This is a genomic window from Coralloluteibacterium thermophilum, from assembly GCF_042654365.1.
GTDB lineage: Bacteria > Pseudomonadota > Gammaproteobacteria > Xanthomonadales > Xanthomonadaceae > Coralloluteibacterium > Coralloluteibacterium thermophilum.
In genome coordinates, this window is sequence record NZ_JBHSGG010000023.1 from 56,848 (window position 1) to 111,067 (window position 54,220).

Sequence of the window (54,220 nt, forward strand, 5' to 3'; positions counted from 1 at the left end):
GCCCATCGCGCGGATGCGGCGCGCCATCAGGTACATCGGCGTGGAGGCGCGGACGGTGGTCACGTCGTAGGTCTCGAGGTGGCGCACGACCTCGCTGAGGGCGTCGAGGCCCTCCTGCACGGTGAATTCGATGCTGTGGTGGACGGTCCCGATGTGGGCGGCGACCTCGCGGGCCGCGGCGAGGTCGGGCGAACCCGGCAGGCCGATGGCGAAACTGTGCAGCTGCGGCCACCAGGCCTCGACCTGGCTGTCCTCCTCGACCCGGCGCGCCGCGTACTTCTTGGCGATGGCCGCCACCAGGGAGGAGTCGAGCCCGCCGGAAAGCAGCACGCCGTAGGGCACGTCGCTCATGAGGTGGCTCTTGACCGCGGCTTCCAGCGCATGCCGGACCGCGCCACGGTCCGAGGGTGCGCCGGCCACGGCGGCGTAGTCGCGCCACGCCGGCGCGTAATAGCGCTGCGGTGCCGGGACGTCCGAAGTCCAGAAGTGCCCGGGCGGGAACGCCTCGGCGTGCGTGCAGATGCCGGCCAGGGCCTTCACCTCCGAGGCCACGCACAGGCGGCCTTCGGCGTCGCGACCCCAGTACAGCGGGACGATGCCGATCGGGTCGCGCGCGATCAGCCAGCGGCCGGTCTCGGCGTCCCACAGCACGAAGGCGAACATGCCTTCCAGGCGCTCCAGCCACCGCGCGATGGCCGCCGGTTCGCTGCCGCTCCGGTACAGCGGCAGGATTACCTCGCAGTCGGAGTGGGTCTGGAAGGCGTAGCCGTCGGCGAGTTCGGCGTGCAGTGCGCGGTGGTTGTAGATCTCGCCGTTGACCGCCAGTACCTGCGCGCCGTCGGGGCTGCGCAGCGGCTGCGCCCCGGAGTCCACGCCGACGATGGCCAGCCGTTCGTGCACCAGCAGGGCGCGGTCGTCGAGGTGGACGCCCGACCAGTCCGGCCCGCGGTGGCGCATGCTGCGCGAGGCTTCGAGCGCCAGCGGGCGCAGGGCCGCGGCATCGCCGCGGATGTCGAGGAAGGCGAAGATCGAGCACATCCGCCCACACTAACGGATGCATGCTGCGGTGCGCCATGCCGCCGGTCCGCGCGCCGGCCGGGGACCACCGTTCCGCGCCGCGAGGGTCAGCCCAGCAGGCGCTGGAGGAGCTGCACGACCTCGTTGGACAGGAGGACGCAGGCGGCGATCTCGATGGCGCCGAGCGCCCAGGCGATGCCGAGGAGCACGCCGTCGCGTTCGATCAGGGCGAAGCAGTAGACCAGCAGGATCAGCCCGAACGGATAGTTCGTGAGCGGGATCGGCAGGGCGAGGAGGATGCCCAGGGCGATCAGCAGCAGCCCGGTGAACGCCTCGGTGCCGCGGGTGAACATGCGGTCGGCCCGCGGACGCGTCACGCGTTCGATCCTTGCGAGCCACGGCGCCATGCGGTCGCGGAAGCGGCGGATGCTGCCCCGCCGGATCCCGCGGCGCGCGAGGAAGCGCGGGATCCAGGGCCGCGGCAGCATCATCAGCATCTGCACGCCCACCAGGCTCACCAGCGGCCCGGCGACGGCGCCCACGCCGATCGGCAGCGGAATGAAGCTGAGGAGGGTCGCGGCCAGCAGCAGCACCCCGAAGGCGCGCGTGCTGAACTCGTCGAGCAGCCAGCCCAGCGTGATCGGGTCGTCGGGGTCGCCGGCGGCGACCGCGTCCAGGAGGACGCGGGTACTGATCTCGGGGGGCATGCGCGGGGAGTCTCCGGTCCCTCGGCTCAAGGTCGCATGAACCGGCCATGCGCCGCGTCGCCCGGCAGGGCCGGGCGCCCGTCGCGCCGTCCGCGGTGCCGTCCCGGGCGCATCCGCGGTGGCCTAGTCGCCGGCCGCCTCGTCCGTCGGCACCTCGGACGGCAGCCGCTGGACCAGGAGCTTGTCGATGCGCGGGCCGTCGAGGTCGACCACCTCGAAGCGCCAGCCCTGCGCGTCGAAGTGCTCGCCCACCTGCGGGATGCGGCCCCAATGGGCGATCACCATGCCGGCCAGGGTGTGGAAGTCGTGCTCGTCGCGGCCGGGGAAGTCGCCGACCTCGAGCACGTCCCGCAGGTCGTCGATCGGCAGCCCGCCGTCGATGAGCAGGCTGCCGTCCTCCCGGCGCACCACCGGCGCCCCTGCGGCATTGCGCTCGGAGCTGCCGTGACGGCCGACGATGGCGCCCAGCACGTCGTTGATGCTGACCAGGCCCTGGATGTCGCCGTACTCGTCAACGACCAGGGCCACGGTCTGCTCCTCCTCGCGGAAGATCTCCAGCAGCTTGAGCGCCGGCGTGGAATCGGACACGAACAGGGTGTCGCGCACCGTCGCGAACAGGTCGCCGCCGTCGCCGTCCAGCCCGCCGATCAGCGACTTGACCTCGAGGATGCCGACGATGTCCTCCTCACCGCCACGCAGCACCGGATAGCGCGAGTAGGGCGTGGCCCGCATCCGCGCGATGTTCTCGGCGCGCGGCAGGGCCGCGTCGAGCCAGGTGATCCGCGTGCGCGGCGTCATCAGGCTGGCCGCGTCGCGGTCGCCCAGGCGCAGGACGCGGGTGGCCATGCTGCGCTCGTCGGGGTCGATCAGGCCCTGGTTCTGGCTTTCGAGCAGGAGCATGTGGATCTCGTCCTCGGAGATCGCCTCCTGCCCGCTGCGTCCCAGCCGGAACAGGCGCAGCAGGCCCTGCATGACCGCCGAGAGCAGCCAGACCGCCGGCAGGGCGATCCGCGACATCAGGTGCATGGGCGCCGCCACCGCGGTCGCGAAGCGCTCCGGGGCCAGCAGGGCCAGCCGTTTGGGCAGGAGTTCGCCGAAGATGATGGTGAAGAAGGTGATCAGCACCACGGCGATGCCGATGCCCACGCCCTCGATGGTCAGCGGCCCCGGCAGGACCACCGTCTCGACGGGCAGGGCGCGCTCGATGGCCCTCGCGATGCGCAGGCCCAGGGCCTCGCCGCCGAACACGCCGGTCAGGATGCCGATCAGGGTGATGCCGACCTGCACGGTCGACAGGAAGCGCTCGGGGTGTTCGGCCAGGTCCGCGGCCATGCGGGCCCGCTTGCTGGTGGCCGCGCGGCTGCGCAGGCGCGCCTTGCGGGAGGTGACGACGGACATCTCCGACAGCGCGAAGAAGCCGTTGAGCAGGATCAGGAGGGCGACGACGACGAGTTCGAGGGCCATGGGCCGCCGGCAGGAGCGCGGATGCGCAGCCGGCACGTTTCTCCGGTGGGAGGCGGGGGACCCGCCTGGGCGGCCGCACTATGCCACAGCCGGATGACGCGTCCCGTGCCGGGAGCGAGCTGCAGGTGCAGCAGCACGGTAACATTACCGTTTTCTTTCATCACGGAACCTCCACATGTTCTCCCTCCAGGCCATGTTCGGTAAGGGCGACCGTTTCTATGGCCTCCTGGAGTCGAGCGCGCAGGCGGCGCGCCAGAGCGCCCAGGCGCTGGGGGAACTGCTGGCCCAGCCGCCCGAGCTGCGCTCCCTGGAGCAGTTCAAGCTGGCCCGCCAGCGCGAGAAGAACCTGGCGGCGGAGATCGGCCTGGCCTTGGTAGACACCTTCGTGACGCCGCTGGAGCGCGAGGACATCGAGGCGCTGTCGGCCGCGCTCTACAAGATCCCGAAGATGGTCGAGAAGTTCGCCGAGCGCTGGACGCTGGCCGCCGAGCGCCTGGGCGACGTCGACTTCGCCGCCCGCGCCGCCATGCTGGAGCGCGCCTGCGCCGTGCTCGAGGAGATGGTCGCGCTGCTGCGCAAGGGCATGCACCTGGACCGTCAGAAGGCGCTCAACGACCGGTTGCAGGCCATCGAGAGCGAGGCCGACCGGCTCATCCTGGAGCTCTACCGCGAGGCCTACGCGAACGAGCACGACCCGATGCGCTACCTGATCCGGCGCGACCTGTTCGAACTGCTCGAGAAGGCCATCGACCGCTGCCGCGATGCCGGCAACGTCATCTACACCGTCGTCCTCAAGAACAGCTGACGGCGGCCTCCCCATGCTGAGCCTGCTCCTGCTGGTGATCCTGGCGGCCCTGGTGTTCGAGTACATCAACGGCTTCCACGACACCGCGAACTCGATCGCCACGGTGGTCGCCACCAAGGTGCTCTCGCCGATGCAGGCGGTGGCGCTGGCCGCGAGCATGAACCTCGTCGGCGCCCTGGCCGGCACCGCCGTGGCCAAGACCATCGCGTCCGGCCTGATCGACGCGGGGGTGGTCGAGGTCACCTCCCAGGTCATCCTCTGCGCGCTCACCGGCGGCATCGTCTGGAACCTGATCACCTGGTGGCTGGGCCTGCCCTCGTCCTCCAGCCACGCGCTGATCGGCGGGCTGTGCGGCGCTGCGGTGGCCGCGGCCGACAACGACTGGGCGGCCATCATCTGGTCGGTGCCGGTCGAGCCGCTGTACCGCAGCGAGGGCGTGCTCTGGAAGGTGATCGTGCCGATGGTGTCCTCGCCCGTCCTCGGCTTCGTGTCGGGCTTCCTGGTGATGGGCGTGCTGTTCGGACTGATCGCGCTCATGGCCCGCGGCGGCCGCGTGCTGGCGGCCCTGGTGCGTCCGCGCTGGGTCAACGGCTTCTTCGGAAAGGCGCAGATCGTCAGCGCCGGCTACATGGGCTTCGCCCACGGCATGAACGACGCGCAGAAGACCATGGGCATCATCGCGCTCGCGCTGATCAGCGCGCAGGCGGTGGGCACGCTCGACGCCCTGCCGTGGTTCCTGGACTTCCTGCACCCGTCCGAGGCGGCCATGGCCGAGGGCGACATCGACCTGTGGATCAAGATCACCTGCGCGCTGGTGATGGCGGCCGGCACCGCCGCGGGCGGCTGGCGCATCATCAAGACGCTGGGCCACAAGATGGTCAAGCTGCATCCGATCCACGGCTTCGCCGCGGAGACCAGCGCGGCGTCGGTGATCACCTTCGCCTCGTCGCTGGGCATCCCTGTCTCGACCACCCACAACATCTCGTCGGCCATCATGGGCGTGGGCGCCGCCAAGCGCTTCAGCGCGGTCAAGTGGGGCGTGGTCGAGCGCATGCTCTGGGCGTGGGTGCTGACCCTGCCGGCGGCCGGCGGCATGGCCTGGCTGCTGGTGCGCGGCCTGCGCGCGATGGGCGCGGCCTGAGCATGCGGCCGGCACCGCCCCGGGGTGCGCCGGCCTACGACGCGGCCGAGGCACGCCGCCGCATTCTCGATGCGATCCGCGCGGTGCCGCGCGGGCAGGTGGCCGCCTACGGCGAGATCGCGGCGCGTGCCGGCCTGCCCGGGCGCGCGCGCCTGGTCGCGCGCATCCTCGCCCAGGGCGATGCGGCGGACCTCCCGTGGCACCGCATCCTGCGCGCCGACGGGCGCGTGGCCTTCCCCGCCGGGAGCGCCCACTACCGCATGCAGTGCGAGCGCCTGCGCGCGGAGGGCGTCCAGGTGGAGGAGGGCCGCGTGCGCCGTCCACGCGCATCGGCCGCCGAACGCCTCGACGCGGCGCTGTGGGCACCGCCGCCCGGTCGCGGCGGGCGGCGTCCGTCGTGACGGCGGTTTCCACGCCGGCACGGCTATGATGCGCGGGTCTTCGTCTTCAGGTCAGCGGCGCGCTGCATGCTAAAGAACATTCCCCCGGTCACGCAGGCGCTCCTCGCCGCCAACATCGCCGTCTTCCTGCTGCAGCTCGTCGCCGGCCCGTCGCTCAATCCGTTCATGCTGTGGCCGCTCGTTGCGGAATACGGCTACGGCTCGCAGTTCCTGCCGTGGCAGGTGGTGACCTACGGCTTCATGCACGGCGACTTCGGGCACCTGTTCTTCAACATGCTGGCGCTCTTCATGTTCGGCGCGCCGCTGGAGTACACCTGGGGCACGCGGCGGTTCGCCACGTTCTACTTCACCTGCGTGGTCGGCGCGGCCATCACGCATCTCGTCCTGACCTCGTTCTTCGGCCTGCCGCCGCTGCCGACGGTGGGCGCCTCGGGCGGCGTCTACGGTCTGCTGCTGGCCTACGGCATGCTGTTCCCGACCCAGCGCGTGATGCTCCTGTTCCCGCCGATCCCGATGCAGGCGCGCACCCTGGTGATCGTGTTCGGCGCGCTCGCCTTGCTGATGGGCGTCACCGGCACCGGCGGCAACATCGCCCACTTCGCCCACCTGGGCGGCATGCTGTTCGGCTGGCTGCTGATCCGCTACTGGCGCGGCCAGCCGCCGTTCAAGCCGCGCCGGCCGCGCGGGTTCGGATAACATCGGCGGATTCGCACTCCGGGGGGAGCAGGGATGCAGGTCGTGAAGGGGATGTTCGGCGCCTGTCTGATGGCGCTGCTGCTGGCGGGCGCAGCCTTCGCCAGCGTGGAGGAATTCGACGACGACGACGGTGGCTTCCGGCTGTTCGTCCTGTTCGACCCCGGTGCCGACCCTGCGGCGCGGCAACGCGAGCTTGCGCGGGCCGAGGAGGCCGCCGTGTCCGGCAATGCCCGGGCACAGTACGCCCTCGGAACGCTCTACCGCCTGGGCATGCGCCATCCGGCGCGGCTCGTCGAGCGCGATGACGAGCAGGCCGAGCGCTACCTGAGCAACGCCGCGGTACGCGGCCACACCGGCGCGATGGCGGGCATGGCGGAGCTCAAGCTGCGCAGGCGCGAGTACCTCGACGCCATGGTCTGGGCCCAGGCCTACGTCCGCTACGAGGCATACGAGAGCGAACTGCGGGGGCAGGAGCGGGGAACACAGGCGGCGGCTGCCAGCATGATCCAGCGCGCCCAGGCGGGCGCGGGGCGCGACAAGGACGAGGTTCTGGCGTACGTCCTGGCCTTCCTGCAGAACCACGATGGACGCATCCGCGCGGCCATCGATGCGGAGCATGCGCGGGTGTCCGACCTGCAGTACACCTCCTCGCGGACACGCCCGTTGTTCCTGACGAATACGCCGTTGCGCGCTTCCCACCGTCGCATGAGCCAGCCGGGAATGGCCTACTACCTGGTCGAGGTCGGCCGCGACGGGCACATCGCGCGGCTCCTGGTCGTCGACAGCCTGCCGGACGAGCGCTACGCGCGGCAGCTCGAGGCCGTGGCCCGCGGCATGCGCTTCAACGCCGACCCGGACGCCGGCGAGGTACGGCGAGCGATCATGCCGCTGTCCTTCGACGACGGCAGCGTCTCCATCTCACGGGGACGTTAGGAGGCCGGGGAGGCGTCCTGCGCGCGGGCGCTCAGCGCCCGCGCAGGGCGGTCAGGAAGTCGGTGCTGACCACTGAGTGCGGGCGGCGGCCACGGTGGACGATCCGCAACATGTCTGTTCGAGCGCATGAGATGCCCGGCAGATCCATTCAGAACAGACGCGGGATGGCATCCCGCACATCGTCGATAGGGAGTTGTGAAATGAGTCCATCCGGATGGGTGTTCGCGGCGTGCATCGCCATGTTGTCCATCGCGTTGCCTGCGGGCGCCCTGGAGTCTGAGGTCGAAGACGATGCGCCGCAGCTCTGGGTGCTGCTGGACCCGTCGCTGGACGGCCCGACCCGGACGGCGGAGCTGGCACGTTTCATGGAAAAGGCTGTCGAGGGCGTGACGCACGCGCAGTACGTGGTGGGGACCCTCTACCGCCTGGGCATGCGGCATCCGGCGCGGCTCGTCGAGCGCGACGATGCGGAAGCTGCCCGCTACCTGAGCAATGCCGCCGTGGCAGGACACCTCGGGGCGATGGCAGGAATGGCGGAGCTCAAACTGCGTTCCCGAGAGTATCTGGAAGCACTGCTCTGGGCGCATGCCTACGCCCACTACGAGACGCTGCGCGCCGAACTGCGCGGCGAGGATCCGGGCAGCCAGGCCATGGCCGCGAGCATGATCCAGCGCGCCCAGAGCGGCGTCGACGCGGACGAGTTCGAGCGCTACTTCCATGTCTTCCTCTCGACGCACGACGGGCGCATCCGCCAGGCTCTGGAGAGGGAGAGCGACGAGGAGGAGCCCGACGGAGGCCTCGAATACGTCTCCGCCCGCTCCCGGAGTGTGTTCGTCAACGAGTTGGTTCCGCCCCGGCAGCAGATGTACCTGCCGGGGGCGGCCCTGTTCCTGCTGGAAGTGGGGCCCGATGGGCGGGTTACCCGGCACCTGGCGGTGGACAGCCTTCCTGATGAGAACTATGCGGCACGGCTGGCGCAGCTCGTGCGGTCGACGCGCTTCAATCCGGATCCCGGTACCGAGCGGCGCACTGCGCTCATGCCGTTCTCCTACGACGACCGCACGATCCGGATAAGACGCGACTGACGAAGGCGCACCATCAGCCTTCTCCCGTCGATTCCGTTCGCAGCGCGCGGGCGTTCAGCGCCCGCGCAGGGCGGTCAGGAAGTCGGTGCTCACCACCAGGCGGAGCGCGTCCAGGCGCGGGCGGGCGGTGGGCAGGGCGGCCAGGAGGTCGTCGCGCTCCCGTTCCAGCGCCTGCACTTCCTCGGGCCGGACCGCGGGATTGACGCGGGCCAGCGCCTGCAGGCGCTCGATCTCCGCGTCGAGACGCGCGCCGGCGTCGGCGGCGGCGGTCTCGATGCGCCGGCTCGCCTGTGCCTGGACCGCCTGCGCGACCACCTCGAGCATCTTCGGGACGAGCGTGCCGAGCGCCTTGCGGTAGGGCGCGAGATCCACCTCGCGGTCGGCGGCGCGCAGGCGCGCGGCGTCGGAGGGAGCGAAGTCGGGGCGCGCCTGCAGGCGGGTATCCACCGCGGCCCGCAGCGGCACCGGCGGCAGGAAACGCTCGACCGCCAGCGCGCGCGGCGCCACGCATTCGAGCACGTAGACGGCGTCCAGCACCGCGGTGCGCGGCGGCAGTGCGGCATCGACGAGGAAGGCGGCGTTGCCGAGGTCGCCGGAGAGCAGGAGGTCCTGGGCGGCCGCCACCAGCGGATGGTCGGCGCGCAGGAACAGTGCGTCGTCCCGGGCCAGCGCGGTCGCGCGCTCGAAGGTGGCCGTGCGCTTGCCGGCGGCGAGGTCGGGCAGGCCGTCGACCGTCACGTACTCCGGGTCGAGCAGCCAGAGGCCACCGCCCAGCGGCTCGTGCTGGACGCCGAACTGTTCGAGCAGGCGCAGCGGATAGTCGTCGTCGCGCGCGTCGGCGTCGTCGTGGGCCAGCGCGGCGAGCAGGTCGCCGGCGGCGGCCCCGCGCTGGCTGGCCAGTTCGAGCAGGCGGTCGCGCCCGCGCGCGATCGCCTCGGCCAGTTCCGCATGTGCGGCGCGCGTCTCCGCGATCAGGGCGTCGGCACCGGCGTCCGCGGTCTCGGAGAGGGCCAGTTCGACCAGGCGGTCGCCGAAGCGCTGGGCGAGAGCGCGGCCGTCGGCGAGCGGCGCGGCGAAGGCATCCAGCGCCTCGTCGTACCAGCGCTGCAGCAGGGCCTGCGGACTTCCCGCACAGGCGGCCGCGTGCAGGTGCACGTCGCCGCGCTGGCCGATGCGGTCGAGGCGTCCGATGCGCTGTTCGAGCATGTCGGGGTCCAGCGGCAGGTCCCAGAACAGCAGGTGCTGCGCGAACTGGAAGTTGCGGCCCTCCGCGCCGACTTCGGACGCGACGAGGATCCGTGCGCCTTCCGGGTCGGCGAACCAGGCTGCGTTGCGGTCGCGCTGCAGGAGCGTCATGTCCTCGTGGAAGCGGGTCACCGCGAGGTCGGCGCGGCCGCGCAGGGCGTCCTCGATGGCCTGTACCTTGGCGCGCGAGCGGCAGACCACCAGCACCTTGGCCGGCGCCAGGGCGTCCAGGGTGGCCAGCAGCCAGTCCATGCGCGGGTCGCGGGCGTAGTCGTACCCGGGCTCCGGTGCGCGGCCGGCGTCGTGCTCGAACTCCGCGCGCAGGGCGGCGGCGCGTGCCGGCTCCGCGGGCGGAAGGCGTTCGAGGGCGGCGACCCGGCGGGGGAAGCCGCCGACGCTGGCCCGGCGGTTGCGGACCATCACCCGTCCGGTGCCGTGGCGGTCGATGAGCGCGTCGACCAGGGCGGCGCGCGCGTCGGCGTCGGTGCGTGCCGCGGCGAGGCGTGCATCGACGTCCTCGTCGGGCAGCAGCCCGGCGAGCAGCGCGCGCTGCCCGGGATCGGGCGTGCCGCCGTCCTGCAGGCGCTCCACCAGGCCGGACAGCGCGGTCCACTGCGCCTGCTCGGCGACGAAGGCGTCGAGGTCGGCGTAGCGCGCCGGATCCAGCAGGCGCAGGCGCGCGAAGTGGCCCGCCTGGCCGAGCTGTTCCGGTGTCGCGGTGAGCAGCAGCAGGCCCGGAGTCGCGGCGGCGAGCCGCTCGACCAGCGCGTAGCCGGGGCTGGCGCCTTCGGGGGACCATTCCAGGTGGTGCGCCTCGTCGACCAGGAGCAGGTCCCAGCCTGCCGCGACGGCGGCTTCGGCTCGGCGGGCGTCCTGCGCCAGCCAGTCCACGCTGGCGATGACGCACTGCGCGTCCTCGAAGGGATTGGCGGTGGGGTCGCCTTCCTCGATGGAGGCGCAGCGTTCGGCGTCGAACACCGACGCGGCGATGTTGAAGCGTCGCACCAGTTCGACGAACCACTGGTTCACGAGGCTCTCGGGCACCAGCACGAGGACGCGGCGGGCGCGCCCGCTGGCGAGCTGCTGGGCGACCACGAGGCTGGCCTCGATGGTCTTGCCCAGGCCGACCTCGTCGGCGAGCAGCAGGCGCGCGGGCCGGCGGGTCGCGGCGATCTCCGCGATGCGCAGCTGGTGCGGGATCAGGTCCACGCGCGCGCCGAGCACGCCGTGGCCCGGGTGCGACTGGGTGCGCGCGCGACGCTCCAGGCTCTCCACGCGGAATTCGAAGCGGTCGTTGCGATCGACGTTGCCGGCGAGCATGCGGCGGTCGGCACGCGCGAGCGGCTGGTCGGCGTCGAGCGCGCCCTCGGGGACGTCGCGGCCGTCGATGCGGTAGACGATCAGCCCGTCGGTCAGGGTGCTGGCCTGCACGGTCCGCTCGACCCCGTCGATGCGGACGTGCTCGCCCGGGCGGAACTCGGCGCGCATCAGCGGCGCCCCGGCGAGGGCGTACTGTCGGATCTCGCCCGAGCCGGTGAAGACGATCTGTACGCTGCGGCCAGCGAGGCGCAGCACGGTGCCCAGCCCGAGCTCGGGCTCGGCCGCGCTGGACCAGCGCTGGCCGGGTACGAATGAAGTCATCGCGCCATTGTAGTGGGCGCCGCGGGCCGCGGCACGCCCGGCGCACGAGATAAAGAGCGGCGCCGGAACGTCGTCGGCGTCGCAGGCGCGGTGCCGTGGCCGTCGATGGCCTCACGCTCCGGAGAGCGGGCGGCCCGATGCCCTCCGGGACCGGAGTGCAGGTCGGGCCGCTTCGCGTCGGCGTCGAAGCGCCCCCGGACGCCCGGAGGGCGACCGGGGATGCCGCCGTCCCGCTAGCGCCAGACCTGCGCCGGATCGGCCACCACCATCGGCTGCCCGGCCTGGCACCCGAAGCTCTCGGCGAAGGCGGGCAGGTTGGCGAGCGGGCCGTTGACCCGGTACTGCGCCGGCGCCTGCACGCCGGTCGCCACGCGCAGGCGCAGCTCCTGCTCGCTGTAGTGCTGCGCCCAGACCTTGGCCCACGCCTCGAAGAAGCGCTGGGTGGCCTCGCGGCCGGCGTCCGGCACGGTGGTCTTCCAGGCGTCCAGCGCCAGTTCGAGACCGGCGAGGTCGGCCGCGTTCTCGAAGCGGGTCTGCGCGCCCCTGACGCGGATGCCGGGCGCGGGGCTGAACTGGTCGTACTGGTCGACCAGGGGCTTGATGCGCTGCTCGTAGGCGGTGCCGTCGGCCTCCGACCACCAGGTGCGCAGCGTGCCCGAGGCGTCCACGTGGCTGCCCGCGTTGTCGAAGGCGTGGCTCATCTGGTTGGCCATGAGCGCGCCGAGGGCGCCGTAGTTCGCGGCCGGGTCCGCGGCGAGGTCGAACACCGGCGGCTGCAGCATCGCCGCGGTCACGACGAGCTTGTTCTCGTCGAGGATGTAGGACACGTCGGGCACCTGCGGCAGGGTCGGCCAGCGGCGTTCGACCTCGCCCTGGCGGCCGATCAGGGCCATCTCCTGGCGATGGCGCTCCGCCGCGACCTTCAGCACGTTGCCGGCGAAGTCCGCGCGGTCGAGCTGCAGCGCCGCGAGGTCGTTGCGGCGTTCCGGCCGGGCGACCTCGATCTCCAGCTTCTCGAGCTTGGCCGCGGCCTCGGCCTTGGCTTCCTCGCCGAGCCACAGGCTGCCCTCGATGGCGCGCCCCATCGCCGCGCGCAACTGCTCGCCCATCGCCACGACCGCCTGCTCCGTCTCGGCCGAGACGTGGCGGGCGGCGTACTCCTGGCCGAGCAGTTCGCCGACGGTCGGGTTGATCACGAAGTCCATCAGCAGGACCTCGCGCGGCGGGGCCTGCCTGATGCCGCGCAGCACGGTGCCGTAGAGCTCGAAGTAGGGGCCCAGCCAGGCCTGGCCCAGGTAGGGCGCGAAGGCGCTCAGCACCTGGAAGCGCAGGTAGGCCTGCCACTGCTCCAGCGGCAGCGCCTGCAACAGGCGGTCGGCCTGGGCGAAGAACTCCGGCTGCATCACCACGATGCTGTCGGCCGACACGTTCTGGGTGCGCAGGAAGCCGCGCAGGTCGAGGCGCGGATAGGTGCGCGCGAGGTCCCTGACCGCGACCGGGTTGTAGGCGCTGCGCGGATCGCGCAGCGCTTCGAGCCGGGCGGAGCCGCGCGCCAGCTGGATCTCGACCTCGAGGATGCGGGCGGACTGCTCCGACAGCTCGGCCTCCGGCGTGCCGGAGGCGCGGAGGATCTGCTCGACGTAGCTGCGGTAGCGCCCGAGCAGCGCCTGCGCGTCGGCGTCGGTGCGGGTGTAGTAGTCGGGGTCCGGCAGGCCGAGGCCGCCCTGGCTGGCGTAGCCGATGGTGCGGGAGAAGTCCTGCAGGTCGATGTCGGCCGAGAAGTTGAACAGCACCGGCACGCCCTGTGCGTGCAGGTCGGCGATCGCGGCACCCAGCTGGCCCGGCCTGCGCACGGCGGCGATGCGGTCGAGCAGGGGCTGGATCGCGGTCAGTCCGGCTGCCTCGATGGCGGCGGTGTCCAGGCCGCTCGCCCAGAAGTCGCCGAGGACGCGCTGCGCCGGCGTCTGCGGCGAGGTCGCCGCGGCCTGCAGCAGCTCGCGCTGCTGTTCGAGCGCCAGCGCGTTGATCTGGTCGAGCTGGCCGAACGAGGTCGCGCCGTAGGGCAGCGGGTTGGCATCGAGCCAGGGCTTGTTGACGTGGGTGTAGAAGTCCGAGCAGTACGCCGGCACCGCGGGGGCCGCCGGCTGGGCGGGGCGTCGCTGGGCGTTGCTGTCGGTGGCGGTGGCGAAGAGTCCGAGGGCGAGAGCGAGGGCGAGCGGGCGGGGCGCGTGCATGCGTGTGAAAGGTCCTGGAGGGAGCGCGCGCAGTGTAGAGCGTGTCGCGCCCTTTGGGATGGGGCAGGGTCGCCTGTGCCGCGCCGTCGCCTCCCCGCAACGAAGAAGGCCCGGCATACGCCGGGCCTTCTTCCGCGCCCGCCGTCGCCGGCGGGCACGGCGGCGGACTACCAGATGACCACGCGCCGCTCGCCGTCGCGGACCATCGGGTCGCCGGGCCCGCACCCGAAGGCCTCGGCGAACGCCGGCAGGTTGGACGGCGCGCCGATGGCGCGGAACCGGGCCGGGGCGTGCGGGTCGTTCCTGAGGCGCATGCGCAGCTCGTCGTCGTTGAAGTTGCGGCGCCACACGGTTGCCCAGTTCATGAAGAAGCGCTGGTCCTGGGTGTGGCCGTCGATCATCGGGTCGGTGAAGCCCTCGCCCTGGGCGCGCTTCATCGCGTCGTAGGCCACGGCGAGGCCGCCGAGGTCGGCGATGTTCTCGCCCAGGGTCAGGTTGCCGTTGACGTGCTGGCCGTCGATGGCCTCGTATTCGTCGAACTGGGCGACCAGTTGCCCGGTGCGCGCCTTGAAGCCCGCGGCGTCCTCCGGCGTCCACCAGTTCTCGAAGGCGCCGGTGGGCCCGAAGCGCGCGCCCTGGTCGTCGTAGCCGTGCGTCATCTCGTGGCCGATCACCGCGCCGATGCCGCCGTAGTTGAGCGCGTCGTCGGCGTCCATGTCGAAGAACGGCGGCTGGAGGATCGCGGCGGGGAAGACGATCTCGTTGGCGAGCGGGTTGTAGTACGCGTTGACCGTCTGCGGCGTCATCTGCCATTCGCGGCGGTCGACCGGCTGGCCCACCTTGGAGAGCTGCCAGGCATGGTTGAACGCCATGGCGGCGAGCGCGTTCGCCACGTAGCTGTCGCGCGAGGTCGACAGGCCCGACCAGTCGCGCCAGTTCTCGGGGTAGCCGATCTTGGGCGTGAAGCTCGCCCACTTCTCCAGCGCCCTGGCCTTGGTCTCCCCGCTCATCCAGTCGAGGTTCTCGATGCGCGTCCGCATGGCCGCGCCGAGGTTCTCCACCAGGGCCTCCATGCGCGCCTTGGCCTCGGGCGGGAAGTTCTCGCGCACGTAGAGCTGGCCCAGCGCCTCGCCGACGTTGCCCTCGATGGCGCCGAGCACGCGCTTCCAGCGCGGCTCGATCTCCTGCTGGCCGCGCAGCGAGCGGCCGTAGAACGCGAAGTTCTCCTCGGCGAAGGCCTCGGGCAGGTAGGGCGAGAGGTCGTCCACCAGGTGGTAGCGCAGGTAGGCGCGCCAGGTGGCGAGGTCGGTGTCGCCGATCGCGGCGGAGAGCTCCTGGTGGAACTCGGGGATCGCCAGCGAGAAGGCCTCGGGCTGCGCGATGCCCTGGGCCTCGAAGAAGCGCGACCACGGGAAGTTCGGGCTGAGCGCGTCTGCCTCGGCCACGCTGACCGGGTTGTAGTAGAGCGACACGTCGCGCGACATCTCCTCGGTGGAGCGCGACTTGCCGGCCAGGCGCGTCTCCAGCGCCATGATGGCCTCGGCCTGGCGCTGCGCTTCGTCCGCCTCGACGCCGGTCAACTGCAGGGTGCGGGCGACGTGGGCGACGTAGTCGGCGCGCTTGTCCGCCTTGTCGTCGTCGAAGTAGTAGGTCTTGTCGGGCAGGCCGAAGGCCTGCGGCGCGACGTAGCCCATGTTCATGTCCGGGTTGCGGAAATCGGCGACGGGGCCGAAGCCGACCAGCAGCGCCAGGCCCCGCCGCTGCGCGTCGCGCACGAAGCCGGCGACCGCCTCGGGCGACGCGATCGCGTCGATGGCGTCCAGCATGGGCTGGATCGGGGCGAGCCCGGCGGCCTCGATCGCGTCGACGTCCATGCCCGAGGCCCACACGTCGCCGACCAGCTTCTCCACGCCGCTGCCCTCCGCCGCGGCGGCCTGCTCGGCAAGCTGGCGCTGCACGGCCATCGAGCGCTCGTCGAGCATCTCGAAGCTGCCCCAGGTGGTGCGGTCGGGCGGGACCGGGTTGGCGGCGAGCCAGGTGCCGTTGACGTGCGCGTCGAGGTCCACGCAGGCCGGGGTGGAGGGATCGAGATCGCTGACCGCGAAGCGGGCCAGGGGCGGCAGTTCGGCCGGTGCCGCCGCGGGCTGCGCGGTGGATGCGGGCGCCGCAGGGGCGGCGGGGGGCGCGGCCTCGCGCTGGCAGGCGCCGAGCGCCAGCGTCACCGAGAGGCTGAGAAGGAGGGGCTTGAGGAGGCGGGCGTTCATGGATCGACGGCTCCGGCCGGATCGGCCATGGATTGAGGGGGCGCCGGGGGCGCGGATGCCACTGTAGGCCTGCGGCGGGTGGGGCAGACCGGCCGGAGGTCATGGGGCGGGTGCTTTGCTAGAGTCGGCGGCTTTCGTGCCCGGAGCCGCCATGCGTCGCATCCTGCCACTCCTTGCCCCGATGCCGGCCGGAGGTCGCCCATGCGCGTGATCCTGGCCCGCCACGGCGAGACGCCCTGGAACGCGGAAGGCCGTTACCAGGGCCAGACGGACATCCCGCTGTCGGACGTCGGCATCGCCCAGGCCCGCGCCCTCGGCGCCCGCCTGGCCGACATCGCCATCGACCGCGCCGTGGCCTCGCCGCTGTCGCGCGCGCGCACCACGGCGGAGCTGGCGCTCGGCCCGGCGCGCAGCGGCATGCTGCGGACCGACGAGGGTCTCATCGAGATCGGCCACGGCGACTGGGAGGGCAAGCTCGCCGCCGAGATCGACGAGCGCGATCCGGAACGCTTCAAGGCCTGGCGCGAGGCGCCGCAGACGGTGCAGATGCCCGGCGGCGGCGAATCCATGCCGGAGGTGGATGCCCGCAGCTGGGCCGCCTTCACCCGCGCCTGCAGCGGCCTGCAGCTGGGCGACACGCTGCTGGTGGTGGCGCACGACGCCGTCAACCGCGCCATCCTCTGCCGCGTGCTGGGCCTGCCGCTCTCGCGCCTGTGGGCCTTCCGCCAGGCGCCGACCACCCTCAACCTGCTCGAAGGCGTGGATGTCGAACACCTCGACGTCGTGCGCCTGAACGACTGCGCGCACCACACCCCGCTGTTCGGCGAAGCGGTGCACCGCGCGCTGTAGCGTCGGCGAGCGGGCGCGCCCGCGGGTCAGGCGCCGCGGTACGCGGCCTCGCGGAACCAGAGCGTGCAGATCCATTTCTCGCCGCGCGCGACCGGCAGTCCCGCGTGGAGGCTGCGCGGCGCCGGGCGGCCGGCGGCATCGAGGTTGTCGAAGCGCAGCAGGTCGCCGCGCCGTGCGGGCACCCGCAGGGCGAGATCGGGGAAGGCGGTCTCGCCGCCTGCCTCGGGCGTGGCGAGATAGGCGATCACGGTACGGTCGCGCTGCCCGGCGCCGCCCTCCGGCACCGGCCGTACCCGGCTCGGCGGGAGGTAGTCGCGGTGCGGCCGGTACTCCTGGCCGGGCCCGTAGCGGAGCAGCGCCAGCGGCTCGGCGCAGCCGAGCGGTTTGTCCGCGAACGCCGCCATCCGCGCCTGCATCGCGACCAGGGTGACGTCCTCGACGACCGGGTCGAAGACCGCGTCGTGACTGGTGCGCAGCGGCACCTTCACGGCGGCGCCGGTCCGTGGGTCCACCGTCGCGGACGGCCGCAGGAAGGGCGTGCCGAGCGCGATCGCGAGGTCGCATTCCGCCGCGGTCAGCGCCTGGTCGGCGACCTCGACCCGCGGGTCGGTGCACAGCGTGCGGCGGGCTGGCGGCGGTGCCAGGCCGCGAGACAGGTCGGGCTCGGGCAGCAGGGGCAGGGGAGAGAGGGCGTCCATGCGGAACGCCGGCCGTGCCCGCAGGCGCGCGGACACCGGATCGCCGCGGGCCGCCGCATGCGCGAGGCAGATGTCGGAGATCCGCTGCGCATCCGCCGCATCCTCGGCCCGAAGCGCCAGGGCGAGGCCGCGCAGCGCCGGCGGGAAGCCCGCCTGCGCGGCGTGCCGGAGGCGCCGGGCCGCCGTCCCGGCATCGCGTGCGATCCAGATGCCGGCGAGCCCGATCACCGCCAAGCTGAAGGCCGCGCGCGGCTCGCCGGCCGCGTCCGCACGCAGCAGCCATTGCAGCCCCGCGGCGACGTCGGCCTCGCGCCCGACGCCGTAGCAGAGCGCGCGGCCGAGATCGCACTGCGCCGGTGCGTGGCCGGCGCGGGCGAGGGCATCGAGGGCGATCAGCGCGGCGTCGGCATCGCCGCCGACCAGCGCATCCACCGCCTGCCGCCATCGGGCATCCAGGAGCGGGCGCGGCATGCGGGCGGGCGGCAGCGACATGGGGGAGCATCTTGCCAGCGGCGGGAGCACCGCAGCAGCAGTAGCTGCAGCAGCAGGCGAGGCATACACTATGAGACTCGTTCCCATTCTCATTCAGCGCATGCGGCTCGCCCAGCTTCCCCGAAATTCGTCCGGCATCGTCGAGGGCCTCGAGGCCGGGGCGGACGATCCGATCGCGCGCCGTCTCGGCGAGCTGGGCTTCGTCCCCGGCGAGACGGTGCGGGTGGTCGCGGTCGCGCCGCTGGGCGGCGACCCGCTGGTGGTGGAGATCGGCGACACCCGCTTCGCGCTGCGCCGCAGCGAGGCCGCGCGCGTGCGCCTGCAGGTGCCGGCATGAGCGCCCAGGCCGCTCCGCTCAACGTCGCGCTGGTCGGCAATCCCAACTCGGGCAAGACCGCGCTGTTCAACCGCCTGACCGGCGGGCGCCAGAAGGTCGCGAACTACGCCGGCGTCACCGTCGAGCGCAAGAGCGGACGCCTGCTCACGCCCGGCGGCCGCCGCGTCCAGGTGCTCGATCTCCCCGGCGCCTACAGCCTGTCGGCGGCGAGCCCGGACGAGGCCATCACCCGCGATGTCCTGATGGGCACGCTCGCCGGCGAGACGCGCCCGGACATGCTGGTCTGCGTGGTCGATGCGACCAACCTCCGCCTGCACCTGCGCTTCGTGCTCGAGGTCGCGGCGCTCGGCCTGCCGATCGTGGTCGCCCTGAACATGGTGGACCTCGCGCGCCGGCGCGGCATCGAGATCGACACGCAGGCACTGTCGCAGGCGCTGGGCATGCCGGTCGTGGAGACGGTCGCCATCCGCCGCAACGGTGCCGACAGCCTGCTGGGGCAGCTCGACACGCCGGCGGCATCGCCGCCGCAGGGTGGGACAGGCACGGGCGACCTGCATGCGCGCGTGCGCGAGGTGCTGCGCGCGGCCGTGCGCACGCCGGCGTCGCAGGCCCGCGTGGACGACCGCATCGACCGGGTGGTCCTGCACCCGGTGGTCGGGCCGCTGCTGCTGGCCTCGCTGCTGTTCCTGATGTTCCAGGCGGTGTTCTCCTGGGCCGAGCCGGCCATGGAGGCGATCGAGTTCGGCATCGGTGCGCTCGGCGAATGGGTCGCCGGGGCCTTGCCGGAAGGCCTGCTGCACAGCCTGCTGGTCGACGGCATCTTCGCGGGCATCGGCGGCGTGCTGGTGTTCCTGCCGCAGATCCTGATCCTGTTCTTCTTCATCCTCGTGCTCGAGGAGTCCGGCTACCTGCCGCGCGCCGCCTTCCTGCTCGACCGGCTGATGTTCAAGGCTGGACTGACCGGGCGCGCCTTCATCCCGCTGCTGTCGAGCTTCGCCTGCGCGATCCCCGGCATCATGGCCGCACGCACCATCAGCGATCCCCGCGACCGCCTCACCACCATCCTGGTCGCGCCGCTGATGACCTGCTCGGCGCGGCTGCCGGTGTACGCGCTGCTGATCGCGGCCTTCATCCCGCAGCAGACGGTGTGGGGCGTGTTCAACCTGCAGGGCATCGTGCTGTTCGGCCTGTACGTGTTCGGCATCGTCAGCGCGCTGGTCGTGGCCCTGGTGATGAAGTGGCTGCGCCGCGACAGGAGCGAGCACGCGCTGCTGATGGAGCTGCCGTCCTACCGCGTGCCCCACCTCTGGGACCTGCTGCTCGGGCTCTACGAGCGCGCGCTGATCTTCCTCAAGCGCGTCGGCGGCATCATCCTCGTCGTGACCATCGTGCTGTGGTTCCTCGCCACCTTCCCGGCGCCGCCGGAGGGCGCGACCGGCGCGGCGATCGACTACAGCTTCGCCGGGCGCCTGGGCCACCTGATCCAGCCGGTGTTCGCGCCGCTGGGCTTCAACTGGCAGATCTGCATCGCGCTGATCCCCGGGCTCGCCGCGCGCGAGGTCGCGGTGGCGGCGCTGGGCACGGTGTACTCGATGTCGGGCGAGGAGGAGACGGTCGCCGCCCAGCTCGGGCAGCTGATCTCCGACCAGTGGACCCTGGCCACCGCGCTGGCCCTGCTGGTGTGGTACGTGTTCGCGCCGCAGTGCCTGTCGACGCTGGCGACCATCCGTCGCGAGACCAACTCCTGGAAGCAGGTGGGTATCGCCGCGGGCTACCTGTTCGGCCTGGCCTACCTCGCCGCCCTGCTGACCTACCAGATCGCGGCGGCGCTGGGCTGACCGTGGACGCCTACGCGCTCGTCGAGATGCTGGTGGTCGGCGCGGCCGTCGGCGCGAGCGCGTGCGCCCTCCTGCTGCGCTGGCTTCCGCGCCGCTGGCTGCGTGCGCCCCTGGGGCGCCTGCTGGACCGGCCGGGCAGGCCGCCGTGGCTGCGCCGCCTCGGGGCGCGCTGGCACGCGGCCGCGGCGACGCCGGGCTGCGCGAGCGGCTGCGAGGACTGCTCGCCCGCATGCGCCGCCCACGCGCCGCCCTCCCGGGATCCGACGCCGTCGTCGCGACGCATCGGGATCCGGCTCGATCCCTGAGCCGCGCACGAAAAAAGGCCGGCTCGCGCCGGCCTTCGTCATGCCTCGACGGCGGAACTCACTCCGCGGCGTCGGGCTGGCGCTGCCACACCTGGGTGCGCCCGAACATCGCCATGCCGAGGTAGCCGCGCACGTTGAGCGACTGCCCGTCGTCCGACAGCGAGGCCTTGGCCCGGTACACCTTGCCGTTCTTGGGGTCGAGGATCATGCCGTTGCTCCACTCCGGGCCGTCGGGACGGAGGCCGGTGAGGATGGTCATGCCGACGATGGGCTGGTCCTTGCGCTCGTCGCTGCACTGCGTGCAGAGCGGATTCGGCTCCTCGCCGGGCTTGCGGAACAGTTCGACGATGCGGCCTTCGAGGGTGCCGTCGCGTTCGCTGATCTCGATCAGCGCCTTCGGCTCGCCCGTCGCGTCGTCGATGCTCTTCCACGTGCCCACGGGAGACCCGTCGGCGGCGATCGCGGAGGCGGCGAAGAGGGAGGCCAGGAGCGTGGTGGAGGCGAGGGTGCGCAGGCGCATGCTGGAAGGTCCATGACGGCGGAAGCGGGGAGTGTGGAACCGGCTTCCGGTGCGGAGGCTGAACGCCTCAGGGCGGCGCGGTCACGTCGGCGGCGTCGGTGGCGCGGCGCGAATAGGGCATGGTGTCCGGCGCCACCGCGCCGCCGGAGATGATGAAGGTCATGGCCTGGTCGACGCTCCAGTCGGTCGGCGTGATCTGGTCGACGGGCACGATCTCCAGGTAGCCGGAGGTCGGGTTGGGCGTGGTCGGCACGTAGACCGCCGCCAGCTCGCGGCCCGTGCCGTCCTCCTGGAAGGTGCGCGTCACCAGGCCGACCACCTTCATGTTCTCGTGCGGGAACTCGATCAGCACCACGCGCTGCGTCGTGCCGGGCTGCACCTGCAGGATGTCGAGCAGCTTGCGCGAGCTGCCGTAGATCATGTTCGCCAGCGGGATCCGCTGGATCCAGGACTCGAACCACGCGAGCAGCCGCTGCCCCACCACGCGGTGCGCCAGCATGCCGATCCCGAAGATGATGCCCAGGGTCGCCGCGAGCGCCACCGCGCTCATCGCCCAGCCGCTCGCGAGCCACTCCAGCGCCGGATGCACCCGCGACACCCCGCGCAGCACCGGCGCCACCACCGGCTGGCTGCTGTTGGACAGCAGCACGAACACGAACTTGAAGACCACCCAGGTCAGCCAGATCGGGATCAGCGTGAGCAGGCCGGTGACGAAATAACGACGGACGGGGTGTGCGGTCATCCGCATAGTCTAGCCGGGCGGGGTGGCGGAGCTGTGGAGGAGAGGCGGGGCGGGGAGGCGCAGGGCGCGGGCACGGGCATGGGGCATGGGGCACAGGGCACAGGGCATGGGGCATGGGGCATGGGCACGCTGTGCTGCGCCCTAAGCCCTAAGCCCTAAGCCCCAAGCCCCAAGCCCCAATTCCACCTCAACGCTCGAAGCGCTCCAGGTCCGCGGGGCCGAGTTCGCGGACCAGGCGGAAGCCGACGTCGTCGAAGCCGCGTTCCGGGTCCTGGGGGCCGGTCCAGTCCAGGGGGACGGAGGCCGGGTCGCGCCAGGAGCGCCCACCGGTGAGACGGCCGTTGCCGCTGCCGTCGGCCAGCCACTCCGCGACGTTGCCGCCCAGGTCGAGCAGGCCGAGCGCGTCGCGGCTGGCGCCGCCTGCCGGACGGGTGCCGTTGGCGGCGGCCGCGGGGGCGCGTGCCAGCCGCGCGAGCTGCCGCCATTCGGCGAGGGTCGGCAGGCGGTAGCGCTGGCCGGTGCGTTCGCTGAGCCAGCGTGCATAGGCGTTGGCGTCGTGCCAGCTCACGCAGACCACGGGATGCCCCGCGCCCTGCTCGAAACCGGGCCGGACCCAGCTGCGGCGGTCGAACACCCGCAGCGGCCCCCGGCCGGGGCAGTTCGCCGGCGTGCGTCCGGTGGCCTCGGCAAAGCGCGCGTAGTCGCTGCGGGCGACCTCGCTGCGCGCGACGGCCACGGGCGCCGCCCCGGGCAGCACGAACACCAGCGGCGGGCCGCCCGGGTCCTGCAGCGCGGCGCCCGGCGTCGGCAGGGCGGCGGCGCGGTCGATCACGTCCTGGCTTTCGGGCGTGGCGAGATCGAGTTCGCGCAGCAGGGCGATGCCGGCTTCGGCGCCACGACGGTCGTAGCGGTCGGCGGCGGTGCCGATGCGGGCTTCCAGCGCGTCGACGACGACCAGCTTGAACCGGCGCCAGTGCTCGCTGGTGCCGTTGCCCGTGCCCACCGCCAGCGTGCGCGCACGACCGAACGCGGCGCGCACGTCCTCGTCCGCGCCCCGTGCGACCTGCTGCCGTACGTGCACGCCCAGGCGGTCGAGCAGGCGGTTCAGCGCGTCGGGGATGCGCGGATCCTCGGGCGCGAGCTGCCACGCGGCGTAGAGCGTCTCGGCGGCGTTGTCCCCCGGCTGGCGAGTCAGGCGGTCGCGGGCGAGCTGCTCCTCGAACGCGAGCAGGCGCATGTCCGCGGTCTCGGCTGGGGGGCCTTCGTCGCGCGGCGCCTCCGCGCCCGGCGCCGTGTCGGCCGCCGCCTCGGTCGAGGGCCAGAGCAGGACCCGGAGCGCCACCAGGAGCACCAGCACCCCGGCGAGGGCGCCGAGCATCAGCCGGCGGCGCACGCGGCGCTGCTGACCCTGGCGCGTGTTGCCGGTGTCGGCGACGTACTCGATCTCCGCGAGCATGGCGGCGGCGGTCGGGAAGCGCGACTCCGGCGCCTTGGCGAGGGCGCGGTCGATGATCGGCTGCCAGGCGCGGTGTTCCGGCGGCAGGCGCGGGATCGGCGCCTGCGCGTGCTTGAGCGCGAGGGCGAGCGGGTCGTCGCCCCGGTACGGCGGATGCCCCGTCAGCAGTTCGTAGAGCATCACGCCGACGCTGTAGAGGTCGGCGCGACCGTCCACGGCGTCCCCGCGCGCCTGTTCCGGCGCCATCGCCGCGCCGCTGCCGACCAGCAGCCCGGCCGAGGTGATGCGTCCCGCCTGGCTGATGCGGGAGAGGTCGCGGCGCGCCAGGGCGATGCCGAAGTCCGCCAGCAGCGGGCGGTCGGCACCGTCGAACAGCACGTTCTCGGCCTTGACGTCGCGGTGCACGACGCCCTGGGCGTGGGCGTAGCCGAGCGCCTGCAGCAGCGGGCGCAGCACGGCCAGGATGCGGGCGGGATCGCCGCCGAGGTCGCGCTGCGAGAGGTCGCCGTGCCCCAGGTAGGGCATGACGTAGTAGATGAGCCCGTCGGCGGTGCGGCCTACTTCGTGGATGGCGACGATCGACGGGTGCGCGAGCCGCGCGATGGTGCGGGCCTCCTGCTCGAAGCGCTCGCGCGCGCTTTCGTCGGCCAGGGCCTCGGGCGCGATGACCTTGATCGCGACCTCGCGCCCGAGAGAGACCTGCTCGGCGAGCCAGACGCGCGCCATGCCGCCTTCGCCCACCAGGCGGATCACGCGGTAGCCGTCGATCCGCGGCGGCTCGGTCGGTTCCGGGCGCGCCGATGCAGGGGAAGCGTCATCCATGCGGGAGAGGGCGGCCGGTCGGTCGAGGGGGCGCAAGCATACGGGAGGGTCCGGGCGGCCGGGAGGCCGCTGCGTTCAGGCGGCGTCCGCCTCGGGGGCAGGGCGGCGGTCGCGCTTCATGCGCACGTAGACCTGCTTGCGCACCCGCGCCACCACGTCGCCCTGGGCATCGACCACGTCGGTGTCGAACCAGCGCAGGACCTTGGCGCCGCCCGCCGCTTCCGCGCGCAGGCTCTCGACGGTGGCGTCGTCGAGCCGGAACTCGGCGACGACGGTGCCACGCCCCGGCTTCACGAAGTCGATCGTGCCGGCCTGGTCCCAGACCAGGTAGTCGCCGCCGAGCCGGCGCAGGATGAGCAGCATCCAGAACGGGTCGGTCATGGCGAACAGGCTGCCGCCGAAGTGCGTGCCGACGTAGTTGCGGTTGTACCAGTGCTGGCGCAGCTCGACCCGCGCGAAGCCGTAGTCCGGCGCGATCTCCCGCACGCGGATCCCGGTGAACAGGAACGGCGGCCAGAGATTGAGGAGGCGGCGGAAGGTGGTGGATTTCATGGAGCGGGGCGCGGGGCCTTGGGGCGGGGGGCTCGGCTTGTGGGCTCAGGGCTCAGGGCTCAGGGCTCAGGGCTCAGGGCGTGGGGCGTGGGGCGTGGGGCGTGGACTTGGGGCTTGGGGCCTGGGGCTTGGGGCCTGGGGCCTGGGGCCTGGGGCTCAGGGCTCAGGGCTCAGGGCGTAGGGCGTAGGGCGTAGGGCGTAGGGCGTAGGGCGTGGAGCGTAGGGCGTGGAGCGTAGGGCTTGGGGTGGCGCGACACGGTGTCATGGCCCTGTGCCCTGTGCCCCGTGCCCCGTGCCCCGTGCCCAGCGCCCAGCGCCCAGCGCCCCAAGCCCCACCCTCAGAACAGCAGCGACGACATCTTCCGCCGGTAGCTGCCCACGAGTGCCGCGTCCTCGATCACGCGGAAGGCGTCGATCAGCGCCTTGCGGGGGAGGCCCTCGGCGAAGTCGCGGTCCTGGCGCAGCATCGCCAGGAAATCCTCGAGCGCGGCTTCGTCCTCGCCCGCCACCAGGCGGTAGGCGCCGCGCAGGTGGCGCGCGTGCATGTCCTGCGGGTCGGCGGCCAGCCGCGCCTCGACCTCGGCCAGCGGCGGTGCGTCCTTCAGCAGGGCGGAGAAGCCGAGGCGTGCCCACGCCTTGACCGCGCGGTCGTCGGTGGCGAGGTTGGCGGGCAGGGCATCGAGCAGGGCGGAGGCCTCGTCGCTGCCGCCCACGCGCAGCAGGGCCTGGGCGAGGTCGAGCTTGAGCTCGTCCTTGCCGGGCTCGGCGGCGACGGCCTCGCGCAGGCGTGCCACCTCGGCCTCCGGATCGAGGGCGGCGGGCTCGGCCGGCTCGGAGGCCGCTGCGGGATGGATGCCGTGGTGGGTCAGGAACTCGCGCAACTGTCCCTCGGGCAGGGCGCCGGGGAAGCCGTCGACCAGCTGCCCGCCCTTGACCAGCATGACCGTCGGGACCGAGCGGATCTGGAAGGCCGCGGCGAGCTCCTGCTCGGCCTCGACGTCCACCTTGGCCAGCAGGAAGGCGCCGTTGTACTCGGCGGCGAGCTTCTCGAGCAGCGGGCCCAGGGTCTTGCAGGGGCCGCACCAGGTGGCCCAGAAGTCCACAAGCACGGGGACCTCCAGCGACTTCTGCAGGACGTCGGCCTGGAAGCGGGCCATCGTGGCGTCGAAGACGTGGGGCGTGCTGGCGTCGATCATCGGGTCTGCCTGGTTCGGGTTCGCGTGGCGAGATTGTGCCAGCGCGGGTCGAAATCAACCGCCGCGCGCCGTAGGCTCTGCGGATGTCCCGGTCCACGTCCCTCGAGCGCGCGGCGCTCCGCTGCGGCCTCCTCGCGCCGCTCCTCTTCGTCGTCGCGCTGGTCGCGGCCGGCGCGGCGAGCCCCGGCTACGAGCACGCGCTGCATCCGGTGGCGTTGCTGGGGTCGGAGGTCGGCGGCCTGCCGCTGCTCTGGAACCTCGGCGGCTTCGTCCTCCCGGGCCTGGGCATCGCCGTGTTCGCCTGGGGCCTGGGATGCCGGCTCGGCCGCGACGGCGGTGGCTCCCTCGGTCGCATCGGGCTGTGGATGCTCGCGATCTCCGGCGTGGCCTTCGCCGCCTGCGGCCTGCTTCCGTATCCGCTGGACGATGCCGAGGGCGACGGCGCGCGCCTGCACGTGCTGGCCTACACCCTCGCGATGATCGCCTTCGCGCCTGGCGCGCTGTTCGTCTCCGCCAGCCTGCGCCGGCGCCCGCATTGGCGGCCGCTCGCGGTGGTGGGGCCGGCCCTGGTGGCGCTGTTCCTCGTCAGCATCGCGTGGGCGCCGGCGGAACTGCTCGGCCTGTTCCTCGACCGGCCCGGTCATGCGCAGCGGCTGACGCTGGCGCTGTACTTCGGGTGGGTGGCGCTGGCGGCGGTGGTGGCGGTCGTGATGAAGCGGGGATAGGGCGTCGGGAATCGGGAATCGGGAATCGGGAATCGGGAAGCGGGAATCGGGAAGCGGACCTGGGGCTTGGGAACAGGGAGCGGGGAGGGGAATCAGTCGGGCGGCGCACGCCTTGATGCGGTGGGAGCGGCTTCAGCCGCGATGCCGGCACGCAGCGGGGACGCGGCGGAGCGGAGGCGCTTGCTCGCTGAGAGAGAGGACGGCATCTGCACCGTGGTTCGTCGGTCTAGCCGGCGTCGCCGCCGCCTTCCGGGAAGGGCGGTGGCGGGGCGTCGTCCCTGCGGGGGGCGAGGCGGGCGATGGCGCGACGGGGAAACGGGTCGAGGGCGTCGCCACCGGCCCCGAGGTAGGCGACGATCTGCGCGCGCATGCGCGGCTCCCAGAAGCGCTGCAGGTGCAGGACCATGCCTTCGATCGCGGCCTCCTCGTCGGGGTCGGCGTCGAAGTAGCGGCCGATGTCGTTGGCCATCTCGGCCAGGCGCGTCGGGTTCATGCCCGGGGATCCTCCTCTGCGTCCGGCGCCAGGCGGCCGGGGTGGGTGTAGATCGCGTGGCCGTCCTCGCGCGCGAAGCCGACCAGGGTGAGGTTGCAGCGGTCCGCCAGAGCGATGGCGAGCGCGGTCGGCGCGGAGATCGCCGCGAGCAGGCCGATGCCGGCGCTCGCGGCCTTCATCGCCATCTCGTAGCTGGCGCGGCTGGTGACCACGCAGAAGCCGGCGCGCGGATCGCTCCCCGCCCCGGCCATGGCGCCGACGAGCTTGTCGAGGGCGTTGTGGCGGCCGACGTCCTCGCGGAGCAGGTGCAGGGCGCCGTCGTGCGCGGCCCAGGCCGCGGCATGCGTGGCACCGGTCGCGGCCGCGAGCGACTGGCCGGCGCGCAGCGCGGCCAGCGCGCGGCGCAGCGCGGCGGGACGGACGCGGGGCCCGTCGGCGACCGGGGCCGGATGGCGCAGGGCGGCCTCGAGCATCTCGGTGCCGCAGACCCCGCAGCCGCTGCGTCCGCTGAGATTGCGCCGGCGCAGGGCGAGCGCCTCGGCGGCGGCGTCCGGAATGCGCGCGCGCACCTCGATGCCTTCCATCAGCGTCCGCACGGCTTCCACCTCGACCTCGGCGACGGAGCGGACGATGCCCTCCGACAGTGCGAAGCCGCGCACGAAGTCGGGCAGGTCCGCGGGAGTGGCCATCATTACGGCGAAGGGCGCCCCGTTGAACACGAGGGCGACCGGCACTTCCTCGGCCACGGCGTCGTCCACGACGCTGCGGCGCCCGCCGCGCCAGCGCTGCACCGTGCGCCGCGCGCTGCCGGGCGGCATGGAGAGGTCGAGGTCGCGGGCTTCGCTGCTCATGGCATGGGCACCTGGGGACGCGGCCGAGTCTGCGCCATCCGCGGTGGCGCCGGCGTGGCGGCGGGCCGCGTGGTGGCATCCGCGTTCCGTCCGTCAGCGCGGCGCCGTCGCCGGTGTCCCGGCCTCCGGCAGCAGGCCGAGCTGGCGCTCGGTGAAGTCGCGGAAGCGCCGCTGCCACTCGGAGGGCTGGCTCACCCGTGTGCACTGCACGGCGGTCACCTTGTACTCGGGGCAGTTGGTCGCCCAGTCGGAGTTCTCCGTGGTGATGACGTTGGCGCCGGACTCGGGGAAGTGGAAGGTGGTGTAGACCACGCCCGGCTGCACGCGGTCGGTGACCCTGGCGCGCAGCACGGTGTCGCCCGCGCGGCTCTCGACGCCCACCCAGTCGCCGTCGCGGATGCCGCGGTCCTCCGCATCCTGCGGGTGCAGCTCGATGCGGTCCTCGGCGTGCCAGACCACGTTCTCGGTGCGCCGGGTCTGGGCGCCGACGTTGTACTGGCTGAGGATGCGGCCGGTGGTGAGCAGCAGCGGGTATTTCGGCGTGACCTTCTCGCGCGTGGGCACGTAGCGGGTCAGCATGAATTTGCCCTTGCCGCGCACGAAGGCGTCGACGTGCATGGTCGGCGTCCCCTGCGGCGCCTCGGCGTTGCAGGGCCACTGCAGGCTGCCCTCGCGCTCGAGCCTGGCGTAGCTGACCCCGGCGAAGGTCGGCGTGAGCCGCGCGATCTCGGCCATGATCTCCTCCGGATGCGCGTAGCGCATCGGATAGCCCATGGCGTTGGCGATGAGCTGGGTGATCTCCCAGTCGGCGTAGCCGGCCCGGGGCCGCATCACCCTGCGGACGCGCGAGATGCGGCGCTCGGCATTGGTGAAGGTGCCGTCCTTCTCGAGGAAGGAGCTGCCCGGCAGGAACACGTGGGCGAACTTGGCGGTCTCGTTGAGGAAGAGGTCCTGCACCACCACGCACTCCATCGCCGAGAGCGCGGCGGTGACGTGCTGGGTGTTGGGGTCGGACTGGCCGATGTCCTCGCCCTCGATGTAGAGGCCCTTGAACTCGCCGTCGAGCGCGGCCTCGAACATGTTGGGGATGCGCAGCCCGGGCTCGTCGTGCAGGGGCACGCCCCACTCGCGCTCGAACAGCGCGCGCACGGTGGCGTCGGACACGTGCCGGTAGCCCGGCAGCTCGTGCGGGAAGGAGCCCATGTCGCAGGAACCCTGCACGTTGTTCTGCCCGCGCAGGGGATTCACGCCCACGCCGCGGCGGCCGATGTTGCCGGTGGCCATGGCGAGGTTGGCGATGCCCATGACCGCGGTCGAACCCTGCGAGTGCTCGGTGACGCCCAGGCCGTAGTAGATCGCCCCGTTGCCGCCGGTCGCGTACAGGCGGGCGGCGCCCCGCACCTGGTCCGCGGGCACGCCGGTGACGGCCTCGGTGGCTTCCGGGGAGTGTTCCTCCCGCGAGACGAAGGCGCGCCACTTCTCGAAGGCCTCGGTCTCGCAGCGCCGGGCCACGAAGTCGCTGTCGATCAGGTTCTCGGTGGCGATGACGTGGGCCAGCGCGGTCAGCACGGCCACGTTCGTGCCCGGCCGCAGCTTCAGGTGGTAGTCGGCTGCGACGTGCGGCGTGCGCACCAGGTCGATGCGGCGCGGGTCGATCACGATCAGCCGCGCGCCCTCGCGCAGGCGGCGCTTCATCGCGGAGCCGAACACCGGGTGTCCGTCGGTCGGGTTGGCGCCGATGACGACGATGACGTCGGCCTCGCGGATCGAGTCGAAGTCCTGGGTGCCGGCCGACTCGCCCAGCGTCTGCTTGAGGCCGTAGCCGGTGGGCGAGTGGCAGACGCGCGCGCAGGTGTCGACGTTGTTGTTGCCGAAGGCCGCGCGGACCAGTTTCTGCACCAGGTAGGTCTCCTCGTTGGTGCAGCGCGAGGAGGTGATGCCGCCGATGGCGAAGCGGCCGTACTTCGCCTGGATGCGCCTGAACTCGCTCGCGGTGTATGCGATGGCCTCCTCCCAGCTCACCGCCTGCCACGGGTCGTGGATGGACCTGCGGATCATCGGGGTGGTGATGCGGTCGCGGTGGGTGGCGTAGCCCAGGGCGAAGCGGCCCTTGACGCAGGAGTGCCCGTGGTTCGCGTGCCCGTCGAGGTTGGGGACCATGCGCACCAGCTCCTCGCCCTTCATCTCGGCGCGGAACGAGCATCCCACGCCGCAGTAGGCGCAGGTGGTGACGACGCTGTGCGCGGGCTGGCCCTTCTCGATCAGCGACTTCTCCGTGAGCGTCGCGGTGGGGCAGGCCTGCACGCAGGCGCCGCAGCTCACGCATTCGGACTCGAGGAAGGGCTGTTCCTGGCTGGCCGAGACCCTGGAGGCGAAGCCGCGGTCGGCGATGGTGAGCGCGAAGGTGCCCTGCACCTCGGCGCAGGCGCGCACGCAGCGCGAGCAGACGATGCACTTGGACGGATCGAAGGTGAAATAGGGGTTGGAGGCGTCCTTTTCGTGGAAGCGCGGGTTCGGGCTGCCGTCGGCCCTGCGCGCATGGACGTGGTCGTCGCCGGCGTCGTAGCGGACCTCGCGCAGACCCACCGCGCCGGCCATGTCCTGCAGTTCGCAGTGGCCGTTGGCGGGGCAGGTGAGGCAGTCCAGGGGATGGTCGGAGATGTAGAGCTCCATCACCCCGCGGCGCAGCCGGGCGAGCTTCGGGCTCTGGGTGCGCACCACCATGCCTTCGGCCACCGGCGTGGTGCACGAGGCGGGATAGCCGCGCCGGCCCTCGATCTCCACCAGGCACAGGCGGCAGGAGCCGAAGGCGTCGAGCATCTCGGTGGCGCACAGCCTGGGGATCTTGGTGCCGGCGATGGCCGCTGCGCGCATGATCGACGTGCCCTCGGGCACCTCGATGCGCCGGCCGTCGATCTCGAGCGCGACGGTGGCGGCGGCTCCCGGGCGCGCGCTGCGCGGTTCGGGCGTGCCCAGGTCCTGTTCGACGATGGAGAGCATGGTCGTTCCTCGCTGGCTCAGGCCGCGACGGTGCGCGGCGCGTGGCGGGCGAAATCCTCGGGGAAGAAGTCCAGCGCGCTCAGCACCGGGAAGGGCGTCATGCCGCCGAGCGCGCACAGCGAACCGTGCAGCATGGTGTCGCAGAGGTCGCGCAGCAGTTCCTCCTGCCGCTCGGGCGCTTCGCCGGCCACGAGGCGGTCGATGACCTCGACGCCGCGGGTCGAGCCGATGCGGCAGGGCGTGCACTTCCCGCAGGATTCGACCGCGCAGAATTCCATGGCGTAGCGCGCCTGCTCGGCCATGTCGACGGTGTCGTCGAACACCACGATGCCGCCGTGGCCGAGCATGCCCCCGCCGGCGGCGAAGGCCTCGTAGTCCAGCGGCAGGTCGAACTTCGATTCGGGCAGGTAGGCGCCGAGCGGCCCGCCGACCTGCACCGCGCGGATCGGGCGCCCGGAGGCGGAGCCGCCGCCGATGTCGTAGAGCAGCTCGCGCAGGGTGATGCCGAAGGCCTTCTCGACCAGGCCGCCCCGCCGGATGTTGCCGGCCAGCTGCAGGGGCAGGGTGCCGCGCGAGCGGCCCATGCCGAAGTCGGCGTAGGCCTGCGGACCCTCGGCGAGGATGAAGGGCACCGTCGCCAGGGTGATGAGGTTGTTGACCACCGTCGGCCGCCCGAACAGCCCCGACAGCGCCGGCAGCGGCGGCTTGGCGCGGACCTGGCCGCGCCTGCCCTCCAGGCTCTCGAGCAGTGCGGTCTCCTCGCCGCAGATGTAGGCGCCGGCGCCGCGTCGCACCTCCAGCTCGAAACGGCGGCCGCTGCCGAGCACGTCGGCGCCGAGGATGCCCTCGGCGTAGGCCCGCGCGACCGCCGCGTTCAGCGTCCGCCAGGCGTGCGGGTACTCGCTGCGCAGGTAGACGTAGCCCTGCGTCGCGCCGACCGCGAGCCCCGCGATGGCCATGCCCTCGATCAGGCAGAAGGGATCGCCCTCGACCAGCATGCGGTCGGAGAAAGTGCCGGAGTCGCCTTCGTCCGCGTTGCACACGACGTACTTCTGCGTGCCCGGCGCATCCAGCACGGTCTTCCACTTGATGCCGGCGGGAAAGGCCGCGCCGCCGCGGCCGCGCAGGCCGGAGGCGACGATGGCCTCCACGATCTCGGCCGGCGCCATGTCGAGCGCGCGGCGCAGGCCGGCAAGACCGCCATGGGCGGCGTAGTCCGCCGGATCGAGCGGGTCGATCGTGCCGACGCGCGCGAAGGTCAGCCTTTCCTGGTCGCGCAGGTAGGGGATGTCCTCCGCGCGCCCCAGGCGCAGGGCGTGGGGACCGCCCTGCAGCAGTCCCGCGTCGAACAGCCCGGGAACGTCTGCGGGCGCGACCGGGCCATAGGCGATGCGTCCGCCCGGCGTCGCGACCTCGATCATGGGCTCCAGCCACAGCGCGCCGCGTGAGCCGGTGCGGACGATGCGCACCGGGATCCCGCGGCGCGCGGCCTCGCCGGCAAGCGCGCCGGCGACGGCCTCGGCACCGACCGAGAGCGCCGCGGCGTCGCGCGGGACGTAGAGGACGGTCGGGGCGTTCATGCCGTGGCCTCCGCATCCCCTCGGCAGGCGTCGATCAGCCGGTCCAGGCGCTCGGGATCGACCCGCCCGTGCAGCGCGCCGTCGAGCATGACCGCCGGCGACAGCGCGCAGTTGCCCAGGCAGTAGACCGGTTCCAGCGTGATCGCGCCATCGGCGGTGGTGCCGTGGCGCATGCCTAGCACGCGCTCGGCATGCGCCTGCAGCGCACGGGCGCCCATGGCCTGGCAGGCCTCCGCCGCGCAGACCTGCAGCACGTGCCGGCCGGGCGGGCGCTTGCGGAAGTGGTGGTAGAAGCTGACCACGCCGTGCACGTCGGCGCGCGACACGTTGAGCGCGGCGGCGATCGGCGCGACCGCGCCCTCCGGCACGTAGCCGAGGGCGTCCTGCACCTCGTGCAGGATGGGCAGGAGCGGGCCCGGCCGCCGCGCGTGCAGCGCGATCGCCTCCTCGACCGCCGCCCGGGTGGTGGGGTCCAGCGCCGGCACCACCTCGGTGACCGCTTCGATCTGCCTGGAGCGCTTGCCCATCCCGTGAACCTCGTCGTCGTGCCGATGCCGGTCCCGGCGCGTCCGTCGCGCGCGGGTCTTTCGCCCTGCTCTTCTTTATGTTCTTGTGCGCCGATGCGGCGGCCGCGTCGTCGCAAGGTTAGGCGCTGTCGCACCGCATCAACCAGCGCGGGCGGTGCCTCATTCGGCTTCTATGGACATATGGAAACGGGGCTCCGACCGCATGTATCGCTATCGCGTCCGCCTTCAGCCCGAGTGGACCCTCCAGGCGCCGGACGGCACCAGCCTGCCGCCCAAGCTGATGCAGTTGCTGCACGGCATCCGCGAGACGGGCACGCTGGCCGCCGCCTGCGTGGAGTGCGGCCTGTCCTACCGCTACGCCTGGGGCGTGGTCCAGCAGGCCGAGGCGCTGCTGGGCGCGCCGCTGCTGAGCAGCACGCGCGGGCGCGGCGCCCGGCTGACCGCGCTGGGCGAGCGCCTGGTCTGGGCCGACCGCCGCATCGCAGCGCGGCTGTCGCCGACCTTCGACAGCCTGGCCTCGGAGATCGAGGTCGAGCTGGAGCGCGTGCTGCACGCGCCGCAGGCGCCCCTGCGCATCCACGCCACCCACGGCTTCGCGGTGGAGACCCTGCGTCGCTTCCTCGACCGCGCCGAGATGCCGGTGGACCTCAAGTACCGCGGCAGCGACGAGGTGCTGGCGGCGCGCCGCGCCGACGGCTGCGACATCGCCGGCATGCACCTGCCGGTGGGCGAGCTGGAGCGGGAGATCCTGGAGCACTACGCCGCCCGCCTGGACCGCACGCGCGACCGCGTGGTGCACCTGGCCTCGCGGCGGCAGGGGCTGATCCTGGCGCCCGGCAACCCCCGCGGCGTGCGTGCGCTCGCCGATCTCCTGCGTCCGGATCTGCGCGTGGTGCTGCGCCAGCCCGGCTCGGGCACCCGTCTGCTGTTCGAGCGCCTGCTGGCGCGGCAGGGCATGGACGTCGGCCGGCTCAACGCCTGCGATACGCAGGAGATGACCCACGCGGCGGTCGCCGCCTACGTCGCCAGCGGCATGGCCGACGTCGGCTTCGGGCTGGAGACGCCCGCGCGGCGCTACGGTCTGGGCTTCGTGCCGGTGCTGTCGGAGCACTACTTCTTCCTGTGCGACGTGGACGCGCTGGAACGGCCGCACCTGCGGGCGGTGGTGGCGACCCTGCGCAGCGAGCGCTTCCGTCGCGAGGTGAACGACCTGCCGGGCTACGACGCCAGTCTCTGCGGCAGCGTGCAGACGCTGGAACGCGCCTTCCCGAGCGCGCGGCGAGTGCTGCGGTAGCACGCCCGGATCAGAACGCCGGCGGCGGGGGCAGGGTGGCGGGCAGTTCCAGCAGGCGGACATTGGCCTGGTCGTCGACCGCGACCTGCGTGGCGGCGTAGCCGGGCGGCACCTCCACGTCGCGGATGCCGAAGCGCGCCATGTCCTCGGCCGTCAGGAACCAGGTGCAGGCGCAGCCGAGCTGCTGGCCGATGACGGTGACCTGCTCGTCCACGCCGATGGAGCGGAAGAACGCCGCCTGGCGCGCACGCGCCTCGGCGAGATAGAGCTCGAGCGCCTCCTCGTGCTCGTCCGGCACGTCCCAGCGTTCCTGGATCGCCGAGCCGTGCCAGGCGACCACGGCGCCCGGGTCGATCGTCTTGCGACGGCCGGCGGGGAAGACGTAGTTCGCGCAGGAGGAGTAGCAGCCCGGGGCCAGGATGCGCACGTCCAGGCCGTGGTCGCGGACCAGGGCGCCCAGCAGCATGCCGATCTCGATGCTGCCGCCGCCCGAGGCGATGGCCAGCCGGCGGATCCCGACGTCCATCTCCAGGAGGGCGTGCGCCTGCTCGAAGCCCCACGCCTCGATGGGGCCGCGATAGACCAGGGTGTCGCCGTCCACCTCGACCGCGGCGAGCCCGGGCCGGGTCGTCCCGTTCGTCCCGGTGGTCGCGCAGCCCGCCAGCAGGGCGAGCGCCAGCAGCCCGGCGAGCCGCCTCACGGACGCGGGCGCTCGCCAGGGGCGCGATGCACCACGCCGCCCTTCATCACGAAGTCCACCTGCATCACCGCGCCGATGTCGGCCACCGGGTCGCCGGGCACGGCGACCACGTCCGCGTGCCGCCCCGTCTCGAGGATGCCCACCTCGTCGCTCCCGAGCACCTCGGCCGCGTTGAAGGTCGCCGCCTGCAACGCCGCGGCGGCCGGCATTCCTGCCTCGACCATGTAGAGGAACTCGCGCGCGTTGTCGCCGTGCGGGCCCACGCCCATGTCGGTGCCGAAGGCGATCGGCACCCCGGCGGCGTAGGCCCGGCCGAAGGTGTCCTGGATCAGCGCGCCGATGGCGGCGGCCTTGGGCCGGACCAGCGGCGGGAAGTAGCCCTCGACCTGCGCCTTCTCCGCGACGAAGCGGCCCGCGTAGATGGTCGGCACGTACCAGGTGCCGTGCCGCTTCATGAGCCGGAAGATCTCCTCGTCCATGTAGGTGCCGTGCTCGATGGTGGCGACCCCGCCCTCGATGGCGCGGCGCATGCCCTCCTTGCCGTGGGCGTGGGCGGCGACGCGATAGCCGTAGTCGCGCGCGGTGTCCACCACCGAGCGCACCTCCTCGACCGTGAACTGCGGCGCGTCGCCCGAGCGCGCGTAGCTCAGCACGCCGCCGGTCGCGGTGATCTTGATGACGTCGGAACCGTCCTTGTAGCGCTGGCGCACCGCCTGGCGCGCGTCGTCCACGCTGTTGACGACGCCCTCGGTGGGGCCCGGCGGGCCCTGGAGATGCGCCAGCCGCGCGTTGATGCCGTTGGTCGGGTCGGCGTGGCCGCCGGTGGTGGCGATGGACTTGCCCGCCGCCCAGATGCGCGGGCCGCGCACCAGGCCCTGGTTCACCGCGTCGCGCAGCGACAGCACGACCTCGCCGCCGAGGTCGCGCACGCTGGTGAAGCCGGCCAGCAGCGTCCTCTCGGCGTAGCCCACGGACCGGAAGGCGTAGTCCTCGGGGTCGAGCCGGAAGCCCTCCGAGTAGCTCTGCGGGCTCGATTCGCTCGCCAGGTGGACGTGCAGGTCGATCCAGCCCGGCATGCAGGTGTGTCCGCGCAGGTCGATGGTGTCCGCCCCCGGCACCTCGACGTGCCCTTCGCGGACCGCCTCGATGCGCCCGTCGGCGACCAGCACGCTGCGGGCGTCGAGCAGGCGCGCGTCGCGGCTATCGAACAGCCTGCCGCAGTGCAGGACCTGGTCGGTCGCGACGGCCGCGGGCGCGGCGAGCGCGGAGGCGACGGCGAGGACGAGTGCGGACGGGCGGTTCGGCATGGGGAGCTTCCGGGTGGCGGGCGTTCTTTCTGGCACGGGCGCGGGCGGTGCGTCCAGAGGCGCCGGGAGCCGCGCGGCGGGCCCGGCCGCGGGGGCGGGACTGCTATTCTTCGCTGCTGCCCTGCGCGGGCCAGTACCTTCCCCGAACCATCCGCCATGCACGCCCAAGACGACGCCAGCACCACCGAGTCCACCGCCTACGACCCACGCGCCGCCGAGGCCGCCGCGCAGGACTTCTGGTCGCGCACGCGCGCCTTCGAGGTCACCGAGGACCCGTCGAAGGAGAAGTTCTTCTGCCTTTCGATGCTGCCGTACCCGTCGGGGGCCCTGCACATGGGGCACGTGCGCAACTACACCATTGGGGACGTGATCAGCCGCTACCAGCGCATGCTGGGCAAGAACGTGCTGCAGCCGATGGGCTGGGACGCCTTCGGCCTGCCCGCCGAGAACGCCGCGATCAAGAACAGGACGGCGCCGGCGAAGTGGACCTACGCCAACATCGAGCACATGCGCGGCCAGCTCAAGTCGCTCGGCTACGCCATCGACTGGTCCCGCGAGTTCGCGACCTGCTCCCCCGACTACTACCGGCATGAGCAGCGCATGTTCACGCGCCTGTTCGAGAAGGGCCTGATCTACCGCAGGAACTCGGTGGTGAACTGGGATCCGGTCGACCAGACCGTGCTCGCCAACGAGCAGGTCATCGACGGCCGCGGCTGGCGCTCCGGCGCACTGGTGGAGAAGCGCGAGATCCCGCAGTGGTTCCTGCGCATCACCGACTACGCGCAGGAACTGCTGGACGGGCTCGACACGCTTCCGGGCTGGCCGGACGCGGTCAAGACCATGCAGCGCAACTGGATCGGGCGCTCCGAGGGCCTGGAGATCGACTTCAGGGTCGAGCCGCTGGCGGAGTCGGTCACGGTGTTCACCACGCGGCCCGACACCCTGATGGGCGTCACCTACCTGGCGGTCGCCGCCGAGCATCCGCTGGCCCTGTGGGCCGCGAGCGGCAGGCCCGAGGTGCGCGCCTTCATCGAGGAGTGCCGCCGCGGCGGCACCGCCGAGGCCGACATCGAGACCCAGGAGAAGAAGGGCATCGACACCGGCCTGCGCGCGCTGCACCCGCTGTCCGGCGAGGAGATCCCGGTGTGGATCGCCAACTTCGTGCTGATGGGCTACGGCACCGGCGCGGTGATGGCGGTGCCCGGCCACGACGCCCGCGACTTCGAGTTCGCGCACAAGTACGGCCTGCCGATCCGGCAGGTGGTGGCCGTCGAGGGCGAGACCTACGACCCGGCACGCTGGCAGGAGTGGTATTCGGACAAGACCCGATCCGACATGCGCCTGGTCCATTCCGGCGAGCTCGACGGCAAGACCTATGCCGAGGCCTTCGATGCCCTCGCCGAGCGCTTCGAGGCCGAGGGCACGGGCCGCCGGCGCGTCAATTTCCGCCTGCGCGACTGGGGCGTCAGCCGCCAGCGCTACTGGGGCTGCCCGATCCCGGTCGTCTACGACGCCGAGGGCGCTGCCATTCCGGTGCCCGACGAGATGCTGCCGGTGGTCCTGCCCGAGGACGTGGCCTTCTCCGGCGTCACCTCGCCGATCAAGGCCGACCCGGAGTGGCGCAGGGTCACGCTGCCCGACGGCCGTCCCGGCGAGCGGGAAACCGACACCTTCGACACCTTCATGGAGTCGAGCTGGTACTACGCGCGCTACACCTCGCCCGGCGCCGCGGACATGGTCGACAAGGCGAAGGCCGACTACTGGCTGCCGGTCGACCAGTACATCGGCGGCATCGAGCACGCCATCCTGCACCTGCTGTACTTCCGCTTCTTCCACAAGCTGATGCGCGACACCGGCCTGGTCGCCTCGGACGAGCCGGCGACCAACCTGCTGTGCCAGGGCATGGTCGTCGCCGAGACCTTCTACCGGGAGAACGCCGACGGCTCGAAGGACTGGATCAACCCCGCGGACGTCGACGTCACCCGCGACGAGCGCGGCCGCGTGGTCGGCGCCGTCCTCAAGGCCGACGGCCAGCCGGTGACCATCGGCGGCACCGAGAAGATGTCGAAGTCCAAGAACAACGGCGTCGACCCGCAGTCGATGGTGTCGCGCTACGGCGCCGACACCGTCCGCCTGTTCTCCATGTTCGCCGCGCCGCCGGAACAGTCGCTGGAATGGAACGAGGCCGGCGTCGAGGGCATGAGCCGCTTCCTGCGCCGGGTCTGGAACCAGGTGCTGCGCCACGCCGATGGCGGTCCCGCACCGGCGCTCGACCTCTCGGCGCTCAGCCCTGCGCAGAAGGCCCTGCGCCGCCAGCTGCACGAGACCATCCGCAAGGTCGGCGACGACTACGGCCGGCGCCTGACCTTCAACACGGCCATCGCCGCGATCATGGAGCTGACCAACGCCCTGGCGAAGTTCGACGAGCAGGGCGACAACGCCCGCGCGCTGCGCCAGGAGGCGTGGGAGGCCGTCGTGCTGATGCTCAACCCGGTCACCCCGCATGCCGCGCACGCCCTGTGGCAGGTGCTCGGCCATGCGGAGACCCTGGTGGAGGACGTGGGCTTCCCCGAGGTGGACGAGGCCGCCCTGGTGCGCGACTCGGTCACCCTGGCCGTCCAGGTCAACGGCAAGCTGCGCGCGACCATGGAGGTCGCGCCGGACGCCGCCCGCGAGGCGCTGGAGGCCCAGGCGCTGGCCGAGCCGGCGATCGTGCGCACGCTGGAAGGCCTCACGGTGCGCAAGGTGATCGTGGTGCCGGGCAAGATCGTCAACATCGTCGCCAACTGAGGCATGCTGCCCTCCGAACCGCGCCCCGCGCGCCCGCCCAGAGATGCCCGCACCATGCGACCGTTCCTCGTCCTGCTGTCCGCGCTCCTCCTGGCCTCCTGCGGCTTCGCGCCGCGCGGCGCCCTGGTCATGCCCGATGGCCTCGGTCCGGTCCGTGTGACCGGCAGCGATCCCTACAGCCCGTTGGTCACCGGCGTCTCCCGCGCCCTGCAGCGGCAGGGCGTGGCCCTCGCGGACGGGGACCGGGCGGGGACCGCCGTGCTCACCCTGGGCAACGAGAGCTTCCGGCAGGGGCCGCTGATGGCCGAGAACTTCAGCAGCATCCAGGAGTACGTGACCACCTACACCGCCACCGTGCAGCTGCGCGACGCGCGCGGCAACGAGGTGATCCCCCTGCAGACGGTCACGCTGGAACGCGAGTACGTCTACGACACCCGCTCGCCCATCGGCACCCCTGCGGAGCAGGAACTGATCCAGGAAGAGCTCCGGCGCGACATGGTCGCCGCCATCCTGCGCCGCGTCGACGCGGCCCTGCGCTGAGTCCCCGCCGACGGTGGAACTGCGCGCCGACCGCCTGCAGCAGCAGCTCGACAGCGAGCCGTTGCGCCCGGCCTACCTGATCGCGGGCGCGGAGCCGCTGCGCGTGCTCGAGGCGGCGGATGCGGTGCGCGCGCGCGCGCGCGCCGAGGGCTATGCCGAGCGCGAGGTCTTCGACGTGGACGCGCGCTTCGACTGGAACCAGATCGACGCCGGATTCTCGGCGCTGAGCCTGTTCGCCTCGCGGCGCCTGTTCGACGTGCGCCTGCCGACCGGCCGCCCCGGCAAGGACGGAGCCGACCTCATCGCACGCTACTGCGCGGATCCCGCCCCGGACACCGTCCTGCTCATCACCTGCGGCGACTGGAGCAAGTCGCATGCGGGCAAGTGGGCGGAGGCGGTATCGCGGGTCGGCCACTACGTGCCGGTGTGGCCGCTCAAGCCGCACGAGCTGCCCGACTGGCTGGCGCGCCGCCTGCGCGCCAACGGGGTGCAGGCCGACGCGGCGGCGCTCGCGCGCCTGGTCGAGCGGGTGGAGGGCAACCTGCTCGCCGCCGCACAGGAGGTCGACAAGCTCGCCCTGCTGGCCGAGGGGCGTCGCCTCGACGTCGAGACCATGGAATCCCTGGTGGCCGACTCGGCCCGCTACGACGTGTTCCGCCTCGTCGAGGCCGCGCTGGCCGGGGAGGGCGTCAAGGCGCTGCGGATGCTGCGCGGCCTGCGCGCCGAAGGCGAGGCCGTCCCGGCGCTGATGGGCTGGATCGCCGGCGAGATGCAGCGCGTCGCCGGCTTCGCCCGGGTCGCCGACCGTGGCGGCAACCTCAATGCCGAGTTCAAGGCGGCACGGGTATGGGAGTCGCGGCAGGCCAGCTACAAGCGGGCCATCGCCCGGCATCCGGTGGCCGTGTGGGAGCGCCTGGCCATCGAATGCGGCCGCGTGGACCGCATCGCCAAGGGCCGCGAGCAGGGCGACGCCTGGCTTGTGCTCGAGCGCGTCCTGGCGGCGGCGGCCGAGCCGAAGGCCCGGCGCCTGCTGGCCAACGCCTAGGCGCAGCCGGTGGCCGGCGCGCCCATCGTCCTCTACGGCGGTACCTTCGATCCGGTCCACAACGGCCACCTCGCCGTCGCGCGCGCGGCGCGCGACGCGCTGGAGGCCGAGGTGCGCCTGCTGCCCGCCGCCGACCCGCCGCACCGGCCGCCCCCGGGCGCGCCCGCGCCCGTGCGGGTCGCGCTGCTGCGGGACGCCGTGGCGGAGGAGCCGGGGCTGGTGGTCGATACCTGCGAGCTCGACCGCAGCGGGCGCTCCTATACCGCCGACACCCTCGACGCCTGGCGTCGCCGGGCCGGACCGGAGACGCCCCTGGTCTGGCTGCTCGGGGCCGACGCCTTCCGCAGCCTGCCGGCCTGGTACCGCTGGCCCGCACTCCTCGACCTCGCGCACTGGGTGCCGGCCGGCCGTCCCGGGTACGCCCTGGACGCGCTCGATCCCGCTCTGGCGCGCGAGCTGGCGGTCCGGCGCGTCGACGCGCCCGGGGCGTTGCGCACCGCGCCCGGCGGGCGCATCTGGATGCTCGACCTGCCCTTGCGCGACGAGTCGGCGACCGCGGTCCGCGACGCCATCGCCGCCGGCTCGTCGGGCTGGGAGACGCAGGTCCCGGCCCCGGTGGCGGCCCGGATCCGCGCGGAGAGGCTGTACGGGCAGTGAGGGCGCGGCGCGGGTCTGGAATGCGGCGTATCCGGCACCCGTGTGCCGCACCGGTCCTTCCGTCCCGCGCTGCCGGTTGCCGCAGCGCAGCAGAACCTTCAGATGGCGCCGACGGCGGTGCCCTATAATCGCGCCCCGCAGGCCGCACCGGCCTCCCGAGGACCCCCGTTTGACCGCACAAGCCCACGTCATCAAGCCCCAGCTTCCCGATCCGGCGCCGTCGCCCGACGTCCTGCTCGCCCACGTCCGCAACGCGCTCGAGGAGATCAAGGCCAAGGACGTCGTGGAGATCGACGTCGCCGGCAAGACCAGCGTGACCGACTACATGGTCATCGCCTCCGGCACCTCCACCCGGCACGTCAAGTCGATCGCCGACGAAGTGGTCAAGCACGCCAAGCAGGCGGGCGTGCAGCCACTGGGCGTCGAGGGCGAGCGCGAGGCCGAGTGGGTGCTGGTCGACCTGGGCGACGTGATCTGCCACGTCATGCTGCCGCGCGTGCGGGAGTTCTATGCCCTCGAGCGCCTGTGGACGGTCGGCGACCAGCCGCCGGGCGAGGACGGCGACGACGCTCCGGCCGCCCGCGGCGACGTCCTGGACGAGGACCGTCCCGCTCCGTCGGACGAGGACGGCGACCTCCGTTGATCCCCGGACGTCGCGGCACCGACGCTCCGGACGGCGGCAGGAACGCATGAAGGCACGCCTGATCGCGGTCGGCGAACGTGCGCCCGAGTGGGTCGCCACCGGCTATGCGGAATACGCCAAGCGGCTCTCGCACTGGCTGCCCCTGGAGCTGGTCGAGATCGCCCCCGGGCTGCGCGGCAAGAATCGCGACGCTGCGCGCGCCATGGCCGACGAGGGCCAGCGGGTTGCCGCGGCCCTGCCCAAGGGTGCCCTGGTGGTCGCGCTCGACGGCCGCGGCCGCGCCTACTCCTCCGAGGAGCTGGCACGGCGGCTGGAGCACTGGCGCCAGCAGGGGCGCGACCTCGCCTTCCTGATCGGCGGCCCGGAGGGGCACGCTCCGGAGGTGCTGGCCGCCGCCGACGAGCGCTGGTCCCTGGGGCCGCTCACCCTGCCGCACATGCTGGTGCGCCTGGTCCTCGCCGAGCAGCTCTACCGCGCGGCCAGCCTGCTCGCGAACCACCCCTACCACCGCGCCTGAGCGCGTGCCGGTGCGCGGAGTCCACCCGCACTGCACGGCCGCGCGCTACGATAGCCACCGCCCGCATTCGCGGATGTCCCCACTGCGTCGGTCCATGGACAGTTCCAGTCGACCCTTACCTGAAGTTCCCGCCGGCCTGACCGGCTGATCCCTCCGGGCGCGCCTCCTGGTGGGGAGGAGTGCGCCATGACCGCCGAAGAAACCCGTCGTCGCCGTTCCCTCGCCAGCGTCCGCGCGCAGGTCGAGGCGCTGCTGCATGCCGACGCGCTGGCCCAGGCCGTACACGAGGCCGGCACGCCCGGTATCGCGGCGCCGGAGCTGGACGCGGCGCTGCGCGGGCTGGTCGACGCGCTGCATCCGGCCGACTTCGCCGACTTGCTGGAGACGCTGCCGTCCGAGGACCGGCTGGTCGTCTGGCGCGCCAGCACCGGCAAGCGCGACGGCCAGGTGTTGCTGGAGGTCGACGACGCGGTCCGCGCCGGACTGGTCGCGGACATGGACGATGTCGAGCTGCTCGCCGCGGCCGCCGGCCTGGATCCCGACGAGGTCGCCGACCTGATCGGCGAACTCCCCGCGGCGCGCGGTCGTCGCCTGCTGGTGGGACTGACCCCGGAACAGCGGGTGCGCGTGCAGTCGGCCCTGGCCTGGGACGAGGACCAGGTCGGCGCGCTCATGGACTTCGAGATGGTGACGCTGCGCGAGGACGTCAGCCTCGCGGTGGTCCTGCGCTACCTGCGCCGCTTCGACGCACTGCCCTCGCAGACCGACAAGCTGTTCGTGGTCAACGACGACGGCGTGCTGACCGGCGTGCTGCCGCTCGGGCGCTTGCTGGTGCACGGGCCGGCGACGTCGGTGCGCGAGGTGATGCTGACCGACGTCAACACCTTCCAGCCCGAGGACGACGCCGACCAGGCCGCACAGGCCTTCGAGCGCTACGACCTGGTCTCGGCGCCCGTGGTGGACGGCGCCGGCCGTCTCGTCGGCCGGCTGACCGTCGACGAGATCGTCGATCGGATCCGCGCGCAGAGCGAGTCCGCGCGCCTGTCGCGGGCCGGCCTTTCCGGGACCGAGGACATCTTCGCGCCGGTCACCCGTTCGGTGCGCAACCGCTGGGCGTGGCTGGCGATCAACCTGGTGACCGCCTTCATCGCCTCCCGCGTCATCGGCGTGTTCGAGGGCTCCATCGAGCGGCTGGTCGCGCTCGCCACCCTCATGCCGATCGTCGCCGGCATCGGCGGCAACGCGGGCAACCAGACCATCACCATGATCGTCCGCGCCATGGCGCTCGACCGGCTGGGCGCGCGCGCCACGCGCAGGCTGCTGCGCAAGGAGCTCGGGGTCGCCGTCATCAACGGCCTGCTGTGGGGTGGGGTGATCGGTGTGGTCGCCGGCGCGATCTACGCCAGCGTGCCGCTGGGCGCGGTGATGACCGCGGCCATGACCCTCAACCTGCTGCTGGCCGCGCTGATGGGCGTGCTCATCCCCACCACCATGCGCCGCCTCGGCCGCGACCCCGCGCTCGGATCGAGCGTGATGATCACCTTCGTGACCGACAGCGGCGGGTTCTTCATCTTCCTCGGGCTGGCGACGCTCTTCCTCGTCTGAGGTGCGAGGCGCGCGCCGGTGAAGAAGAAAGGAGGGCGCTCCGGCTGCCGAGCGGGCGCGATGGGTACTGCTGCCGCCGGACCATGGAAGAGGGCTGCCGCAGATGCAGACAGCCCTCCCCGTCGTCCTCAGTCCGTCTCGAACTTGGGGCTGTAGGGGCCGTAGAGCAGCCCGCCGGGGCGGCCTGCGGAGAGCAGGCGCTGGCTGGTGACGCCTGCGACCTGGTGGCTCTTGTCGGTGACCTGGTTCAGCACCTGGTTGACGGCCGCGCCGACCAGCATGCCGATCAGTCCGTGGTTGTTGTTGTTCTGGTTCTCCGCGGTCGATGCCTCTGCCCGGCCCTCCCAGAGCGTGGTGCCGGTACGCAGGTCCACCAGGCGGGCACTGGCCGACACCACGACCACGCTGTTGACGACCTGATAGATCGAGCCGTACTTGTCGATGGTGATGTAGAGCGCGGCGTCCGCGCCGAAGATCTCGTGCAAACGTTCGAGCCCGACCTCGTGCGCCTCGTCGGCGATCGTGATGCCGTTCTGCTTGAACGTCTCGTAGACCGGCACCACCGGCAACACGTAATAGCCGGCTTCCGCGAGCGGCAGCGTGGCCACCGACAGCATGCTGGGGCTGGCGTTGACGTCGGGCGCGCGGCTGACGGGAGGCAGCACGAGGATCGAACGCGGCTTGGCGGCCTTGTACGCGGTGTAGTCGTACGCAGTGGGCTTGGTGGTCGCGCACGCGCTCATCAGGAGGGAGATGCCCGCAATGGCGGCCATCCGGAGGATGTTCTTCATGGCCCTGTCCTTCACTGCTGGTACTTCTTGAGGAGGAAGTCGATGTAGGTCGCGGATTCCGGGTACTGCGCCTTTTCGGCCAGCAGGCTTTCCAGCGCCTTCGCGTCGTTGCCGCTCTCGGCGTACAGCATGCCCAGATGCGCGTGCAGCCCCGGAGGCGCCGGACGGTCGGCGGCGAGCATCGTCTGGAGGTCCCTTTCCAGCTCCTGGATCTGCTTCTCGGGGCTTTCGCCCTTGAGGTAGCCGTAGACCTGACTCTGATAGCTCCCCCAGTGATAGAGGGACGGCGGCGTGTGAGCACAGGCGGTCGCGAGCAGCGCCAGGCCGCACGCCACCAGCCAGCGCCGGGCGCGGGTGTTGTCGTTCTTCATGATGGATTCCCCGGGGATTACTTGACCGGCTGCCAGGTGCCGGAGTCGATGGCGGAGGTCAGGTTGTTGACGGCTTCGCGGATGGCAAGGTCCAGGACCTTTCCATTGAGCGTCGAGTCGTAGCTGGCGGTGCCGCCGAAACCCACGATCTCCCGGTTCGACAGGGAGTACTCGCCTGCGCCCTGCACCGAATGCACGACCTCGGACGTCGAGATGTCCACGATGTTCAGGCTGACCTTGGCATAGGCGACCTGCTGCCTGCCGCGTCCCAGGATCCCGAACAGCTGCGTGTCGCCGACTTCCTTTCGGCCGAACTCGGTGACGTCGCCGGTGATCACGTAGTCGGCGCCCTGCAGCCGCTGGGCCTCCTGCCTGATGTCCGCCTCCTGGCGGATCTCGGCCATGTTGTCACGGTCGAGCACGCGGAAGCGATTGGTCTGCTGCAGGTGCGTGACCAGCGTGGTCTTGGCCTGGTTGCCGAGGCGGTCGACGCCGTCGGAGAACAGTCCGCGCATGAAAGACGAGCGGTTTTCGAACTTTCCTACTGCGATGGGTGCGCGCGTTCCCGAGTAGGGAATGTTCGCGGTGGCGACGGTCTGGGGTGTCACGCTCCGGTAGTTCTCCGTCGCGCACCCAGGCAGAAGCGCCAGTGACATGCATGCACCGGCAACGAGGTACTTCATCGTTTTCCCCTGTTCCTTCAAGTGTCCAGAAATCTTCCTTGCTGCGGGCGATGAGTCCCCATTCCCGCAACGGGCGGATCCTATACGAAGCGTGAAGATCGCGTAAGGGTCGCTGTCGGTTCTGCGCCGCGACGGCCGGGATCGAGGCCGTGGACGGGCGGGCCTGAAGACCGGCGGCGAGGTCCCCACGTCGCGCTCGGCTCGAATGGGCCCGCCGCCACGGGGGCGCGGCAGGCGGCCTACCGCGACCGTCGGTGCGGGCCCAGCGGTCGCGCTGGATCGACCGGGCTCGACTTCGTCAGGACCTCACACCGCCGCGCCCGCGGGAGGGACGCGGTACGGCGCGGCAGCCGCCGCCGCGCGGACAGCCCGGGCCGTTCCGGCTACCTCACCGTCGCGCCCGCCTGCGCGCCTGCGTCGGCGTCCAGCAGGAACAGGTCCGTGCCGCCGGTGCCGGCGGAGAGGATCATCCCTTCGCTCATGCCGAAGCGCATCTTGCGCGGGGCGAGGTTGGCGATGAACACGACCCGGCGGCCGACCAGCTTCTCGGGCTCGGGGTAGGCGGCCTTGATGCCGGAGAAGATCTGGCGCTCGCCCAGTTCGCCGGCGTCGAGCACGAAGCGCAGCAGCTTGTCCGCGCCTTCGACGTGCTCGCAGACCTTCACCACGCCGATGCGCAGGTCGAGCTTGGCGAAGTCGTCGATGCCGATGGTGGCCGGTGCCGCGTCGGCGGCCTGCACCGCGGCGGAGGCGGCGCCCGGCGCGGCCGCGGACGGCGCGCTCGCGGTGGCCGGCGGCGTGGCGGCGGCGGGCTGCATGGATTCGGTGCTGGCGTCGGTCATGGCGGCGATCTGTTTCGGGTCGATACGGGTCATCAGGGCTTCGAAGGGCGCGATCTCGTGCGCCAGCAGCGGTGCGTCGGCGGCGTCCCACCGCGCGAGCGGCATGCCGAGGAAGCGCTCGGCGCGCGCGATGGTCGCCGGCAGCACCGGGCGCAGGGCCAGGGCCAGCACGCGGAACAGGTTCAGGCCCTGGGTGCAGACCTGCTGCAGCAGGGCGTCCGCGCCTTCCTGCTTGGCGATGACCCAGGGCTTGGTCTCGTCGATGTAGCGGTTGGCCTCGTCGGCCAGTGCCATGGTCAGGCGCATCGCCTGCCCGAAGCGGTCCTGCGCGTACGCGTCCCGGATCTCGGGCAGGACGTCGACGAAGCGCGCGTACATGGCCGGGTCCGGCAGCGCGTCCGCGAGCCGGCCGCCGAAGCGCTTGGCGACGAAGCCCGCGCAGCGGCTGGCGATGTTCACGAACTTGCCGACCAGGTCCGCGTTGACCCGCTGCTGGAAGTCCTCGAGGTTGAGGTCGAGGTCGTCCACCCCGCCGGAGGACTTCGCGGCGAAGTAGTAGCGCAGGTATTCCGGATCGAGGCCGGCGTCGAGATAGGTGCGCGCCTGCACGAAGGTGCCCCGCGACTTCGACATCTTGGCGCCGTTGACGGTCAGGTAGCCGTTGACGTGCAGCGCGGTCGGCACCTTCATGTCGGCGCCGTAGAGCATTGCCGGCCAGAACAGGCCGTGGAAGTTGACGATGTCCTTGCCGATGAAGTGGTGGATCTCGGTGTCGGCCTTGGGCGAGAGGATGGCCTCGAAGTCCTCGCCGTGGGCGTCGCACCAGGCCTTGAAGCTGGCGAGGTAGCCGACCGGCGCGTCCAGCCACACGTAGAAGAACTTGCCGGGCGCGTCGGGGATCGGGAAGCCGAAATAGGGCGCGTCCCGGGAGATGTCCCAGTCGCGCAGGCCACCGTCGGCGTCCAGCCATTCGCGCAGCTTGGCGACCACGCCCGGATGCGCGACCGGCTTGCCGCGGCTCGCGGCGCCGTCGAGCCAGGCGCGCAGGAAGGTCTCGAACTTCGCCAGCTCGAAGAAATAGTGCTCCGACTCGCGCAGCTCGGGCGTCGCGCCGGAGACCACCGAGCGCGGGTCGATCAGGTCGGTCGGGGAATAGGTCGCCCCGCAGTGTTCGCAGTTGTCGCCGTACTGGTCGGGCGTGCGGCAGCGCGGGCAGGTGCCCTTGATGTAGCGGTCGGGCAGGAACATGCCCTTGACCGGATCGTAGAGCTGCTGGATCGCCCGCCGCGCGATGTAGCCGCCGTCGCGCAGGCGGCGGTAGATCTCCTGCGCGAGCTCGCGGTTCTCCGGCGAGTGCGTCGAGTGGTAATGGTCGAAGGCGACGCCGAAGTCGGCGAAGTCGCGCTCGTGGCCGGCCTGGATGCCGGCGATGAACGCCTCCGGCGCCACGCCGGCCTTCTCGGCCGCCAGCATGATCGGCGTGCCATGCGCATCGTCGGCGCAGACGAAGTGCGTGGTCGCCCCCTCCATCCGCCGTGCGCGCACCCAGATGTCGCCCTGGATGTAGCCGACCAGGTGGCCGAGATGCAGAGGGCCGTTGGCGTAGGGCAGCGCGCAGGTGACGAGGGCGGTGCGGGACATGCGGGAGGCGGGCGACGAGGGGCCGGCGATTATGGCATGGGGGGCTTAGGGCTTTGAGGCATGGGCTCAGAGCTTGGGGCTTAGGGCTTAGGGCTTAGGGCTTAGGGCTTAGGGCTTGGGGCTTAGGGCTTGGGGCTTAGGGCTTAGGGCTTAGGGCCTTGGGTTCGTGGCTGCCGTGCGCTCATGCCCTGTGCCCTGTGCCCTGTGCCCCAAGCCCGACAGCCCAATCCCCACCAGGCCCTAAGCGCCGCAGGGGCGGCCGTCCAGCGCCTCGTCCATCGCGGCGGACAGCATCCGGCACTGGTCCTCGGCCTGGGCGCGGGTCTGCGGGTCGGCCGCGCGCCGGACCAGGTTGTCGCGCATGGCGCGGTAGCGCTCGCCGATCTCGCCCGCCGGATAGGCGCCGATGACGGCATGGCAGGCCTGGTAGCGGTCGAGGTAGGCGTCGCAGACGGCGACGCCGGTCGCTCCGGTCGTGGCGGCGTCGGTGGCCGGTGCCTCGACCGCGGTCTCGGGCGCGGGCGGGCGGGCGTTCTGTGCGCAGCCGGCGATCAGGACGAGGGCGGCGAGGGCGAGGGGCACGCGAAGGCGGCGGTGGGACATGGCTGTCTCCTTGGGATGAACGAGGGGCGCCTCCCGGCGCGGCAGGGAGGAGACTGCCACGGTCTTCGCTCCACGACACGTAGAATGGCCGGTCCCGTTTCCCCGGACCGCCGCCGTGACCGACTCCCTCGCCCAGGCCGTGCGCACGCGCATCGGCGCCATCGTCGACCCCCATACAGGCCAGGATCTCGCCGCCGCCGATGCGGTGCGCGGTGTCGGGGTGGACGGCGACCGTGTCGCCATCGCCATCGCGCTGGGCTATCCGGCCGCGGGCTGGCATGCCGAGCTCGCCGCCGCGGCGGAGGCCGCCGCGCTGACGGTGCCCGGCGTGGGCGGTGCGACGGTCGAGGTCGCCTCGCGCGTGCATGCGCACCGCGTCCGCACCGGGCTCGCGCCGCTGCCCGAGGTCAAGAACATCGTCGCGGTCGCCTCGGGCAAGGGCGGCGTCGGCAAGTCCACGACCGCAGTCAACCTCGCGCTCGGGCTGGCGGCGGAGGGCGCCCGCGTCGGCGTGCTCGATGCCGACATCTACGGCCCCAGCATCCCGCGCATGCTCGGTCTCGCGGGGCGGCCCGAAAGCCCCGACGGCAAGACCATCGTCCCGGCGCGCGCCCACGGGCTGCAGGCGATGTCGATCGGCCTGCTGATCGAGGAGGAGACGCCCATGATCTGGCGTGGCCCGATGGTCACCCAGGCCCTGGACCAGTTGCTGAACTCGACCCGCTGGGAGGACCTCGACTACCTGGTCGTCGACCTGCCGCCGGGCACCGGCGACATCCATCTCAGCCTCTCGCAGAAGGTGCCCGTCTCCGGCGCGGTCGTCGTCACCACGCCGCAGGACATCGCCACCCTCGACGCCCGCAAGGCCTTGAAGATGTTCGAGAAGGTCGAGGTGCCGGTGCTGGGCATCGTCGAGAACATGGGCGTGCACGTGTGCTCGAACTGCGGGCACGCCGAGCACGTGTTCGGCGCCGGCGGCGGCGAGTGGATGGCGAAGGAATACGGCGTTCCGCTGCTGGGCGCGCTGCCGCTCGACATCCGCATCCGCACCCAGGGCGACGCCGGCACCCCCATCGTCGCCGCCGAACCCGACACCGACCTCGCCCGCCGCTACCGCGCCATCGCCCGCACCACCGCCGCACGGCTGTCGCTGCAGGCGAAGAACAGGCGGGTGGGGTTTCCGAATATCGTGGTGAAGGAGTAGGGGCGGGAGTCGGGAAGGGGGAAGCGGGAAGCGGGACCCGAGGGACGGAGCGCCCGGGCTCGCCCTGCCGGTCCCGCGCGCTGTCGAGATGCGCAGTCCGGGCCCGCATCGCCCTGCCGTCCCGTTCCCCATTCCCTCTTCCCGATTCCCGCTCCGCCCAACCCGCTACACTTCCGCCCCTCCCACGCACCGCACTCCAGCCCCGTGAGCATCAAGTCCGACCACTGGATCCGCCGCATGGCGGAGCAGCACAAGATGATCGAGCCGTTCGAGCCGGGCCAGGTGAAGCATGCGGCGGACGGGCACCGGATCGTCAGCTACGGGACGTCGAGCTACGGCTACGACGTGCGCTGCTCGCGGGAGTTCAAGGTGTTCACCAACATCAACTCCACCATCGTCGATCCCAAGCGGTTCGACAGCGGCAGCTTCGTCGACGTGGAGTCGGACGTCTGCATCATCCCGCCGAACTCCTTCGCGCTGGCGCGCACGGTGGAGTACTTCCGCATTCCCCGCTCGACGCTGGTGGTGTGCCTGGGCAAGAGCACCTATGCGCGCTGCGGGATCATCGTCAACGTGACACCGCTGGAGCCGGAGTGGGAAGGCCACGTCACGCTGGAGTTCTCCAACACCACGCCGCTGCCGGCCAAGATCTACGCCAACGAGGGCGTGGCGCAGATGCTGTTCTTCGAGTCCGACGAGATCTGCGGCACCAGCTACGCCGACCGCGGCGGCAAGTACCAGGGCCAGGTCGGCGTCACCCTGCCGCGGACCTGAGCCGGGCGGCGGATGCCGTCAGGGCTGGGTGCCCGCCGTGCAGGCCGAGGTCGCCCGCGGGTCGTGGTCGTCCGCGAGGCAGGCGACCGCGGCGAGCATGCGCACACGCTGCTTTTCCGACGTGTCGAAACGGTCCTGCACCAGCGTCGGGTCGTCGTGGATCCGCTTCGCGTAGCCGCGGGCCAGGGCCTGCACCTGCGGGTTGCCGGCGTGCGCGAACATCTCTCCCGCCAGGGGCGCAAGTACTCTCACGACGCCGTCGGCGACCGCGGCCGCATCCTCGGGCCTCCGGCGCTGCCCCTGCTCGTCGATGACCACGATGGCATGCGCGACCCAGTTCGCGACGATCTGGTCCGCCATCGCGCTACGGCTCGTCTGGATGGAGCCCAGCAGCCATCCGCCGCCGAAGGCGGCGAGGGCGGCCGTGGCTGCAGCGATCAGGGTCCTCGTTCCCATGCCTGGATCCTCCTTGCGATGGCCGGAGCCTGCCCGATGCCGGTGCCGGTGTCATCCCCCGGCGGGGCGGCGCCCGGGCAGGCCTAGTGCGTGGCGCCGGCGGCGATACGGACGTCCTCGCCCGTGCGCAGCGCCGTCTCGAGCATCGCCCGCAGGGCGCGGGTGGCGAGTTCCACGGGGAGACTGGGCGCGCCTGCATGCGCCGCCGCCTGCTGCGGCGAATAGGGGATGTGCACGAAGCCGCCGCGGACGCCGGGCCGTTCGCGCAGGGCGTGCATCAGGCCGTAGAAGACGTGGTTGCACACGAAGGTGCCGGCGGTCTGCGAGATCTCGCAGGGCACGCCCGCGGCGCGTGCCGCCTCGCGCATGGCCTTGATCGGCAGGTTGGAGAAGTAGGCGGCGGGGCCGCCCTCGATCACCGCGGTGTCCACCGGCAGGTTGCCGGCGTTGTCGGGGATGCGCGCGTCGTCGACGTTGATGGCGACGCGCTCCAGCGACACCTGGGCGCGTCCGCCGGCCTGGCCGACGCACAGCACCAGCGCCGGCGCATGCCGGTCCAGCGCCGCTTCGAGCGCGCGCAGCGCCTCGCCGAACACCACCGGAAGCTCCACCGCCACCACGCGGTAGCCGTCGATCAGGGCGCCGTCGAGCGGTCGCACCGCCAGCCACGAGGGATTCTCGGTCTCGCCGCCGAAGGGCGCGAAGCCGGTCAGGAGCAGGGTCTGCGGGTCGGACATCGGCATCACCGGAACACGAAGATGTACATCAGCACCACGTTGCAGGCCAGCAGCGGCAGGGCGGTGGCGACCTGCGCGCGGATCACCGCGTAGGGCGGCAGTTCCAGCAGCGCCGCGGGGACGAGGTTGAAGTTGGCGGCCATGGGCGTGAGCAGGGTGCCGCAGTAGCCGGAGAGCATGCCGAGCGCGGCCAGCGGCGCCGCGTCCGCGCCGTGCCCGTGCACCAGCAGGGGCAGGCCGATGCCCGCCATCATCACCGGGAAGGCGGCGAAGGCGTTGCCCATGATCACGGTGAACACGACCATGCCCAGCGCGAAGGCCGCCAGCGCCGCGACGCGGCTCTCCGGCGGGACCACGGCGGCGGTCATGCCGGCGACGGTCTCGCCCACGCCGGCGCCGGCGAACACGCTGCCGAGCGTCGCCAGCAACAGCGGAAGCAGGGCGGCCCAGCCGATGGCGTCGAGCAGGCGCCGCGAGTCCTCCACCGCCCGGAGGGGGCTGCTGCGCGTGAGCATGCAGGCCATCGCGGTGCCCACGAGGCAGGCCACCGCCAGGGCGATGAGGGTCGGCTGCGGGCCGCCGAGCAGGCGCAGGCCGAACACCTCGGCCTCGTCGAGCACCACCGCGAGCAGCAGGGTCACCAGCGGGATCGCCAGGGCCGGCCAGAACAGGCGGTTGCCGAGGCGGGCGGCGTCCGCGGCGCGGCGCGCCGGCGGCGCCTCGGCGACGCTCCCGCGACGCAGCCCGCCGAGGCCGGCGATGCCTGCGAGCACCACGACGACGATCCCCACCCACAGCGGCGGCAGGCGCTCGCCGACGGCCGTGACCAGCGCCAGCAGCCCCCAGAACAGGCCGCCCGCGAAGCGCCTCGGATTGCCGCGGTCGCGCAGCGTGCGCCAGGCGATCAGGGCGAGGTAGGCGCCGGTGATCCAGTAGATCAGGCCGAGCGTGATCATCGCCGCATCGCTCCCGCGGCCAGCGCGGCGGCCTCGCGCGCGAGCCGCTGCTCCATGCGCAGCAGGCGCGCGCCGTGGATCAGGAAGGCGCAGACCGCGGTCGGGATCGCCCACAGCGCGATGTGCAGCGGTTCGATGTCGACGCCCTGTTCGGCCAGGAAGCCGTGCATCAGCAGCACGCCGGAGAAGGCGATGAAGATGTCCTCGCCGAAGAACAGGCCGACGTTGTCGGTGGCCGCGGACATGGCCTTGATCCGCGCCCGCTGGTCGTCGTCCAGCGGGCCGTGGCGGGTCTCGGCGGCGGCCTCGGCCATGGGCGCGAGCAGCGGGCGCACGGTCTGCGGATGGCCGCCGAGGCTGTGCAGGCCGAGCGCGGAGATCGTCTGGCGCATGCCCAGGTAGACGATCAGCAGCCGCGAGGTCGTGGCGCCGCGGAGGCGCCCGATCCACGCCTGCGCGCGCTCGCGCAGGCCGTGGCGTTCGAGCAGGCCGATCACCGGCAGCGTCAGCACGAACAGCACCAGGTAGCGCAGCTTGGTGAAGGCCTCGCCCATCGTCTCCAGCGTCGCCGCCAGGCTGTCGCCGGCCGCGATGCCGGTGACCAGGCCCGCGCTCACCACGACCAGCGCGGGGTTCATGCGCAGCGCGAAGCCGCCGACGACCCAGGCGATGCCGATCAGCGGCCAGTAGTTCATGTGCCCGGCGCCGCCACCCGCACGCCCTCGGCTTCGAGCGCCGTCCGCAGCGCGCGGGCGAAGGCCGCGGCATCGGGGCGGTCGCCGTGCAGGCAGAGGGTGCCGGCACGGACGGTGACGCGCTCGCCGGTGCGCGCGGTCACGGCTCCCTCGCGCAGCAGTTGCCGGACCTGCGCGAGGGCTTCGTCCAGCGTGTCCAGGCTGGCGCCGGGGAGGCGGCGCGGCGTGAGGCTGCCGTCCGCTTCGTAGCGGCGCTCGGCGAAGGCCTCGCCGTCCACGGACAGCCCAGCGTCCGCGGCGCGTCGGGCGAGGACGGAGCCGGCGAGGGCGTAGACGCGGAGGGCCGGATCGACCGCCCGCACCGCCGCGATCACGCAGTCGGCGGTCTCGGCGTCGCGCGCGGCGAGGGTGTAGAGCGCGCCGTGCGGCTTGACGTGGGCGAGGCGCTGCCCGCGCGCGGCGGCCTGGGCGGCGAGGGTCTCGATCTGGGCGCGCAGCTGTCCGACGAGGACGTCGGGCGCGACGGCCAGCTCGGTGCGCCCGAAGCCTGCGCGGTCGACGAAGGAGGGATGCGCGCCGACGGCGACGCCGTGCGCGGCGCACAGCGCCAGCGTCTCGCGCATCGAGGCGGCATCGCCGGCATGGCCGCCGCAGGCGATGCTGGCCGAACTCACCAGCGGCACGATCGCCGCATCGTCGCCGCAGCCCTCGCCGAGGTCGCAGTTGAAGTCGATGCGCATGGCGCGCGTGGAT

Annotated in this window: 51 protein-coding genes (2 of these 51 running past the window's edge); 21 read left to right on the forward strand and 30 right to left on the reverse strand. The window is 72.3% G+C overall.

Going from position 1 to position 54,220, the window contains the following annotated elements:
• The 3 genes from asnB to ACFO3Q_RS08295 form a co-directional block, all read right to left on the reverse strand.
• A protein-coding gene (gene asnB, locus ACFO3Q_RS08285; protein WP_377004183.1) for an asparagine synthase B crosses the window boundary here: on the reverse strand, window positions 1-1,038 show its 5' portion. The gene continues 648 nt to the left of window position 1, outside the view; the window shows 1,038 of its 1,686 coding nt (coding positions 1-1,038); it begins with the start codon at window positions 1,036-1,038; the stop codon falls past the left edge of the window.
• Window positions 1,039-1,124: 86 nt separating this feature from the next.
• Complete coding sequence (locus tag ACFO3Q_RS08290) at window positions 1,125-1,724, reverse strand: exopolysaccharide biosynthesis protein (RefSeq protein ID WP_377004184.1); 600 nt, start codon at window positions 1,722-1,724, stop codon at window positions 1,125-1,127.
• A 123-nt stretch (window positions 1,725-1,847) separates the two neighbouring features.
• On the reverse strand, window positions 1,848-3,188 hold the full coding sequence (locus ACFO3Q_RS08295) for a hemolysin family protein (protein ID WP_377004185.1): 1,341 nt from the start codon (window positions 3,186-3,188) through the stop codon (window positions 1,848-1,850).
• A 175-nt stretch (window positions 3,189-3,363) separates the two neighbouring features.
• Between ACFO3Q_RS08295 and ACFO3Q_RS08300 the strand changes: the two genes are divergently transcribed.
• The 6 genes from ACFO3Q_RS08300 to ACFO3Q_RS08325 all read left to right on the forward strand — a co-directional run bounded on the left by ACFO3Q_RS08300 (window position 3,364) and on the right by ACFO3Q_RS08325 (window position 8,249).
• Window positions 3,364-3,993, forward strand: a complete 630-nt coding sequence (locus ACFO3Q_RS08300; protein ID WP_377004186.1) for a DUF47 domain-containing protein — start codon at window positions 3,364-3,366, stop codon at window positions 3,991-3,993.
• Window positions 3,994-4,006: 13 nt separating this feature from the next.
• Window positions 4,007-5,134 (forward strand): inorganic phosphate transporter, encoded by a 1,128-nt coding sequence (locus ACFO3Q_RS08305; RefSeq protein ID WP_377004187.1) that lies wholly within the window; start codon window positions 4,007-4,009, stop codon window positions 5,132-5,134.
• 2 nt (window positions 5,135-5,136) lie between these two features.
• A complete protein-coding gene (locus ACFO3Q_RS08310; RefSeq protein ID WP_377004188.1) occupies window positions 5,137-5,535 on the forward strand; it encodes an MGMT family protein in 399 nt (132 codons plus the stop codon).
• Between the two features lie 66 nt (window positions 5,536-5,601).
• Window positions 5,602-6,231, forward strand: a complete 630-nt coding sequence (locus ACFO3Q_RS08315) for a rhomboid family intramembrane serine protease (RefSeq protein WP_377004189.1) — start codon at window positions 5,602-5,604, stop codon at window positions 6,229-6,231.
• A gap of 33 nt (window positions 6,232-6,264) precedes the next feature.
• Window positions 6,265-7,164, forward strand: a complete 900-nt coding sequence (locus ACFO3Q_RS08320) for an SEL1-like repeat protein (protein ID WP_377004191.1) — start codon at window positions 6,265-6,267, stop codon at window positions 7,162-7,164.
• Window positions 7,165-7,364: 200 nt separating this feature from the next.
• Window positions 7,365-8,249, forward strand: a complete 885-nt coding sequence (locus ACFO3Q_RS08325) for an SEL1-like repeat protein (protein ID WP_377004192.1) — start codon at window positions 7,365-7,367, stop codon at window positions 8,247-8,249.
• 54 nt (window positions 8,250-8,303) lie between these two features.
• Here ACFO3Q_RS08325 and rapA read toward each other — a convergent pair whose 3' ends face one another.
• The 3 genes from rapA to ACFO3Q_RS08340 form a co-directional block, all read right to left on the reverse strand.
• Entirely contained in the window at window positions 8,304-11,135 is a 2,832-nt protein-coding gene (gene rapA / locus ACFO3Q_RS08330; RefSeq protein ID WP_377004193.1) for an RNA polymerase-associated protein RapA, read from the reverse strand.
• Between the two features lie 233 nt (window positions 11,136-11,368).
• Window positions 11,369-13,369: a M13 family metallopeptidase gene (locus tag ACFO3Q_RS08335; RefSeq protein ID WP_377004194.1), complete on the reverse strand. Its 2,001-nt coding sequence runs from the start codon at window positions 13,367-13,369 to the stop codon at window positions 11,369-11,371.
• A 167-nt stretch (window positions 13,370-13,536) separates the two neighbouring features.
• A complete protein-coding gene (locus ACFO3Q_RS08340) occupies window positions 13,537-15,633 on the reverse strand; it encodes a M13 family metallopeptidase (RefSeq protein ID WP_377004195.1) in 2,097 nt (698 codons plus the stop codon).
• 201 nt (window positions 15,634-15,834) lie between these two features.
• Here ACFO3Q_RS08340 and ACFO3Q_RS08345 point away from each other — a divergent pair, with 201 nt between their 5' ends.
• The gene (locus ACFO3Q_RS08345) at window positions 15,835-16,482 is read left to right on the forward strand and encodes a histidine phosphatase family protein (RefSeq protein WP_377004196.1); all 648 of its coding nucleotides are present in this window, start codon (window positions 15,835-15,837) and stop codon (window positions 16,480-16,482) included.
• A gap of 26 nt (window positions 16,483-16,508) precedes the next feature.
• Here ACFO3Q_RS08345 and ACFO3Q_RS08350 read toward each other — a convergent pair whose 3' ends face one another.
• A complete protein-coding gene (locus tag ACFO3Q_RS08350) occupies window positions 16,509-17,651 on the reverse strand; it encodes a 2OG-Fe(II) oxygenase (protein ID WP_377004197.1) in 1,143 nt (380 codons plus the stop codon).
• 121 nt (window positions 17,652-17,772) lie between these two features.
• Between ACFO3Q_RS08350 and ACFO3Q_RS08355 the strand changes: the two genes are divergently transcribed.
• The 3 genes from ACFO3Q_RS08355 to ACFO3Q_RS08365 are packed head-to-tail and all read left to right on the forward strand — an operon-like array spanning window position 17,773 to window position 20,152.
• On the forward strand, window positions 17,773-18,009 hold the full coding sequence (locus tag ACFO3Q_RS08355; RefSeq protein ID WP_377004198.1) for a FeoA family protein: 237 nt from the start codon (window positions 17,773-17,775) through the stop codon (window positions 18,007-18,009).
• Window positions 18,006-19,847 carry a ferrous iron transport protein B gene (feoB, locus tag ACFO3Q_RS08360; protein WP_377004199.1) on the forward strand — a complete coding sequence of 614 codons (1,842 nt, stop codon included), beginning with the start codon at window positions 18,006-18,008 and terminating at the stop codon, window positions 19,845-19,847. Before ACFO3Q_RS08355 ends, feoB begins: the two co-directional genes overlap by 4 nt.
• Window positions 19,848-19,849: 2 nt before the next feature.
• Window positions 19,850-20,152 (forward strand): DUF6587 family protein, encoded by a 303-nt coding sequence (locus tag ACFO3Q_RS08365; protein WP_377004200.1) that lies wholly within the window; start codon window positions 19,850-19,852, stop codon window positions 20,150-20,152.
• Window positions 20,153-20,210: 58 nt separating this feature from the next.
• On the opposite strand, the gene ACFO3Q_RS08370 is transcribed toward ACFO3Q_RS08365, so the two are convergent.
• The 5 genes from ACFO3Q_RS08370 to trxA all read right to left on the reverse strand — a co-directional run bounded on the left by ACFO3Q_RS08370 (window position 20,211) and on the right by trxA (window position 25,440).
• A complete protein-coding gene (locus ACFO3Q_RS08370) occupies window positions 20,211-20,672 on the reverse strand; it encodes a DUF2147 domain-containing protein (protein ID WP_377004202.1) in 462 nt (153 codons plus the stop codon).
• A gap of 67 nt (window positions 20,673-20,739) precedes the next feature.
• The gene (locus ACFO3Q_RS08375) at window positions 20,740-21,414 is read right to left on the reverse strand and encodes a DUF502 domain-containing protein (protein WP_377004203.1); all 675 of its coding nucleotides are present in this window, start codon (window positions 21,412-21,414) and stop codon (window positions 20,740-20,742) included.
• Window positions 21,415-21,601: 187 nt separating this feature from the next.
• Window positions 21,602-23,692, reverse strand: a complete 2,091-nt coding sequence (locus tag ACFO3Q_RS08380; protein ID WP_377004204.1) for a bifunctional serine/threonine-protein kinase/formylglycine-generating enzyme family protein — start codon at window positions 23,690-23,692, stop codon at window positions 21,602-21,604.
• Between the two features lie 75 nt (window positions 23,693-23,767).
• Window positions 23,768-24,244, reverse strand: coding sequence for a DUF4442 domain-containing protein (locus ACFO3Q_RS08385; protein WP_377004205.1), 477 nt, complete (start codon window positions 24,242-24,244; stop codon window positions 23,768-23,770).
• Between the two features lie 338 nt (window positions 24,245-24,582).
• Window positions 24,583-25,440 carry a thioredoxin gene (gene trxA / locus ACFO3Q_RS08390; RefSeq protein ID WP_377004206.1) on the reverse strand — a complete coding sequence of 286 codons (858 nt, stop codon included), beginning with the start codon at window positions 25,438-25,440 and terminating at the stop codon, window positions 24,583-24,585.
• An 83-nt stretch (window positions 25,441-25,523) separates the two neighbouring features.
• Between trxA and ACFO3Q_RS08395 the strand changes: the two genes are divergently transcribed.
• Window positions 25,524-26,165 carry a DUF998 domain-containing protein gene (locus ACFO3Q_RS08395; RefSeq protein ID WP_377004207.1) on the forward strand — a complete coding sequence of 214 codons (642 nt, stop codon included), beginning with the start codon at window positions 25,524-25,526 and terminating at the stop codon, window positions 26,163-26,165.
• 226 nt (window positions 26,166-26,391) lie between these two features.
• Here the strand turns inward: ACFO3Q_RS08395 and ACFO3Q_RS08400 are convergent, their stop codons facing one another.
• From ACFO3Q_RS08400 to ACFO3Q_RS08420, 5 genes are all read right to left on the reverse strand, one after another.
• A complete protein-coding gene (locus ACFO3Q_RS08400) occupies window positions 26,392-26,658 on the reverse strand; it encodes a formate dehydrogenase subunit delta (RefSeq protein ID WP_377004208.1) in 267 nt (88 codons plus the stop codon).
• Complete coding sequence (gene fdhD / locus ACFO3Q_RS08405; protein WP_377004209.1) at window positions 26,655-27,509, reverse strand: formate dehydrogenase accessory sulfurtransferase FdhD; 855 nt, start codon at window positions 27,507-27,509, stop codon at window positions 26,655-26,657. The genes ACFO3Q_RS08400 and fdhD overlap by 4 nt, the downstream gene beginning before the upstream one ends.
• 93 nt (window positions 27,510-27,602) lie before the next feature.
• Window positions 27,603-30,509: a formate dehydrogenase subunit alpha gene (gene fdhF / locus ACFO3Q_RS08410; protein WP_377004210.1), complete on the reverse strand. Its 2,907-nt coding sequence runs from the start codon at window positions 30,507-30,509 to the stop codon at window positions 27,603-27,605.
• A gap of 17 nt (window positions 30,510-30,526) precedes the next feature.
• Complete coding sequence (locus ACFO3Q_RS08415) at window positions 30,527-32,089, reverse strand: formate dehydrogenase beta subunit (RefSeq protein WP_377004212.1); 1,563 nt, start codon at window positions 32,087-32,089, stop codon at window positions 30,527-30,529.
• Complete coding sequence (locus ACFO3Q_RS08420; protein ID WP_377004213.1) at window positions 32,086-32,616, reverse strand: formate dehydrogenase subunit gamma; 531 nt, start codon at window positions 32,614-32,616, stop codon at window positions 32,086-32,088. Before ACFO3Q_RS08420 ends, ACFO3Q_RS08415 begins: the two co-directional genes overlap by 4 nt.
• Window positions 32,617-32,818: 202 nt before the next feature.
• Here ACFO3Q_RS08420 and ACFO3Q_RS08425 point away from each other — a divergent pair, with 202 nt between their 5' ends.
• Window positions 32,819-33,910 (forward strand): substrate-binding domain-containing protein, encoded by a 1,092-nt coding sequence (locus tag ACFO3Q_RS08425; RefSeq protein ID WP_377004214.1) that lies wholly within the window; start codon window positions 32,819-32,821, stop codon window positions 33,908-33,910.
• A 10-nt stretch (window positions 33,911-33,920) separates the two neighbouring features.
• On the opposite strand, the gene ACFO3Q_RS08430 is transcribed toward ACFO3Q_RS08425, so the two are convergent.
• Together ACFO3Q_RS08430 and ACFO3Q_RS08435 are read right to left on the reverse strand one after the other, a co-directional pair.
• Window positions 33,921-34,610 carry a hypothetical protein gene (locus tag ACFO3Q_RS08430; protein ID WP_377004215.1) on the reverse strand — a complete coding sequence of 230 codons (690 nt, stop codon included), beginning with the start codon at window positions 34,608-34,610 and terminating at the stop codon, window positions 33,921-33,923.
• Window positions 34,607-35,917, reverse strand: coding sequence for a metal-dependent hydrolase family protein (locus ACFO3Q_RS08435; protein ID WP_377004216.1), 1,311 nt, complete (start codon window positions 35,915-35,917; stop codon window positions 34,607-34,609). Before ACFO3Q_RS08435 ends, ACFO3Q_RS08430 begins: the two co-directional genes overlap by 4 nt.
• A 156-nt stretch (window positions 35,918-36,073) precedes the next feature.
• Between ACFO3Q_RS08435 and leuS the strand changes: the two genes are divergently transcribed.
• The 7 genes from leuS (at window position 36,074) to mgtE (ending at window position 43,714) form a co-directional block, all read left to right on the forward strand.
• Window positions 36,074-38,707, forward strand: coding sequence for a leucine--tRNA ligase (gene leuS, locus ACFO3Q_RS08440; protein ID WP_377004217.1), 2,634 nt, complete (start codon window positions 36,074-36,076; stop codon window positions 38,705-38,707).
• 54 nt (window positions 38,708-38,761) lie between these two features.
• Window positions 38,762-39,247: an LPS-assembly lipoprotein LptE gene (locus ACFO3Q_RS08445; RefSeq protein WP_377004218.1), complete on the forward strand. Its 486-nt coding sequence runs from the start codon at window positions 38,762-38,764 to the stop codon at window positions 39,245-39,247.
• Between the two features lie 13 nt (window positions 39,248-39,260).
• Entirely contained in the window at window positions 39,261-40,292 is a 1,032-nt protein-coding gene (holA, locus tag ACFO3Q_RS08450) for a DNA polymerase III subunit delta (RefSeq protein WP_377004219.1), read from the forward strand.
• Window positions 40,293-40,301: 9 nt separating this feature from the next.
• Entirely contained in the window at window positions 40,302-40,949 is a 648-nt protein-coding gene (gene nadD, locus ACFO3Q_RS08455; protein ID WP_377004220.1) for a nicotinate-nucleotide adenylyltransferase, read from the forward strand.
• A 169-nt stretch (window positions 40,950-41,118) separates the two neighbouring features.
• On the forward strand, window positions 41,119-41,592 hold the full coding sequence (gene rsfS, locus ACFO3Q_RS08460) for a ribosome silencing factor (protein ID WP_377004221.1): 474 nt from the start codon (window positions 41,119-41,121) through the stop codon (window positions 41,590-41,592).
• Between the two features lie 46 nt (window positions 41,593-41,638).
• The gene (gene rlmH / locus ACFO3Q_RS08465; RefSeq protein WP_377004222.1) at window positions 41,639-42,109 is read left to right on the forward strand and encodes a 23S rRNA (pseudouridine(1915)-N(3))-methyltransferase RlmH; all 471 of its coding nucleotides are present in this window, start codon (window positions 41,639-41,641) and stop codon (window positions 42,107-42,109) included.
• A 186-nt stretch (window positions 42,110-42,295) separates the two neighbouring features.
• Entirely contained in the window at window positions 42,296-43,714 is a 1,419-nt protein-coding gene (gene mgtE / locus ACFO3Q_RS08470; RefSeq protein ID WP_377004223.1) for a magnesium transporter, read from the forward strand.
• A gap of 128 nt (window positions 43,715-43,842) precedes the next feature.
• Here the strand turns inward: mgtE and ACFO3Q_RS08475 are convergent, their stop codons facing one another.
• The 5 genes from ACFO3Q_RS08475 to ACFO3Q_RS08495 all read right to left on the reverse strand — a co-directional run bounded on the left by ACFO3Q_RS08475 (window position 43,843) and on the right by ACFO3Q_RS08495 (window position 48,645).
• Entirely contained in the window at window positions 43,843-44,505 is a 663-nt protein-coding gene (locus ACFO3Q_RS08475; RefSeq protein ID WP_377004224.1) for a DUF799 domain-containing protein, read from the reverse strand.
• A gap of 11 nt (window positions 44,506-44,516) precedes the next feature.
• Window positions 44,517-44,876, reverse strand: a complete 360-nt coding sequence (locus ACFO3Q_RS08480) for a DUF4810 domain-containing protein (protein ID WP_377004226.1) — start codon at window positions 44,874-44,876, stop codon at window positions 44,517-44,519.
• Between the two features lie 17 nt (window positions 44,877-44,893).
• Entirely contained in the window at window positions 44,894-45,559 is a 666-nt protein-coding gene (locus tag ACFO3Q_RS08485) for a CsgG/HfaB family protein (RefSeq protein ID WP_377004227.1), read from the reverse strand.
• Between the two features lie 383 nt (window positions 45,560-45,942).
• Complete coding sequence (gene metG / locus ACFO3Q_RS08490) at window positions 45,943-48,042, reverse strand: methionine--tRNA ligase (protein WP_377004228.1); 2,100 nt, start codon at window positions 48,040-48,042, stop codon at window positions 45,943-45,945.
• Window positions 48,043-48,282: 240 nt separating this feature from the next.
• Window positions 48,283-48,645, reverse strand: a complete 363-nt coding sequence (locus ACFO3Q_RS08495) for a hypothetical protein (RefSeq protein WP_377004229.1) — start codon at window positions 48,643-48,645, stop codon at window positions 48,283-48,285.
• A 115-nt stretch (window positions 48,646-48,760) separates the two neighbouring features.
• On the opposite strand from ACFO3Q_RS08495, the gene apbC reads away from it, so the two are divergent.
• Both apbC and dcd read left to right on the forward strand, forming a co-directional pair.
• Window positions 48,761-49,849 carry an iron-sulfur cluster carrier protein ApbC gene (apbC, locus tag ACFO3Q_RS08500; protein WP_377004230.1) on the forward strand — a complete coding sequence of 363 codons (1,089 nt, stop codon included), beginning with the start codon at window positions 48,761-48,763 and terminating at the stop codon, window positions 49,847-49,849.
• 204 nt (window positions 49,850-50,053) lie between these two features.
• Window positions 50,054-50,623 carry a dCTP deaminase gene (dcd, locus tag ACFO3Q_RS08505; protein WP_377004231.1) on the forward strand — a complete coding sequence of 190 codons (570 nt, stop codon included), beginning with the start codon at window positions 50,054-50,056 and terminating at the stop codon, window positions 50,621-50,623.
• A gap of 18 nt (window positions 50,624-50,641) precedes the next feature.
• Here dcd and ACFO3Q_RS08510 read toward each other — a convergent pair whose 3' ends face one another.
• The 6 genes from ACFO3Q_RS08510 to ACFO3Q_RS08535 form a co-directional block, all read right to left on the reverse strand.
• Entirely contained in the window at window positions 50,642-51,079 is a 438-nt protein-coding gene (locus ACFO3Q_RS08510; RefSeq protein ID WP_377004232.1) for a hypothetical protein, read from the reverse strand.
• Between the two features lie 83 nt (window positions 51,080-51,162).
• Window positions 51,163-51,816, reverse strand: coding sequence for a pyroglutamyl-peptidase I (gene pcp / locus ACFO3Q_RS08515; RefSeq protein ID WP_377004233.1), 654 nt, complete (start codon window positions 51,814-51,816; stop codon window positions 51,163-51,165).
• Window positions 51,817-51,821: 5 nt separating this feature from the next.
• Window positions 51,822-52,772, reverse strand: a complete 951-nt coding sequence (locus ACFO3Q_RS08520; protein ID WP_377004234.1) for a DUF979 domain-containing protein — start codon at window positions 52,770-52,772, stop codon at window positions 51,822-51,824.
• Complete coding sequence (locus tag ACFO3Q_RS08525; RefSeq protein WP_377004235.1) at window positions 52,769-53,467, reverse strand: DUF969 domain-containing protein; 699 nt, start codon at window positions 53,465-53,467, stop codon at window positions 52,769-52,771. Before ACFO3Q_RS08525 ends, ACFO3Q_RS08520 begins: the two co-directional genes overlap by 4 nt.
• On the reverse strand, window positions 53,464-54,207 hold the full coding sequence (locus ACFO3Q_RS08530; RefSeq protein WP_377004236.1) for a 5-oxoprolinase subunit PxpA: 744 nt from the start codon (window positions 54,205-54,207) through the stop codon (window positions 53,464-53,466). The genes ACFO3Q_RS08525 and ACFO3Q_RS08530 overlap by 4 nt, the downstream gene beginning before the upstream one ends.
• Window positions 54,208-54,219: 12 nt before the next feature.
• Window position 54,220 carries a 1-nt sliver of a LiaI-LiaF-like domain-containing protein gene (locus ACFO3Q_RS08535; protein ID WP_377004237.1) on the reverse strand. Its footprint extends 170 nt past the window's final position, so just 1 of its 171 coding nucleotides falls inside the window; its start codon lies off the right edge, out of view; only part of the stop codon is in view: it crosses the right edge, with 1 base visible at window position 54,220.

What these genes read in the sequence shown, in the direction of transcription:
- ACFO3Q_RS08290 (WP_377004184.1), bottom strand. Translation starts at nt 1,724, where the DNA reads ATGCCCCCCGAGATCAGTACCCGCGTCCTCCTGGACGCGGTCGCCGCC.
- ACFO3Q_RS08295 (WP_377004185.1), bottom strand. Translation starts at nt 3,188, where the DNA reads ATGGCCCTCGAACTCGTCGTCGTCGCCCTCCTGATCCTGCTCAACGGC.
- ACFO3Q_RS08300 (WP_377004186.1), top strand. Translation starts at nt 3,364, where the DNA reads ATGTTCTCCCTCCAGGCCATGTTCGGTAAGGGCGACCGTTTCTATGGC.
- ACFO3Q_RS08305 (WP_377004187.1), top strand. Translation starts at nt 4,007, where the DNA reads ATGCTGAGCCTGCTCCTGCTGGTGATCCTGGCGGCCCTGGTGTTCGAG.
- ACFO3Q_RS08310 (WP_377004188.1), top strand. Translation starts at nt 5,137, where the DNA reads ATGCGGCCGGCACCGCCCCGGGGTGCGCCGGCCTACGACGCGGCCGAG.
- ACFO3Q_RS08315 (WP_377004189.1), top strand. Translation starts at nt 5,602, where the DNA reads ATGCTAAAGAACATTCCCCCGGTCACGCAGGCGCTCCTCGCCGCCAAC.
- ACFO3Q_RS08320 (WP_377004191.1), top strand. Translation starts at nt 6,265, where the DNA reads ATGCAGGTCGTGAAGGGGATGTTCGGCGCCTGTCTGATGGCGCTGCTG.
- ACFO3Q_RS08325 (WP_377004192.1), top strand. Translation starts at nt 7,365, where the DNA reads ATGAGTCCATCCGGATGGGTGTTCGCGGCGTGCATCGCCATGTTGTCC.
- rapA (WP_377004193.1), bottom strand. Translation starts at nt 11,135, where the DNA reads ATGACTTCATTCGTACCCGGCCAGCGCTGGTCCAGCGCGGCCGAGCCC.
- ACFO3Q_RS08335 (WP_377004194.1), bottom strand. Translation starts at nt 13,369, where the DNA reads ATGCACGCGCCCCGCCCGCTCGCCCTCGCTCTCGCCCTCGGACTCTTC.
- ACFO3Q_RS08340 (WP_377004195.1), bottom strand. Translation starts at nt 15,633, where the DNA reads ATGAACGCCCGCCTCCTCAAGCCCCTCCTTCTCAGCCTCTCGGTGACG.
- ACFO3Q_RS08345 (WP_377004196.1), top strand. Translation starts at nt 15,835, where the DNA reads ATGCGCGTGATCCTGGCCCGCCACGGCGAGACGCCCTGGAACGCGGAA.
- ACFO3Q_RS08350 (WP_377004197.1), bottom strand. Translation starts at nt 17,651, where the DNA reads ATGCCGCGCCCGCTCCTGGATGCCCGATGGCGGCAGGCGGTGGATGCG.
- ACFO3Q_RS08355 (WP_377004198.1), top strand. Translation starts at nt 17,773, where the DNA reads ATGCGGCTCGCCCAGCTTCCCCGAAATTCGTCCGGCATCGTCGAGGGC.
- feoB (WP_377004199.1), top strand. Translation starts at nt 18,006, where the DNA reads ATGAGCGCCCAGGCCGCTCCGCTCAACGTCGCGCTGGTCGGCAATCCC.
- ACFO3Q_RS08370 (WP_377004202.1), bottom strand. Translation starts at nt 20,672, where the DNA reads ATGCGCCTGCGCACCCTCGCCTCCACCACGCTCCTGGCCTCCCTCTTC.
- ACFO3Q_RS08375 (WP_377004203.1), bottom strand. Translation starts at nt 21,414, where the DNA reads ATGACCGCACACCCCGTCCGTCGTTATTTCGTCACCGGCCTGCTCACG.
- ACFO3Q_RS08380 (WP_377004204.1), bottom strand. Translation starts at nt 23,692, where the DNA reads ATGGATGACGCTTCCCCTGCATCGGCGCGCCCGGAACCGACCGAGCCG.
- ACFO3Q_RS08385 (WP_377004205.1), bottom strand. Translation starts at nt 24,244, where the DNA reads ATGAAATCCACCACCTTCCGCCGCCTCCTCAATCTCTGGCCGCCGTTC.
- trxA (WP_377004206.1), bottom strand. Translation starts at nt 25,440, where the DNA reads ATGATCGACGCCAGCACGCCCCACGTCTTCGACGCCACGATGGCCCGC.
- ACFO3Q_RS08395 (WP_377004207.1), top strand. Translation starts at nt 25,524, where the DNA reads ATGTCCCGGTCCACGTCCCTCGAGCGCGCGGCGCTCCGCTGCGGCCTC.
- ACFO3Q_RS08400 (WP_377004208.1), bottom strand. Translation starts at nt 26,658, where the DNA reads ATGAACCCGACGCGCCTGGCCGAGATGGCCAACGACATCGGCCGCTAC.
- fdhD (WP_377004209.1), bottom strand. Translation starts at nt 27,509, where the DNA reads ATGAGCAGCGAAGCCCGCGACCTCGACCTCTCCATGCCGCCCGGCAGC.
- fdhF (WP_377004210.1), bottom strand. Translation starts at nt 30,509, where the DNA reads ATGCTCTCCATCGTCGAACAGGACCTGGGCACGCCCGAACCGCGCAGC.
- ACFO3Q_RS08415 (WP_377004212.1), bottom strand. Translation starts at nt 32,089, where the DNA reads ATGAACGCCCCGACCGTCCTCTACGTCCCGCGCGACGCCGCGGCGCTC.
- ACFO3Q_RS08420 (WP_377004213.1), bottom strand. Translation starts at nt 32,616, where the DNA reads ATGGGCAAGCGCTCCAGGCAGATCGAAGCGGTCACCGAGGTGGTGCCG.
- ACFO3Q_RS08425 (WP_377004214.1), top strand. Translation starts at nt 32,819, where the DNA reads ATGTATCGCTATCGCGTCCGCCTTCAGCCCGAGTGGACCCTCCAGGCG.
- ACFO3Q_RS08435 (WP_377004216.1), bottom strand. Translation starts at nt 35,917, where the DNA reads ATGCCGAACCGCCCGTCCGCACTCGTCCTCGCCGTCGCCTCCGCGCTC.
- leuS (WP_377004217.1), top strand. Translation starts at nt 36,074, where the DNA reads ATGCACGCCCAAGACGACGCCAGCACCACCGAGTCCACCGCCTACGAC.
- ACFO3Q_RS08445 (WP_377004218.1), top strand. Translation starts at nt 38,762, where the DNA reads ATGCGACCGTTCCTCGTCCTGCTGTCCGCGCTCCTCCTGGCCTCCTGC.
- rlmH (WP_377004222.1), top strand. Translation starts at nt 41,639, where the DNA reads ATGAAGGCACGCCTGATCGCGGTCGGCGAACGTGCGCCCGAGTGGGTC.
- mgtE (WP_377004223.1), top strand. Translation starts at nt 42,296, where the DNA reads ATGACCGCCGAAGAAACCCGTCGTCGCCGTTCCCTCGCCAGCGTCCGC.
- ACFO3Q_RS08475 (WP_377004224.1), bottom strand. Translation starts at nt 44,505, where the DNA reads ATGAAGAACATCCTCCGGATGGCCGCCATTGCGGGCATCTCCCTCCTG.
- ACFO3Q_RS08480 (WP_377004226.1), bottom strand. Translation starts at nt 44,876, where the DNA reads ATGAAGAACGACAACACCCGCGCCCGGCGCTGGCTGGTGGCGTGCGGC.
- ACFO3Q_RS08485 (WP_377004227.1), bottom strand. Translation starts at nt 45,559, where the DNA reads ATGAAGTACCTCGTTGCCGGTGCATGCATGTCACTGGCGCTTCTGCCT.
- metG (WP_377004228.1), bottom strand. Translation starts at nt 48,042, where the DNA reads ATGTCCCGCACCGCCCTCGTCACCTGCGCGCTGCCCTACGCCAACGGC.
- ACFO3Q_RS08495 (WP_377004229.1), bottom strand. Translation starts at nt 48,645, where the DNA reads ATGTCCCACCGCCGCCTTCGCGTGCCCCTCGCCCTCGCCGCCCTCGTC.
- ACFO3Q_RS08510 (WP_377004232.1), bottom strand. Translation starts at nt 51,079, where the DNA reads ATGGGAACGAGGACCCTGATCGCTGCAGCCACGGCCGCCCTCGCCGCC.
- pcp (WP_377004233.1), bottom strand. Translation starts at nt 51,816, where the DNA reads ATGTCCGACCCGCAGACCCTGCTCCTGACCGGCTTCGCGCCCTTCGGC.
- ACFO3Q_RS08520 (WP_377004234.1), bottom strand. Translation starts at nt 52,772, where the DNA reads ATGATCACGCTCGGCCTGATCTACTGGATCACCGGCGCCTACCTCGCC.
- ACFO3Q_RS08525 (WP_377004235.1), bottom strand. Translation starts at nt 53,467, where the DNA reads ATGAACTACTGGCCGCTGATCGGCATCGCCTGGGTCGTCGGCGGCTTC.
- ACFO3Q_RS08530 (WP_377004236.1), bottom strand. Translation starts at nt 54,207, where the DNA reads ATGCGCATCGACTTCAACTGCGACCTCGGCGAGGGCTGCGGCGACGAT.